This is a genomic window from Burkholderia sp. FL-7-2-10-S1-D7, from assembly GCF_001524185.1.
Taxonomy (GTDB): Bacteria; Pseudomonadota; Gammaproteobacteria; order Burkholderiales; family Burkholderiaceae; genus Burkholderia; species Burkholderia diffusa.
The window spans coordinates 56822-114492 of sequence record NZ_LOWY01000017.1; the positions used below are offsets into that span (position 1 = coordinate 56822).

General features: G+C 67.3%; 49 protein-coding genes and 2 pseudogenes (1 of these 51 cut by a window edge). 33 read left to right on the forward strand and 18 right to left on the reverse strand.

Annotated elements, in window-relative coordinates; translation table 11 throughout:
• Positions 1–31: 31 nt before the first annotated feature.
• Complete coding sequence (locus tag WS75_RS09125) at positions 32–967, forward strand: LysR family transcriptional regulator (protein WP_059680185.1); 936 nt, start codon at positions 32–34, stop codon at positions 965–967.
• A gap of 321 nt (positions 968–1288) precedes the next feature.
• Here WS75_RS09125 and WS75_RS09130 read toward each other — a convergent pair whose 3' ends face one another.
• The 5 genes from WS75_RS09130 to WS75_RS09150 form a co-directional block, all read right to left on the reverse strand.
• Complete coding sequence (locus tag WS75_RS09130) at positions 1289–2140, reverse strand: carbohydrate ABC transporter permease (RefSeq protein WP_059680186.1); 852 nt, start codon at positions 2138–2140, stop codon at positions 1289–1291.
• A 17-nt stretch (positions 2141–2157) separates the two neighbouring features.
• Positions 2158–3117, reverse strand: a complete 960-nt coding sequence (locus WS75_RS09135; protein ID WP_059680187.1) for a carbohydrate ABC transporter permease — start codon at positions 3115–3117, stop codon at positions 2158–2160.
• Between the two features lie 54 nt (positions 3118–3171).
• Positions 3172–4431, reverse strand: coding sequence for an ABC transporter substrate-binding protein (locus WS75_RS09140; protein ID WP_059680188.1), 1260 nt, complete (start codon positions 4429–4431; stop codon positions 3172–3174).
• A gap of 63 nt (positions 4432–4494) precedes the next feature.
• Entirely contained in the window at positions 4495–6486 is a 1992-nt protein-coding gene (locus tag WS75_RS09145) for a beta-galactosidase (RefSeq protein ID WP_059680189.1), read from the reverse strand.
• Positions 6487–6495: 9 nt separating this feature from the next.
• Entirely contained in the window at positions 6496–7644 is a 1149-nt protein-coding gene (locus WS75_RS09150) for an ABC transporter ATP-binding protein (protein WP_059680190.1), read from the reverse strand.
• Positions 7645–7834: 190 nt separating this feature from the next.
• Here WS75_RS09150 and WS75_RS09155 point away from each other — a divergent pair, with 190 nt between their 5' ends.
• Positions 7835–8872 carry a LacI family DNA-binding transcriptional regulator gene (locus tag WS75_RS09155; protein WP_059680191.1) on the forward strand — a complete coding sequence of 346 codons (1038 nt, stop codon included), beginning with the start codon at positions 7835–7837 and terminating at the stop codon, positions 8870–8872.
• A gap of 110 nt (positions 8873–8982) precedes the next feature.
• Here WS75_RS09155 and WS75_RS09160 read toward each other — a convergent pair whose 3' ends face one another.
• Both WS75_RS09160 and WS75_RS09165 read right to left on the reverse strand, forming a co-directional pair.
• Positions 8983–11088 carry a TonB-dependent siderophore receptor gene (locus WS75_RS09160; protein WP_059680192.1) on the reverse strand — a complete coding sequence of 702 codons (2106 nt, stop codon included), beginning with the start codon at positions 11086–11088 and terminating at the stop codon, positions 8983–8985.
• Between the two features lie 437 nt (positions 11089–11525).
• A complete protein-coding gene (locus WS75_RS09165) occupies positions 11526–12167 on the reverse strand; it encodes a GntR family transcriptional regulator (RefSeq protein WP_059680193.1) in 642 nt (213 codons plus the stop codon).
• Positions 12168–12261: 94 nt separating this feature from the next.
• On the opposite strand from WS75_RS09165, the gene WS75_RS09170 reads away from it, so the two are divergent.
• On the forward strand, positions 12262–12738 hold the full coding sequence (locus WS75_RS09170; protein ID WP_059680194.1) for an OsmC family protein: 477 nt from the start codon (positions 12262–12264) through the stop codon (positions 12736–12738).
• 116 nt (positions 12739–12854) lie between these two features.
• Here the strand turns inward: WS75_RS09170 and WS75_RS09175 are convergent, their stop codons facing one another.
• Complete coding sequence (locus WS75_RS09175) at positions 12855–13805, reverse strand: LysR family transcriptional regulator (protein WP_059680195.1); 951 nt, start codon at positions 13803–13805, stop codon at positions 12855–12857.
• A gap of 114 nt (positions 13806–13919) precedes the next feature.
• On the opposite strand from WS75_RS09175, the gene WS75_RS09180 reads away from it, so the two are divergent.
• The 15 genes from WS75_RS09180 to WS75_RS09250 all read left to right on the forward strand — a co-directional run bounded on the left by WS75_RS09180 (position 13920) and on the right by WS75_RS09250 (position 33280).
• The gene (locus WS75_RS09180) at positions 13920–15671 is read left to right on the forward strand and encodes an IlvD/Edd family dehydratase (protein WP_059680196.1); all 1752 of its coding nucleotides are present in this window, start codon (positions 13920–13922) and stop codon (positions 15669–15671) included.
• 184 nt (positions 15672–15855) lie between these two features.
• Positions 15856–17214: an MFS transporter gene (locus WS75_RS09185; protein ID WP_059680197.1), complete on the forward strand. Its 1359-nt coding sequence runs from the start codon at positions 15856–15858 to the stop codon at positions 17212–17214.
• A gap of 50 nt (positions 17215–17264) precedes the next feature.
• On the forward strand, positions 17265–18194 hold the full coding sequence (locus WS75_RS09190; protein ID WP_059680198.1) for a dihydrodipicolinate synthase family protein: 930 nt from the start codon (positions 17265–17267) through the stop codon (positions 18192–18194).
• Positions 18195–18218: 24 nt separating this feature from the next.
• Complete coding sequence (locus WS75_RS09195) at positions 18219–19148, forward strand: Gfo/Idh/MocA family protein (RefSeq protein ID WP_059680199.1); 930 nt, start codon at positions 18219–18221, stop codon at positions 19146–19148.
• Positions 19149–19231: 83 nt separating this feature from the next.
• Positions 19232–20245 carry an arabinose ABC transporter substrate-binding protein gene (locus WS75_RS09200; RefSeq protein WP_059680200.1) on the forward strand — a complete coding sequence of 338 codons (1014 nt, stop codon included), beginning with the start codon at positions 19232–19234 and terminating at the stop codon, positions 20243–20245.
• 20 nt (positions 20246–20265) lie between these two features.
• Positions 20266–21807 carry an L-arabinose ABC transporter ATP-binding protein AraG gene (gene araG, locus WS75_RS09205; protein ID WP_059680405.1) on the forward strand — a complete coding sequence of 514 codons (1542 nt, stop codon included), beginning with the start codon at positions 20266–20268 and terminating at the stop codon, positions 21805–21807.
• 32 nt (positions 21808–21839) lie between these two features.
• Positions 21840–22859: an L-arabinose ABC transporter permease AraH gene (gene araH, locus WS75_RS09210; protein ID WP_059680201.1), complete on the forward strand. Its 1020-nt coding sequence runs from the start codon at positions 21840–21842 to the stop codon at positions 22857–22859.
• 51 nt (positions 22860–22910) lie between these two features.
• Positions 22911–23810 carry an SMP-30/gluconolactonase/LRE family protein gene (locus tag WS75_RS09215; RefSeq protein ID WP_059680202.1) on the forward strand — a complete coding sequence of 300 codons (900 nt, stop codon included), beginning with the start codon at positions 22911–22913 and terminating at the stop codon, positions 23808–23810.
• Between the two features lie 171 nt (positions 23811–23981).
• On the forward strand, positions 23982–24497 hold the full coding sequence (locus WS75_RS09220) for a MarR family winged helix-turn-helix transcriptional regulator (RefSeq protein ID WP_059680203.1): 516 nt from the start codon (positions 23982–23984) through the stop codon (positions 24495–24497).
• 231 nt (positions 24498–24728) lie between these two features.
• Positions 24729–25559: a p-hydroxycinnamoyl CoA hydratase/lyase gene (locus WS75_RS09225; protein WP_059680204.1), complete on the forward strand. Its 831-nt coding sequence runs from the start codon at positions 24729–24731 to the stop codon at positions 25557–25559.
• A 47-nt stretch (positions 25560–25606) separates the two neighbouring features.
• Positions 25607–27055: an aldehyde dehydrogenase gene (locus tag WS75_RS09230; protein WP_059680205.1), complete on the forward strand. Its 1449-nt coding sequence runs from the start codon at positions 25607–25609 to the stop codon at positions 27053–27055.
• Entirely contained in the window at positions 27052–28959 is a 1908-nt protein-coding gene (locus WS75_RS09235) for a feruloyl-CoA synthase (RefSeq protein ID WP_059680206.1), read from the forward strand. The genes WS75_RS09230 and WS75_RS09235 overlap by 4 nt, the downstream gene beginning before the upstream one ends.
• Positions 28960–29101: 142 nt before the next feature.
• The gene (gene mhpT / locus WS75_RS09240; protein WP_059680207.1) at positions 29102–30307 is read left to right on the forward strand and encodes a 3-(3-hydroxy-phenyl)propionate transporter MhpT; all 1206 of its coding nucleotides are present in this window, start codon (positions 29102–29104) and stop codon (positions 30305–30307) included.
• Positions 30308–30373: 66 nt separating this feature from the next.
• The gene (locus WS75_RS09245) at positions 30374–31522 is read left to right on the forward strand and encodes a porin (protein ID WP_059680208.1); all 1149 of its coding nucleotides are present in this window, start codon (positions 30374–30376) and stop codon (positions 31520–31522) included.
• A 33-nt stretch (positions 31523–31555) separates the two neighbouring features.
• Positions 31556–33280, forward strand: coding sequence for a tannase/feruloyl esterase family alpha/beta hydrolase (locus WS75_RS09250; protein ID WP_059680209.1), 1725 nt, complete (start codon positions 31556–31558; stop codon positions 33278–33280).
• Positions 33281–33326: 46 nt separating this feature from the next.
• Here the strand turns inward: WS75_RS09250 and WS75_RS33440 are convergent, their stop codons facing one another.
• Positions 33327–33509 (reverse strand): hypothetical protein, encoded by a 183-nt coding sequence (locus tag WS75_RS33440; protein ID WP_156429740.1) that lies wholly within the window; start codon positions 33507–33509, stop codon positions 33327–33329.
• Between WS75_RS33440 and WS75_RS09255 the strand changes: the two genes are divergently transcribed.
• The gene (locus WS75_RS09255; protein ID WP_059680210.1) at positions 33508–34125 is read left to right on the forward strand and encodes a 3'-5' exonuclease; all 618 of its coding nucleotides are present in this window, start codon (positions 33508–33510) and stop codon (positions 34123–34125) included. The two genes, WS75_RS33440 and WS75_RS09255, sit on opposite strands and share 2 nt — an antisense overlap.
• A 9-nt stretch (positions 34126–34134) precedes the next feature.
• On the opposite strand, the pseudogene WS75_RS33445 reads toward WS75_RS09255, so the two are convergent.
• A pseudogene (locus tag WS75_RS33445) lies at positions 34135–34257 on the reverse strand (AsnC family transcriptional regulator); the annotation flags it as partial.
• A gap of 56 nt (positions 34258–34313) precedes the next feature.
• Here WS75_RS33445 and WS75_RS35070 point away from each other — a divergent pair.
• Positions 34314–34802 carry an amidohydrolase family protein gene (locus tag WS75_RS35070; RefSeq protein WP_373558499.1) on the forward strand — a complete coding sequence of 163 codons (489 nt, stop codon included), beginning with the start codon at positions 34314–34316 and terminating at the stop codon, positions 34800–34802.
• A 57-nt stretch (positions 34803–34859) separates the two neighbouring features.
• On the opposite strand, the gene WS75_RS09270 is transcribed toward WS75_RS35070, so the two are convergent.
• Positions 34860–36218 carry an aspartate aminotransferase family protein gene (locus WS75_RS09270; protein ID WP_059680213.1) on the reverse strand — a complete coding sequence of 453 codons (1359 nt, stop codon included), beginning with the start codon at positions 36216–36218 and terminating at the stop codon, positions 34860–34862.
• Positions 36219–36732: 514 nt separating this feature from the next.
• On the opposite strand from WS75_RS09270, the gene WS75_RS09275 reads away from it, so the two are divergent.
• Both WS75_RS09275 and WS75_RS31750 read left to right on the forward strand, forming a co-directional pair.
• On the forward strand, positions 36733–37311 hold the full coding sequence (locus tag WS75_RS09275) for a CS1 type fimbrial major subunit (RefSeq protein ID WP_059680406.1): 579 nt from the start codon (positions 36733–36735) through the stop codon (positions 37309–37311).
• Positions 37312–37573: 262 nt separating this feature from the next.
• Positions 37574–37996, forward strand: a pseudogene (locus tag WS75_RS31750) (endopolygalacturonase); the annotation flags it as partial.
• Positions 37997–38274: 278 nt separating this feature from the next.
• Here WS75_RS31750 and WS75_RS09285 read toward each other — a convergent pair.
• Positions 38275–38784 carry a GNAT family N-acetyltransferase gene (locus tag WS75_RS09285; RefSeq protein WP_059680215.1) on the reverse strand — a complete coding sequence of 170 codons (510 nt, stop codon included), beginning with the start codon at positions 38782–38784 and terminating at the stop codon, positions 38275–38277.
• Positions 38785–39183: 399 nt separating this feature from the next.
• Positions 39184–39810, reverse strand: a complete 627-nt coding sequence (locus tag WS75_RS09290) for a glycine zipper 2TM domain-containing protein (protein ID WP_059680216.1) — start codon at positions 39808–39810, stop codon at positions 39184–39186.
• 443 nt (positions 39811–40253) lie between these two features.
• Here WS75_RS09290 and WS75_RS09295 point away from each other — a divergent pair, with 443 nt between their 5' ends.
• Together WS75_RS09295 and WS75_RS09300 are read left to right on the forward strand one after the other, a co-directional pair.
• Complete coding sequence (locus WS75_RS09295) at positions 40254–41438, forward strand: amidohydrolase family protein (RefSeq protein ID WP_059680407.1); 1185 nt, start codon at positions 40254–40256, stop codon at positions 41436–41438.
• 67 nt (positions 41439–41505) lie between these two features.
• Positions 41506–41979: a nuclear transport factor 2 family protein gene (locus WS75_RS09300; protein ID WP_059680217.1), complete on the forward strand. Its 474-nt coding sequence runs from the start codon at positions 41506–41508 to the stop codon at positions 41977–41979.
• A 107-nt stretch (positions 41980–42086) separates the two neighbouring features.
• Here the strand turns inward: WS75_RS09300 and WS75_RS09305 are convergent, their stop codons facing one another.
• Complete coding sequence (locus WS75_RS09305) at positions 42087–42950, reverse strand: LysR family transcriptional regulator (protein ID WP_059680218.1); 864 nt, start codon at positions 42948–42950, stop codon at positions 42087–42089.
• 593 nt (positions 42951–43543) lie between these two features.
• On the opposite strand from WS75_RS09305, the gene WS75_RS09310 reads away from it, so the two are divergent.
• Together WS75_RS09310 and WS75_RS09315 are read left to right on the forward strand one after the other, a co-directional pair.
• Positions 43544–44329, forward strand: coding sequence for an ABC transporter substrate-binding protein (locus tag WS75_RS09310; RefSeq protein ID WP_059680219.1), 786 nt, complete (start codon positions 43544–43546; stop codon positions 44327–44329).
• 45 nt (positions 44330–44374) lie between these two features.
• The gene (locus tag WS75_RS09315) at positions 44375–45223 is read left to right on the forward strand and encodes a phytanoyl-CoA dioxygenase family protein (protein ID WP_059680220.1); all 849 of its coding nucleotides are present in this window, start codon (positions 44375–44377) and stop codon (positions 45221–45223) included.
• A 106-nt stretch (positions 45224–45329) separates the two neighbouring features.
• On the opposite strand, the gene hutC is transcribed toward WS75_RS09315, so the two are convergent.
• Together hutC and WS75_RS09325 are read right to left on the reverse strand one after the other, a co-directional pair.
• Complete coding sequence (gene hutC / locus WS75_RS09320) at positions 45330–46067, reverse strand: histidine utilization repressor (RefSeq protein WP_059604799.1); 738 nt, start codon at positions 46065–46067, stop codon at positions 45330–45332.
• A 44-nt stretch (positions 46068–46111) separates the two neighbouring features.
• Positions 46112–46876 carry an SDR family oxidoreductase gene (locus WS75_RS09325; protein WP_059680221.1) on the reverse strand — a complete coding sequence of 255 codons (765 nt, stop codon included), beginning with the start codon at positions 46874–46876 and terminating at the stop codon, positions 46112–46114.
• A gap of 410 nt (positions 46877–47286) precedes the next feature.
• Between WS75_RS09325 and WS75_RS09330 the strand changes: the two genes are divergently transcribed.
• The gene (locus WS75_RS09330) at positions 47287–47997 is read left to right on the forward strand and encodes a YceH family protein (RefSeq protein ID WP_059680222.1); all 711 of its coding nucleotides are present in this window, start codon (positions 47287–47289) and stop codon (positions 47995–47997) included.
• A gap of 85 nt (positions 47998–48082) precedes the next feature.
• Here the strand turns inward: WS75_RS09330 and WS75_RS31760 are convergent, their stop codons facing one another.
• Positions 48083–48433, reverse strand: coding sequence for a hypothetical protein (locus WS75_RS31760; RefSeq protein WP_257129349.1), 351 nt, complete (start codon positions 48431–48433; stop codon positions 48083–48085).
• 168 nt (positions 48434–48601) lie between these two features.
• Here WS75_RS31760 and WS75_RS09335 point away from each other — a divergent pair, with 168 nt between their 5' ends.
• The 3 genes from WS75_RS09335 (at position 48602) to WS75_RS09345 (ending at position 54077) form a co-directional block, all read left to right on the forward strand.
• Positions 48602–49909: a lipase family protein gene (locus tag WS75_RS09335; RefSeq protein ID WP_059680223.1), complete on the forward strand. Its 1308-nt coding sequence runs from the start codon at positions 48602–48604 to the stop codon at positions 49907–49909.
• Between the two features lie 166 nt (positions 49910–50075).
• Positions 50076–51206 carry a 3-deoxy-7-phosphoheptulonate synthase gene (locus WS75_RS09340; RefSeq protein WP_059680224.1) on the forward strand — a complete coding sequence of 377 codons (1131 nt, stop codon included), beginning with the start codon at positions 50076–50078 and terminating at the stop codon, positions 51204–51206.
• A 636-nt stretch (positions 51207–51842) separates the two neighbouring features.
• Positions 51843–54077: an ATP-binding protein gene (locus WS75_RS09345; protein WP_306453400.1), complete on the forward strand. Its 2235-nt coding sequence runs from the start codon at positions 51843–51845 to the stop codon at positions 54075–54077.
• 443 nt (positions 54078–54520) lie between these two features.
• Here the strand turns inward: WS75_RS09345 and WS75_RS34885 are convergent, their stop codons facing one another.
• On the reverse strand, positions 54521–54769 hold the full coding sequence (locus WS75_RS34885) for a hypothetical protein (protein ID WP_059680225.1): 249 nt from the start codon (positions 54767–54769) through the stop codon (positions 54521–54523).
• Positions 54770–55165: 396 nt separating this feature from the next.
• Here WS75_RS34885 and WS75_RS09355 point away from each other — a divergent pair, with 396 nt between their 5' ends.
• From WS75_RS09355 to WS75_RS09365, 3 genes are all read left to right on the forward strand, one after another.
• The gene (locus tag WS75_RS09355) at positions 55166–55843 is read left to right on the forward strand and encodes a response regulator transcription factor (protein WP_306453401.1); all 678 of its coding nucleotides are present in this window, start codon (positions 55166–55168) and stop codon (positions 55841–55843) included.
• A 292-nt stretch (positions 55844–56135) separates the two neighbouring features.
• Positions 56136–56564, forward strand: a complete 429-nt coding sequence (locus WS75_RS09360; protein ID WP_059680227.1) for a PRC-barrel domain-containing protein — start codon at positions 56136–56138, stop codon at positions 56562–56564.
• Positions 56565–56846: 282 nt separating this feature from the next.
• On the forward strand, positions 56847–57671 hold the start of the coding sequence (locus WS75_RS09365; protein ID WP_059528858.1) for a carbon starvation CstA family protein. 1254 nt of this gene lie beyond the right edge of the window; 825 of the gene's 2079 nt are visible here — the first part of the coding sequence; the start codon lies at positions 56847–56849; its stop codon lies beyond the right edge, outside the window.

Below are 57671 nucleotides of genomic sequence, written 5' to 3' on the forward strand. Positions count from 1 at the left end.
TTCGACGATAAATTCAAAGCCAGGGTGCGTAATGGACAAGGTTCACACGATGTCGGTGTTTGCGAAAGTGGTCGAGATGGGCAGTTTCACGGCTGTCGCAAACCACCTCGATACGACAGTCGGCAACATTTCCCGAGCGGTCTCGGTACTCGAGGACAATCTCAACACGCGGTTGCTGCAGCGCTCGACGCGACGGCTCGTGGTCACCGATGCGGGGCGACGTTTTTACGAGCGCAGCGTTGCGATTCTCTCGGACATCGAACGGGCAGAAGCGGAAGCCCGCGATGCGTTGCTGGAGCCGCGCGGCGTATTACGCGTGCACGCGGTGCCGGGATTAGGCCGTCAACTTGTTTCGCAAGCCGTGCTTGCCTATCGAAGCACGTATCCGGAAGTATCGGTCGATCTCATGCTGTCGCAGCGGATGCCGAATCTGCTCGAAGAGCAGCTCGACGTGGCAATCGTGATTGCGCGCACGCTGCCGGACTCGGCGTATGTGAGCCAGAAGATCGGCGCCAGCCATTGCATTCTGGCGGCGTCGCCCGATTACCTGGCACGGCATCCGGCTCCCGAATGTGTGGAAGATCTCGTCGATCACACATGTGTGCTCCTGAGTACGGTCGATTACGCACCGGACGAGTGGCATCTGCAAGGCAGGGCCGGCGACGCGACGTATCGTCCGACGGGATCGCACTTCAGCGTTAACGACATGGATGCGATGTCCACGGTGCTGCAGGAGGGCGCGGGGATCGGGCTGATCGCCGCCTTCTCGGCAATCGACGATTTGCGTAAAGGATCGCTGGTTCGCGTCCTGCCTGAATTCCACACCGCTCAGCGCAACGCATATGCGGTGTATTCGTCGCGTCAGTTCGTCGACGCGAAGATCAAACGGTTCATCGATGTACTGAAGGTGCGGGTAGGTGACCGGTTGGATGCATATGCGGAGGAACTCGCTATCACGGTCGTATGATCCACCTCACGGTCGGCATGGTCGGGTAGATATTCGATTTCCCGAAGCCGACCCGTCGTATTGAGCGTATGCGGTTGTGACAGTGCAAGTACGTCGGATCGATGAATCCGCGGACGTTGCACGCTCGTGCTGAGCTAAATGCTGCGCGACCGGGTCCCGATCCATTGCAGTCGTTCGCCCACATTCAGCCATTGGCGTATTCGGGTCGGCAAGCGACGTCCACGGAAATCCACGAAGAACCATAAAAAAGCCCGCCGAAGCGGGCAATCCTCTCGATGAAGAGGGGGAGATCCGAATCCGCGATCGGCGGTCAGGGCGCGTTCAACCTTTGGTCGCCCCGAACGTCAGCCCCGCGACGAAATGCTTCTGCATCGCGAAGAACATCGCGACCGACGGCAACGCAGCGAGAATCGATCCGGCCGAGACCAGGTTCCACGATGTCGTCCATTGCCCCTTCAGCGCCGCGACCCCCGCCGTTATCGGCGCGGCCTCGTCGCCTTGCGTGAGACACAGCGCCCAGAAGTAATCGTTCCACACGAACGTGAACACGAGAATCGCAAGCGCGGCCAACGCCGGACGGATCAACGGCAACACGATCCGCCAGAACACCGTCCACTCGCCGGCTCCTTCGATCCGTGCCGCCTCGATCAGCTCGAACGGCAACTGCTTGATGAAATTCCGCAGAAACAGCGTGCAGAATCCCGTCTGAAACGCGACGTGAAAGAGAATCAGCGCCTCGACCGTATTGAATACCCCGAGCCTGAGCGACAAATCACGCACGGGAATCATCAACACCTGCACGGGCACGAAATTCCCCGCGACGAACGTCCCGAACAACGCGGTATTCCCGCGAAACCGGTAAGTCGCTAGCGCGAACCCAGCCATCGCGGCAAGCGTGATCGACCCGAGCACCGACGGCACCGTGATCTGCACGCTGTTCCAGAAGTAATGCAGCATCGGCGACGTGGTGAGCGCGTCGCGATAGTTCTCGATCATCGAGAAGTGCCGCGGCCAGCCCCAGTAGTGACCTTCGACCAGTTCCTCGGTCGAGCGCACCGACGTGACGAACACGGCAATCATCGGCAGCAGCCAGATCACCAGCGCAACGGGCAGCGACAACTTGTACAGCCTGCGCGAGACAGGCTTCCATTGAGCAACGGGAGTCGGAAACATGATGGCCACCGGTCAGGTTATTGCTCGTTGCGCAGCATGCGGCGCAACTGGAACACGATGTAGACGAGCATGATCGCGAACAGCACGACCGCAATCGCCGCGGAATAGCCGAGCCGGTAGTACTTGATCGCCTGGTCGTACATGTAATACGCGAGCACGGTCGAGCTCTCGAACGGGCCGCCGCTCGTCATCACCGAGATCAGGTCGAAGCTGCGCAGCGCGCCGATCACGGTGACGACGATCGCCATGAACGTGGTCGGCCGCAACTGCGGCAGCACGACGTGCCACAACAACGCGAAGCCGCGCGCGCCTTCCATTCGCGCGGCTTCGATCTGCTCCGGGTTCACCGACGTGAGGCCGGTGAGGTACAGGATCATGCAGTACGCGGTTTGCGGCCACAGCGCGGCGAACACGATGCCGAACGTCGCATAGCGCGCATCGCCGAGCACCGGGATTCCGTGTCCGGCGATCAGCGCGAGCAGCCCGAAGGTCGGATCGTAGAACCACGAGAAGATCAGGCCGACGACCACGCCGGACAACACGAACGGTGCGAAGAACAGCGATTTCACGAGCCGGATGCCGGCGACCGCTTGGTTCAGGTACAGCGCGAGCGCGAGGCCGAGCGGCGGCGCGAGCATGAACAGCGCGAGCCAGATCACGTTGTTGCGCAGCGCGGTGTAGAACGTCGGCGCGTGCAGCAGCTCGGCGTAGTTCGCGAGACCAACGAACGTGCGTTCGGTCATCCCGTCCCAGTTGCAGAGGCTCAGCCACAGCGTGGACAGGATCGGCCAGACCACATAGACGGCAACCATTGCGCACGCGGGCGCCAGAAAGAGCCACGCGGCGCGCCGTTGCCGCCGCGCGGTTGGCGAGGGCCGGCGCGCGCGCAGTGCGGCGGGCGACCTGCCGGCCGGCGGCGCGGCGGCGGCCGGTGCGGCAGGCGTTTCGACGGGTCTGGACGTGATCGGACTGGACACGGCAAGCCTCCTGGGCGGACGCGGCGGCACAGGGCCGCCGCAGGGGTCACGCGGTTACTTCTTGTAGATCCGCTTGCGGGTCTGCTCGAGCTGCGCGAGCACGGTATCGAGCTGCGCGGGATTGGCCAGGAACTGCTGCATCCCCTTCATCCCTTCGTCGGCCATTTCCTTCGTCATGTCGCGGTCGTAGAACTGCGCGACGCCGCCCCGGGTGTCGGCGAGGATCCGGAAGCCGATCCGCGAGATCGGATCGGCCGGCTCCGGCGACTTGCTGTTGGCCGACAGCGAGCCCAGCCCTTCCGCGAGCTTCGCGCCCATTTCAGGCGTTTCGACGAACGCGAGGAACGTGTGCGCGTCGGCCTTGTTCTTCGCCTTGGTCGGGATGTGCAGCGATTCGACCGGGCCATCTTCGGCGGTCGGCACCTTCGGGTCGATGATCGGGAAGCGGTAATAGCCCATTTCCTGCTTCACGTTCGGCGGAAAGCCCGCTGCGATGAACGTGCCCATCAGCATCATCGCGGCCTTGCCCTGGAACAGGAACGGCTGCGCGCCGTCGAGATCGTAGGACAACGCGTTGTCGATGAAATAGCCCGAATCGATCAGCGATTTCCACGTCGTGTAGACCTTCTTCACGCGCGGGTCGGTGTACGGCACGTCGCCGGCCATCAACTGCTGGTGGAACGCATTGCCGTTCAGGCGCAGGTCGAGATAGTCGAACCAGCCGGCGAGGGTCCATGCGTCGCGGCCGCCGACCGCGATCGGCGTGATGCCGGCCGCCTTCAGCTTCTTGCACGCATCGAGAAACTGGTCCCACGTCTTCGGCTCGTCGGCGATGCCGACCTTGCGGAACAGGTCCTTGCGGTAGAACAGCCCCCACGAGTAATAGACGGTCGGCGCCGCGTACTGCTTGCCGTTGTACGACGATGCGTCGCGCGTCGACGCGTACATTGCGCCCCAGCCGTTCTTCGCCCAGTCGCCGCTCAGGTCCTCGAACAGCCCGCGCTTCGCGTAGTACGCCATCCGCTCGCCCGCGTGCCAGTTCACGACGTCGGGTGCGACGGTCGTGAGCCACGCGGGAAGCTGCACCTTGTACGCTTCCTCGTCGACGAAGGTGGGCTTCACCTCGATGTCGGGATGGGCCTTGTGGAACGCCTCGAGCGTCGACTGCCAGACCGCGCGCTGGCTGGCGCCCTTGAACGCAATGTTGATCGTCAGCGTGCCGGCATCGGCGGGCGCCGTCATGCCGAGCGATGCCAGTGCGACAGCGGCGGCCGTGGCGAGCCGGGTGGCGACGCGAAGGGGGCGATGTGTCATACGTGTCTCCTGTTCTGGGTGTCGTTGTACGTCACCGGTGCATCGTGGCGCCGGTGACGGTGGTTACGAACGGCTTCGATACGCGGCTACGTCTTGCGGCCCGACTTGCGCGGTGCCGAGCACGAACGCGGACGGCGGCACCGCGTCGATCGTGTGCGGCGTGTCGCCATAGTTGAAAACGTAGGTCAGGCCGCCGCGCCGGCTCACGCGCACGCCGTCGCCGAGCGGCGTCGGTGCGAGGCCGGCTTCGGCCGCGACGTCGGCGAACAAGCGTGCGGTGGTCGCATCGTCGAACAGCGCGGCCCAGTAGTGCAGCGTGCCGTGCGACACGCAGGCCGGATGACCGTCGGCGAAGCGCGCACGCACGACGCTGCGTGCGTCGTCGTGAAGCTCGACGAAGTCACGCCAGTGGCGTGCGTCGCCAGCGAGCGGCGAGCCGTCGCGCAGCGTGCCGCCGATCCGCTCGGTCACGTTCGGCCGTAGCGATTCGACGCGCCATACGCGCATCGGCAGGATCGAGGCGAGCGGGCCGGGCGGCAGCGTCGGCGGAATCTGCAGGTCGATGGTCTTCGAACCGGTGCGCGGGCCGAACACCGCATGCGCGCCCGACGCGGCGAGCCGCGCCGCGAAGTCGTCCGGCACGATCGGCAGCGGCGGCACGACGACAAGCCGGTAGCCGTCGAGCGGCGCGTGCGCCGACACGATGTCGACATCGAGGCCGAGCGAGCGCAGCGCCGAGTAATACTCGAACGCGAAACGCGGGTAGTGGAAATCGGCGCCTTGCGGCTGCACGTCGAGCAGCCACTTCGCTTCGTAGTCGAACACGAGCGCGACGGGCGCACGCACGGCGCCGTTCGCATCGGCATCCGCGCCGGCGTCGAGTACCGCGGCGATTTCATGCGCGACCCGTTGCGCCTCGCGGCCGCCTTCGTCGAGCTTGTCGTCGGGCGTGTGCAGGCCCGCATGCATCTGCTCCTGCGCGAACGGCGCCTGCCGCCAGCGGAAGTACGACACGCAGCCGGCGCCGTGCGCGAACGCCTCCCAGCTCCACAGGCGCACCATGCCCGGCAGCGGCGCGGGGTTCCAGTGCGCCCAGTTCACGGGCCCCGGTTGCTGCTCCATCACCCAGAACGGCAGCTTCGACATGCCGCGATAGAGGTCGTGATTGAACGACGCGAAATCCGGGTGGCCGGTGCGCAGCCAGCGCGCCTTCACGTCGGGCGCGAACCATTGCTCCTCGAGCGCGCCGAGCGGGTAGCTGTCCCACGTCGCGACGTCGAGGTCGCGCGCGACTTCGTAGTGGTCGAACTCGGTGAACAACTGCATGAAGTTGTGCGCGACGGCGCGGCCCGGCGAATGCGCGCGGATCACGTCGACCTGCATGCGGTGATAGCGCGCGACTTCGTCCGACGCGAAGCGCCGGTAATCGAGGCGGTGCGACGGATGCGCTTCGGTCACGGTGCCGACCGGCGCGTCGACTTCGTCGAAATGCCGGTATTCCATGCTCCAGAACACGGTACCCCACGCGCGGTTCAGCGCGTCGATCGTCCCGTAGCGCGCCTTCAGCCATTCGCGGAAGCGCAAGAGCGCGGCCGGCGAGTAGCTGACGACCGTCTGGTGGCAGCCGAGCTCGTTGTCGGTCTGCCAGTAGCGCACGGCCGGATGGCGGCCGTAGCGTTCGGCCACCGCGGTGCAGATCCGGCGCGATGCTTCCAGATAGGTCGGCGACGAGAAGTCGTAATGGCGGCGCGAGCCGAACTTGCGCGGCTGGCCGTCCGCGCCGATCGCGAGGATCTCGGGATGACGGTCGACGAGCCACTTCGGCGGCGTCGCGGTGGGCGTGCACATCACGATCTCGAGCCCGGCCGCGCCGAGCACGTCGACCGCGCGATCGAGCCAGCCCCAGTCGTATTCGCCGGGCGACGGCTCGATGCGGCTCCACGCGAATTCGGCGATCCGCACCTGCGCGATGCCGAGCGCCTTCATCCGGCGGGCGTCGTCGGCCCACATCGATTCCGGCCAGTGTTCCGGGTAGTAACAGACTCCGAGGCGCATGCCCGATCCTTATGCGTAGTGGTGGACGGGAAGTTCGGCGCACGCGGGCACCGCGCGGCCGTCTTCGGTGAAGAGATGGCAGGCCGCGGCCGGCGCATGCGCGTGCACGCGCTCGCCGCTGCGCACGGCCGCGTCGCCGGGCACTTTCGCGATGAGCGGCGTGCCGCCGGGCTGATCGAGGTGCACGTAGGTCTGCTCGCCGAGGCGTTCGACGAGCACGACGTCGCGCGCGAGCGTCGTCGCGTCGAGCGCGGCGCCGAGCGTCAGATGTTCGGGGCGGATGCCGAGCGTGACGGCGGCACCGGGCGCGAGCGCGGCGCCGTCGCGCGGCAGCGTGAAGGTTTCGCCGGACGGCACGACGGTGACGGTCGTGCGCTGCGCGTCGCATGCGGCGACGACGGCCGGCAGGAAGTTCATCCGCGGCGAGCCGATGAAGCCGGCGACGAAGCGGCTCACCGGATGGTGATAGAGATCGAGCGGCGCGCCGACCTGGGCGATGCTGCCGTGTTGCGCGGTGTCCGCGCCGGCGTGCAGCAGCACGATCTTGTCGGCGAGCGTCATCGCTTCGGTCTGGTCGTGCGTCACGTACACGACGCTCGCGCGTTCGAACTGTTGATGCAGTTTCGCGATCTCGACGCGGGTCTGACCGCGCAGCGCCGCGTCGAGGTTCGACAGCGGCTCGTCGAACAGGAACACGCCGGGCTCGCGCACGATTGCACGGCCGATCGCGACGCGCTGCCGCTGGCCGCCCGACAGCGCCTTCGGTTTGCGCTCGAGCAGCGTATCGAGCTGCAGGATCCGTGCGGCGTCGCGCACCTTCCGGTCGATCTCGGCCTTCGGCACGCGCGCGAGCTTCAGCCCGAACGCCATGTTCTCGTAGACCGTCATGTGCGGAAACAGCGCGTAGCTCTGGAACACCATCGCGACGCCGCGTTCGGCGGCCGGCACGTCCTCGACGCGGCGGCCGTCGATCGAGAGCTCGCCGTCGCTCAGGTCCTCGAGGCCCGCGATCATCCGCAGCAGGGTCGACTTGCCGCAGCCGGACGGACCGAGGAACACGCAGAACTCGTGCGCGCCGATCTCCAGATCGACGTCGCGAATGACCGGCGCGTGCTCGCCGTAGGCTTTCTGCACGCGCCGCATCGAGATGCTCGCCATTGTCTCCGCTCCATGTTTTAATGCGCTTTCATCGATGCTTAAGCGCTTAATCATCGCGATCAAAAAAAATAGCCGATAGCGATCGCGGCCGAGTCGCGCCCGTCACGGGGCGGCAAGGTGTGCGGCGATAATGCGCCGCTTCGATGTGCGAAGCAAATACTGGATCAACGTCTCATATAGTGAGCAAGGGATGGCGACACTCGATGAAGTGGCCCGCCGCGCCGGCGTAACGGCCGCGACGGTGTCGAACGTGCTGCGCAATCGCGGCCGGGTTGGCGATGCAACCCGCGCGCGGGTGCTCGAGGCGGTGCAGGCGCTCGGCTACCGGCCGCATCTGGCCGCGCGGGCACTGGCGGAAGGGCGCGCGCCGACGGTCGCGCTGATGGTGTCGAGCATCGCGAACCCGTTTTATCCGGAGTTCGCGCTCGCGGTCGAGCGCGCGGTGCGCCGCAACGGGCAGTTCCTGATCGTCTGCAATACGAATGAAGACCCGCTGCAGGGGCGCGCGTATCTCGACCAGATCGCCGGTACGATCTCCGAAGGCATCCTGGTGACGAACGCGAACCTGCACCTGCCGGATCTCGTCGACGTTGCGCGGCGCGGCGTGCCGGTCGTGCTGTGTCTGTGGGAGCGGCCCGATGCGCCGCCGGAAGGGTTGCCGTGCGTCGCTGTGGATTTCCGCGAGGCGGGGCGGATCGCGACGCGGCATCTGGTCGAACTCGGGCATCGCGAGATCGGCGTGATCGTCGGCGGCTCGGCAAACGGCGTGCAGGCCGCGCGCTACGACGGCTTCGTCGATGTGATGCGCGAAGCCGGGCTGGACGCGTCACGCGTCGGCGCCGGGCACGATTCGATCGAAGGCGGCGTGCATGCGGCGGGGCAGCTGCTGGACGCGCATCCCGGGCTGACCGCGCTGGTCGCGACCAACGACCTGCCCGCGATCGGCGCGCTGCACGCAGCGGCCGATCGCGGCAGACGCGTGCCCGACGACCTGTCGATCGTCGGCATCACCGATATTCATCTGGCGAGCGATACGCGGCCTACGTTGACGACGGTCGCGATCCCGACGGGCGAGGCGGCGGGGCTCGCGGTCGAACTGCTCAACGCGTTGCGCGAGGCGGGCGGGCAGATCGACGATGCGTCGCGCGTGCGGACCGCGTCGGCACCGCAGCTGGTGGTTCGGCGGACGACGGGCGCGGTGCCACGGCGGCGGCGCACGGCCGTGTAGCGGTGGCAGACGCGCGCCGCATGTCGCTGTTGCGGGCAAGGGATCGACGTGCGTGCGTGGCTGCCGGCGTCGTTGCTTCCGCGTGCCGCGCTGCGCTGCGGGCAGCCGTTCTAGAACGAGTACGCGAGTGATGCGAACAGGCTGCGCGGCGCGCCCGGCGTCACCCACAGGCTGTTGTACGAGCTGACGTAGTACGTGCGATTGAACAGGTTGTTCAGCACGACCGATGCGCGCAGATGCTTGTTGACCTGCACGTAGCCGTTGAGCTGCACGGTTGCGTAAGCGGGGAGGTCGAAGCCATCCTGCGTGTTCGCGGTATTGCCCGCGCGGCGCCCGACGTAAATGACGCCCGCGCCCGCGCCGGCCTTGTCGACGAGCGGCAGCGCGGTTTCATACATCAGCAGTGCGCTGCCGCTCAAGCGCGGAATGTCAACGAGGCGTGCACCGGGCGTCAGCACGCTGTCCTGCGTGACTTGCGCATCGACGTACGCAAGGTTGACGATGCCGCGCAACCCGTGGCCCAAGTCGCCGTTCCATTCGAACTCGACGCCGCGGCTGCGCACTTCGCCGGCCGCACGCGAGAACCCGGCATTCGCCGGATCGGCGGTCAGCACGTTGCGCTTGTTCACGTAGAACGCGGCGACGGTCGCGAGCCAGCGCGTGCCGGCCCATTTCACGCCGGCTTCGTAGCCGTGCCCCTTCTCCGGATCGAACGCGCGGCCGTTCACGTCGGCGCCGTTGTTCGGCCGGAACGAGTACGCGGTGTTCGCATACAGCGACAACGCGGGGCTGGCCTCGTACACGATGCCGAGCCGTGGGCTCAGCGCCGTTTGCAGCTGGCTCGTCGTCACGCCCTTCAGCCGATTGTCGACCGACTGATGAAAGCGGTCCCAGCGCAGCCCGGCGAGCACTTTCCAGTGCGGCCCGAATGCGAGCGTGTCCTGCGCGTACAGGCCCTGGCCGTCGTCGCGCTCGAGCAGGTTCGTCGCGGTGCGCGGCACGGGCGCCGGCTGGCCGTAGACCGGATCGAAGATGTCGATCGCATACGGCGCGGCGGCCGTCGGCGTCGAGCGCGCGACGAACTGGTCGTAGTTGAAGCGGTACGCGTCGACGCCCATCACGAACGAGTGGCCGATGCCGGCGGTGCGGGCCTTGCCGGCCACTTCGACACGCCCCTGCAGGTCGTTCGAGTGGAACGCGACCTGCCGGTAGCGGCGCCACAGCGTGCGGCCGTCCGGCTGCAGCGAGAACGCTTCGGACGAGCGGCCGGACAGGTCGGTGTCGCGCTGCGCGAAGCCGGCGTTGACGGACCAGTCGGCATTGAAGCGATGTTCGAGCGTGAACTGGTGCCCCGAGTTGCGGACGTCGTAGTCGCCGTCGCGCGGCTCGCCCATGAACCTCGATGCCGGCACCGCGCCGAGCTGCCCGTTGACCGCGACCACGCCGCGATCGAGCGGCGCGCGCTGGCGTGCGGTCTCGAATTCGTAGTGAAGCGTCGTGTCCGCGCCGATATCCCACGTGAACGACGGCGCGAACAGGTAGCGTTTGCTCGATACCGTATCGCGGAAGCTGCCGTTGTCTTCGTTCATCGCGATGAAGCGGTACGCGAGCGACTTCGTGACGGGGCCGGTCGAATCGAGCGTCTCGCGCAGCGCGCCATAGCTGCCGGCCGACACGCCGATCGTGTTCGAGCGCGCGAACTGCGGCTGCTTCGTCGTGTAGCTGATGAGCCCGCCGGGGTCGCCGCGACCGTACAGCGCGGACGCCGGGCCCTTGAGGACTTCCATGCGCTCGAGCGTCGCGGTGTCGCGCGGCACGCTGATGCCGCGATTCCACGAGAAGCCGTTGACGAGGTAGTCGGTGCCGGACGTGTTGCCGTCGCCGGCAAAGCCACGCACCGCGTAGTTGTCCCACAGCCCGCCGAAGTTGTTCTGCCGCGCGACGCCGGCGACCCAGTCGTACAGGTCTTCGCCGCGCGTGGCGGCCACGGTCTGGATCAGTTTCGTATCGACGCTGCTGACGGCGAACGGAATCTCCATCACGTCCGTCTCGGTGCGCGTCGCGCTCGTCGATTCGGGCGCGCGAAACGGTGCCTTCGTGCGCTGTCCGGAGATTTCGATCGCGGGCAGCAGCGGCTCCTGAGCATTGGCGGCGCTCAGCCCGGCCGTGCCGACGACGATGGCCATCGGTGCGGCCGCCCAGTTCTTCCTGCTCATACCCGTCCTTCAGAAATTGGTCCGCGTTCGGGCACCGCGGGCCGTCTTGCGCCGGCGACCGTGTTCCAAACAGTACATTTGCGCGCCGAAATTTAATGCAAATGAGAGTTATTTGCAATCGTAAGTTGACGTTGTTGCGTTGGGGCTAAAGGGCGGGGGAGAGAACGGGCGGCGCGAGCGGATTGGCCGGGTAGCGTCGAGACAGACGTGTTGGGATTCGGGGAAGTTGCCAGCGGCTATTGTTCGCGCCGTGCGAATTCGGGAACGGTGCGCGGAGAACCGAATGACGGCTCACCGACTTGCGCGGTTCACGGTAGTGGTGGATAAGGCGCTGCGCCGTCCATTGGGGCGCAGCACGCCTCGGAAGTGCGAAGAACCGGGCCGCCCGCATCGGTCAGCTGACTGCGCGCGCAACCGTGGCCGGACACGTGCCGACGTCACGCGCCTTCGACGAGCTGCAACACGATGCGTCGGGCCGACTCGAGATGTGCGGCAGTCATCGCGCGGGCGCCGCGTGCATTGCGCTCGCGGCACGCTTGCAGGATCGCCTCGTGCTCCACCTGGAACGACGGTGTGTCCGCGAGCAGCGTGGCTTGCAGGCGCTCATATCGTTCGACCTGGCTGCGCAGCTCCGCGATCGCCTTCAACTGCCGCTCGTTGCCGCAGCACGAATACAGCAGCGCATGGAACTCACGGTTCAGTTCGCCTTGCCGGTGCGGCACATTGGATTCGCCGAGCAACCGATGCACGAGTTCGGCGCGCGCGAGCGTCTCGTCGTCGAGCCGCTTCACGCTGCGATAGATCGCGTCGCCTTCGAGCAGCGCGCGCATGTCGTAGATCTCCTGCACGTCGGATGGGCTCAGCATCCGCACGACCGCGCCGCGATTGCGGAAGATCTCCAGCAGCCCTTCGCGCTCCAGCCGCTGGATCGCTTCGCGCATCGGAATCCGGCTGATTCCGAAGCGCTCGGCGAGGTCGCGCTCGACGAGCCGCTCGCCGGCCTGCAGTTCGCCGTTGACGATCATCTCTCGCAGCGATGCGGCCACCGCGTCCGCAGTCGAATCAAGTCTGGCTTCCATCCCGTTGGGTCCCTCATTTTGGAATAATGGTATACCAAACGGTATTCCGATGCCACAATGGCGGCCTCACGTTCCGATATCGAAGGAGAGCGAGATGGCGCATGGCGAACACAAGTACCGCGTGGCAGTGGAGTGGACCGGCAACCGCGGAACCGGCACGTCGGGATATCGCGAATATGGTCGCGACCATGTGATCCGCGCCGGTTCGAAGCCCGACATTCCGGGCTCGTCGGACGCGGCGTTTCGCGGCGACGCGGCGCGCTGGAATCCGGAGGATCTGCTACTCGCGTCGGCCTCGGCGTGCCACAAGCTGTGGTATCTGCATCTTTGCTCGGAAGCCGGCATCCGCGTGCTCGCGTATGTCGACGACGCCGAAGGGACGATGCTCGATAGCCCCGAGCAGGGGCGCTTTACCGAAATCGTGCTGCGCCCGCACGTGACCATCCAGGCCGGTGACGATCGCGAGCGGGCGGAACACCTGCATCACGATGCGCACGCGAAGTGCTACATCGCGAATTCGGTCAACTTCCCGATCCGTTGCGAACCGGTGATCGAGTTTGCAGCCGCGTGACGCGTTGGCGATGGAAAGCACGATGAAGCTTTTCTACGACTCAACCAATGAACGCTGGCGCAGCGCTTCGTGCTCGAACAAGTCAACGTGGGCGGGCCACACCCCCCGTCGCCGCGTCACAGCGCGACGCCGTAAACCTCCCGCGCAGCCACCCGAATCGCGTCGGCCATCACCTCGACGGCCGGCGAATGCAGCCGGTCGGTGCGCGTGATGATCCCGAAATCGTCCATCCGGCAGTCCATCTCCAGCGGCAGCACCGTGACGATCCCGTGTCGCGCGTAGTACCGCGCGACGTCCTCCGCGAGCACCGCGATCATGTCGCTCTGCTCGATCAACTGCGTGATGAACAGCAGCGCGGCCGTCTCGACGACGTTCGCCGGCGGCGCGAGGCTCGCGCGCTGGAACACGAGCTCGAACCGATGGCGCAGCACGCTGCCGGCCGGCGGCATCACCCACGCGGCGCGCTGCACGTCGGCGAGCGACAGCGGCGCCTGCGCGAGCAGCGGATGGCCGGGCCGCACGACCGCGGCGACCGGCTCGCCGGTCAGCGGCTCGTAGCGCAGGTGCAGCTTGTCGTGTTCGGCGGACAGCCGGCCGAGCACGATGTCGAGCTTGTCCTGCGCGAGGTGTTCGAGCAGCACGTTGCTCGTGTCGATCGCGACGGACACCCGCACGTTCGCATGCGTCCCCTTCACGGCCGCGACGGCCGGCGGCACGAGCCGCAATCCCGGCGACGTGATCGCGCCCACCGCCACGTGCCCGAGATGGCCGGCCTTCAGCGCGGCCAGTTCCTCGCGCGCCTGGTCGAGGCTGCCGAGCGCCGCGCGCGCGTGGCGGATCAGCGCGTCGCCGTACAGCGTCGGCCGCATCCCGCGCGGCAGCCGCTCGAACAGCACGGCGCCGATCGACTCCTCGAGCTCGCGCAGCAGCTTCGACGCCGCCGGCTGCGTCATGTTCAGCGCGGCCGCCGCGCGGTGAATGCTGCCTTCGTCGGCGAGCGCGACGACCAGCAGCAACTGGCGCGTCTTCAGGCGATTGCGGTTTCCCCACGGGCTGGCTTCGGTCATCGTACGGGTTTATATTGATATCGGAATCGATATCGTAATCGCCTAAAACGTCATTAGCGAGTTATCAAAATTCTGCCTAGACTGCGCCGGTATCCCGTCACCACAGGACTGACGATGTCGGCAACAAAACCCAGGCTGCGCTCCACCCAATGGTTCGGCACGAACGACAAGAACGGCTTCATGTACCGGAGCTGGATGAAGAACCAGGGCATTCCCGATCACGAATTCGACGGCCGGCCGATCATCGGCATCTGCAACACGTGGTCCGAACTGACGCCGTGCAACGCACACTTCCGCAAGCTCGCCGAGCACGTGAAGCGCGGGATTTCGGAAGCCGGTGGCTTCCCGGTCGAGTTCCCGGTGTTCTCGAACGGCGAATCGAACCTGCGGCCGTCCGCGATGCTCACGCGCAATCTTGCCTCGATGGACGTCGAGGAAGCGATCCGCGGCAACCCGATCGACGCAGTCGTGCTGCTCGCCGGCTGCGACAAGACGACACCGGCGCTGCTGATGGGCGCGGCGAGCTGCGACGTGCCGGCGATCGTCGTATCGGGCGGCCCGATGCTGAATGGCAAGCTCGAAGGCAAGAACATCGGCTCGGGCACGGCCGTGTGGCAGCTGCATGAAGCGCTGAAGGCCGGCGAGATCGACCTGCACCACTTCCTGTCGGCCGAAGCCGGCATGTCGCGCTCGGCCGGCACCTGCAACACGATGGGCACCGCGTCGACGATGGCCTGCATGGCCGAGGCGCTCGGCGTCGCGCTGCCGCACAACGCGGCGATTCCGGCCGTCGATTCGCGCCGCTACGTGCTCGCGCACATGTCCGGCATTCGCATCGTCGAAATGGCGCTCGAAGGGCTCGTGCTGTCGAAGGTGCTGACGCGCGCCGCGTTCGAGAACGCGATCCGCGCGAACGCGGCGATCGGCGGCTCGACCAACGCGGTGATTCACCTGAAGGCGATCGCGGGCCGCATCGGCGTGCCGCTCGAACTGGAAGACTGGATGCGCATCGGCCGCGGCACGCCGACGATCGTCGACCTGATGCCGTCGGGGCGCTTCCTGATGGAGGAGTTCTATTACGCGGGCGGGCTGCCGGCCGTGCTGCGCCGGCTCGGCGAAGGCGGGCTGCTGCCGCATCCGGACGCGCTGACGGTCAATGGCAAGTCGCTGTGGGACAACGTGCGCGAAGCGCCGAACTACGACGACGAAGTGATCCGCCCGCTCGACCGGCCGCTGATCGCGGACGGCGGAATCTGCATCCTGCGCGGCAATCTCGCGCCGCGCGGTGCGGTGCTGAAGCCGTCGGCGGCGAGCCCCGAGCTGCTGAAGCATCGCGGCCGCGCGGTGGTGTTCGAGAACCTCGAGCACTACAAGGCGACGATCAACGACGAAGCGCTCGACATCGATGCGAGCTCGGTGATGGTGCTGAAGAACTGCGGGCCGCGCGGGTATCCGGGGATGGCCGAGGTCGGCAACATGGGCCTGCCGCCGAAGCTGCTGCGCCAGGGCGTGAAGGACATGGTGCGGATCTCGGATGCGCGGATGAGCGGCACCGCGTACGGCACCGTCGTGCTGCACGTGGCGCCGGAAGCGGCTGCCGGTGGGCCGCTCGCCGCGGTGCGCAACGGCGACTGGATCGAGCTCGACTGCGAGGCCGGCACGCTGCACCTCGATATTACGGATGACGAACTGAAGCGCCGCCTGTCGGATGTCGATCCGGCCGCGGCACCGGGCGTGGCCGGGCAGCTCGGCAAGGGCGGTTACGCACGGCTGTATATCGATCACGTGCTGCAGGCCGACGAGGGGTGCGACCTCGACTTCCTGGTCGGCACGCGCGGCGCGGACGTGCCGAGCCATTCGCATTGAGCGGCGGGCAGGTGCATACCGACACGGACGTCGGCGGGGCCTGAGGGAAACAAGGTGACGCACTGGATGTGGTCGAGCGCGAAGGAAGGCGCTGCGTAAGGGCTAAAGCGCAAACGCAGACAGACCGCGAAGCATGAGACGGACGCAAGCGCCGAAGCGCTAACGCAGACCGACAGGAGACAGGATGACGACGCAGTACACGCCCGCGCACGGCGCGGCGGAACAGTCCGATTCGCAGGCAGCCGTCGATGAACGGCAACTGACCCGCCTGCTCACGCGCAAGCTGGTGCCGTTCCTCGCGCTGATCTACGTGGTCGCCTACGTCGACCGTACCGTCGTCGGCTTCGCGAAGCTGCACATGAACGCGGCGATCGGCCTCGGCGATGCTGCGTACGGACTCGGCGCCGGCCTGTTCTTCATCGGCTACTTCCTGTGCGAGGTGCCGAGCAACCTCGCGCTCGGACGCTTCGGCGCGCGCGTGTGGTTCGCGCGCATCCTCGCGACGTGGGGCGTGATCACGATGGCGATGGCGCTCGTGCAGGGGCCGACCAGCTTCTACGTGCTGCGCTTTCTGCTCGGCGCGGCCGAAGCCGGCCTCTATCCCGGCATCCTGTACTTCCTCACGCAATGGATCCCGATGCGCGACCGTGCCCGCGTGATCGGCCTGCTCGTGCTTGCGCAGCCGCTCGCCGGCATCGTGACGGGCCCGCTCGCCGGCTGGCTGCTGTCCACGCACGGGCTGTTCGGCCTGTCGGACTGGCAGACGCTGTTCGTCGTGAGCGGCCTGCCGGCCGTGCTGCTCGCATGGCCCACGCTGCGGCTGCTTCCGGAGTCGCCCGCGCATGCGCGCTGGCTGAACGACGACGAACGCCGCTGGATCGCACGGCAGCTCGCCGCCGACCGCGACACGTATCGCCCCGATTCGCACGGCAATCCGCTCGCCGCATTGCGCGACCGCCGGGTGCTGTTGCTCGCCGCGCTGTTCCTGCCGTTTCCGCTGTGCATCTACGGGCTGTCGCTGTGGCTGCCTACGATCATCCACGCATTCGGCACTGGCGATGCGGCGACCGGGCTGCTGTCCGCGGTGCCGTACCTGTTCGCGGTGGTCGGCCTGCTCGTCGTGCCGCGCCATTCGGATCGCAAGCGCGAGCGCTACTGGCACATCGTCGTTGTGTCGGCGGCTGCGGCGGTGACGATGGCCGCGAGCGCTTGGGTGCGGCAACCGGCGCTGCAGTTCATGTTCATCTGCCTGACCGCATTCTCGCTCTATTCGATCCAGGCCGTCGTGTGGGCGTTGCCCGGCGAATTCCTGACCGGCACGAGCGCGGCGGTCGGTATCGCGGCGATCAATTCGCTCGCGAATCTCGGCGGCTACTTCGGGCCGTACGGGATCGGGCTGATCAAGGCATCGACCGGCAGTCTCGCGGCCGGCCTGTACTTTCTCGCGGCCACGCTGCTGTTCGCGGTGCTGATGACGTTCGTGGTCCGCGCCGCGCTGCGCACGCCCGAGCCGGCCGCAGGCGCGTTCGCCGGCGAATCCTGAACGCATTGTTTTCCGGCTGAACGCCGCTTCGACTGACGCAGGACCGAACCATGACATCGAGCAGCACACCGCGCTATCGCGGCATCTTCCCCGTCGTCCCGACGACGTTTACCGACACCGGCGAGCTCGACCTCGCGAGCCAGAAGCGCGCGGTCGATTTCATGATCGACGCAGGCTCCGACGGCCTGTGCATCCTCGCGAACTTCTCCGAGCAATTCGCGGTCACCGACGACGAGCGCGACGCGCTCACGCGCACGATCCTCGAGCACGTCGCCGGCCGCGTGCCGGTGATCGTCACGACATCGCATTACAGCACGCAGGTCTGCGCGGCGCGCAGCCTGCGCGCGCAGCAGCTCGGCGCGTCGATGGTGATGGCGATGCCGCCGTATCACGGCGCGACGTTCCGCGTGCCCGAAGCGCAGATCTTCGATTTCTATGCGCGCGTGTCGGATGCGATCGACATCCCGATCATGATCCAGGACGCGCCCGCGAGCAGCACCGCGCTGTCCGCGCCGTTCCTTGCGCGGATGGCACGCGAGATCGAGCAGGTCGCTTACTTCAAGATCGAGACGCCCGGTGCGGCGAACAAGCTGCGCGAGCTGATCCGGCTCGGCGGCGACGCGATCGAAGGGCCGTGGGACGGCGAGGAGGCGATCACGCTGCTCGCCGACCTGCATGCGGGCGCGACCGGCGCGATGACGGGCGGCGGGTTCCCGGACGGCATCCGGCCGATCCTCGAAGCGTTCCGCGAAGGGCGGCACGACGATGCGTTCGCGCGCTATCAGGCGTGGCTGCCGCTGATCAATCACGAGAACCGCCAGTCCGGGATCCTGACCGCGAAGGCGCTGATGCGCGAAGGCGGTGTGATCGCGTGCGAGCGGCCGCGGCATCCGATGCCGGAACTGCACCCGGACACGCGCGCGGAGCTGATCGCGATCGCGCGCCGGCTCGATCCGCTCGTGCTGCGCTGGGCGCGCTGAGCGAATGGCGAAGGAGAAACGCAAATGAGCAAGGTGATTTCGCTGGGCGTGATCGGGATCGGCAAGATCGCGCGCGACCAGCATCTGCCGGCGATCGCCGCCGAGCCGGGCTTCGTGTTGACCGCCTGCGCGAGCCGTCACGCGGAGGTCAACGGGGTACGCAATTATCCGGATCTGACCGCGCTGCTGGCCGCCGAGCGCGACCTCGATGCCGTGTCGCTGTGCGCGCCGCCCCAGGTTCGCTACGCGCAGGCACGCGCCGCGCTCGAAGCCGGCAAGCACGTGATGCTCGAGAAGCCGCCGGGCGCGACGCTCGGCGAAGTGGCCGCGCTCGACGCACTCGCGCGCGAACGCGGCCTCACGCTGTTCGCGACCTGGCACTCGCGCTGCGCGAGCGCGGTCGAGCCGGCGCGGGCATGGCTCGCGACGCGCACGATCCGCGCGGTGCAGGTGCGCTGGAAGGAGGACGTGCGACGCTGGCATCCGGGGCAGCAGTGGATCTGGGAGCCGGGCGGCCTCGGCGTGTTCGATCCAGGCATCAACGCGCTGTCGATCGTCACACGGATCCTGCCGCGCGAACTCGTGCTGCGCGAAGCGACGCTCTATGTGCCGAGCGACGCGCAGATGCCGATCGCGGCCGAACTCGATTGCGCGGACACGGGCGGCGTGCCGGTGCGTGCGGAATTCGACTGGCGCCACGGCCCGGTCGAGCAGTGGGAGATCGCGGTCGACACGTCGGACGGCGTGCTCGCGATCAGCCGCGGCGGCGCGCAGTTGTCGATCGACGGCGCGCCGGTCGAGATCGGGCCGGAGCGCGAGTATCCGGCGCTGTATGCGCATTTCCGCACGCTGATCGCGCGCGGCGAAAGCGATGTCGACGTCCGGCCGTTGCGGCTCGTCGCCGACGCATTCCTGTTCGGGCGGCGCGTCGGGACCGACGCGTTCGGCCGCTGACACCGGGCCGGCGCGCGCCACAGCGAGCGCGACCCGGCGCGACGAGTATCGAAGACCCCAGCCAACAGACAAGGAGACACCGCATGAACCGAACGAACCGAACGCTTCGCCGACACACCCTGCGCGCGTTGCTGGCCGCGCTGTGCATTGCGCCGCTCGGCATGCACGGCGCCGCGCACGCCGACGCGCCGCTGAAGATCGGCTTCCTGGTGAAGATGCCCGAGCAGGCATGGTTCATCAACGAGCAGAACGCGGCGTCCGCGCTGGGCCAGAAGGAAAACTTCTCGGTCGTGAAGATCGGCACGCCGGATGGCGAGAAGGTGCTGGCCGCGATCGACAACCTCAACTCGCAAGGCGCGCAGGGTTTCGTGATCTGCGCACCCGACGTGCGCCTCGGGCCGGCGATCGCCGCGCGCGCGAAGCGCTACAACATGAAGTTCGTGACGGTTGACGACCAGCTCGTCGACTCGACCGGCAAGCCGCTCACAAACGTGCCGCACCTCGGGATGTCGGCGACCAAGATCGGCAACCAGGTCGGCCAGGCGATCGCCGACGAGATGAAGCGACGCGGCTGGAAGCCTGAGGAAGTCGGCGCGTTGCGCATCACCAACTACGAGTTGCCGACGGCGAAGCTGCGCACCGACGGTGCGACGCAGGCGTTGCTCGCGAACGGGTTCCGCAAGGAGAACATCTTCGACGCGCCGCAGAAGACGACCGACGACAGCGGCGGCCTCGAGGCGGCCTTCCCGGTGCTCTCGCGCCATCCGAACGTGAAGAAATGGGTGGTCTTCGCGCTGAACGAGGAAACCGTGCTCGGCGCGGTGCGCGCGACCGAACAGCTGCACATCCCGGCGGCCGACGTGATCGGCGTCGGCATCAACGGCGCGGGCGAGGCGTTCGCCGAATTCCAGAAGAAGGAACCGACCGGCTTCTACGGGACGATCGCGGTCAGCTCGACGAACCACGGCAAGGACAGCACGCAGAACCTCGTCGACTGGATCCGTAACGGCAAGACGCCGCCCGCCGACACGCAGACGAGCGGCAAGCTGATGACGCGCGCGAACTGGCAGGCCGTGCGCGCCGAGCTCGGCATCTGAGCGTGCGGGGCGACGACGCGATGACGATGCAGACGATGACGGCCGTGTCCGGCAACGACGACGCGGCCACTGCCGGCGGCGCGCTGCTCGCGCTCGACGGCATCACGGTGACGTTCCCGGGCGTGCGCGCGCTCGATGGCGTGTCGCTGTCGGTGCGCGCGGGCGAAGTGCACGGGCTGATGGGCGAGAACGGCGCGGGCAAGTCGACGCTGCTGAAGGTGCTGTCCGGCGTGAACCAGCCGCAGGCCGGCACGCTGACGCTGAACGGCACGGTGCAGCGTTTCGCGTCGACGCGCGCGGCGCTCGAGGCCGGCATCGCGATCATCTACCAGGAGCTGCATCTGGTGCCCGAGCTGACGGTCGCGGAGAACCTGATGCTCGGCCAGTTGCCGAGCCGGCTCGGCGTGGTCGACGAACGTGCGCTTGCCGTGCGCGCGCTCGATGCGCTGGAGCGGCTCGGCGAGCACATCGATCCGGGCATTCCGGTGAAATATCTGTCGATCGGCCAGCGCCAGATGATCGAAATCGGCAAGGCGCTGATGCGCGACGCGCGCGTGATCGCGTTCGACGAACCGACCAGCTCGCTGTCCGCGCGCGAGACGACGCAGCTGTTCCGCATCATCCGCGCGTTGCGCGCGGAAGGCCGCGCCATCATCTACGTCACGCACCGGATGGAGGAAGTGTATGAACTGTGCGACCGCGTGACCGTGTTTCGCGACGGCCGCCGCATCGACACGTTCGAATCCGTCGCCGATCTCGATCGCGACCGGCTGATCGGCTGCATGGTCGGCCGCTCGATCGAGGACGTGTACGGCTACCGGCCGCGCACGGCCGGCGACGTGCTGATCGAGGCGAAAGGGCTGGCGGGGCCCGGGTTGTCCGAGCCCGTGTCGTTCACCGCGCGGCGCGGCGAGATCGTCGGCTTCTTCGGGCTCGTCGGCGCGGGCCGTTCGGAGCTGATGAAGCTGCTGTACGGCGCCGCGCGCCCCAGTGCGGGGCACGTCGAGCTGAACGGGCGTCGCGTCGCGTTCGCAAGCCCGCGCGACGCGGTGCGTGCCGGCATCGCGCTGTGCCCGGAAGACCGCAAGCAGGAAGGCATCGTCGCGATCGCGTCGGTGGCCGACAACCTGAACATCAGCGCGCGCCGGCATTTCAGCCCGGCGCGGATGCTGCTCGACGCACGGCGTGAACGCGAGCTCGCGCAACGCTACATCGAGCGGCTGGCGATCAAGACCCGCGACGGCGACACGCCGATCGGCGCGCTGTCGGGCGGCAACCAGCAGAAGGTCGTGCTCGCGCGCTGGCTGGCCGAGCGCATCGACGTGTTCCTGATGGACGAGCCGACACGCGGCATCGATGTCGGCGCGCGCGCGGAAATCTACAACCTGTTCTACGAGCTCGCGGAAGCGGGCCGCACGGTGATCCTCGTGTCGAGCGACCTGGCCGAGGTGATCGGCGTGTCGGACCGGATCATCGTGATGAAGGAAGGACGGATCGCGGGCGAGGTCGCGAAGGCGCAGGCGACGCCCGACGCGCTGATCAAGCTCGCGCTGCCGCGCTAGCGCCCCGCAACGATCAACCGGATGCAAATGAAATGAGCCAGGCAATGCAACCCCAACGCACTTCCCCGTCCCCCGATGCCGCCGCCGTGCCCGCACGCGCGCGCGGCGGCGTGTGGCAGCTGATCAACCGTTCCGGCATCGTGATGGTGTTTCTCGTGCTGTTCGCGGCGCTGTCGCTGACCGTGCCGGACTTCCTCACGCCGCGCAACATCCAGGGCCTGCTGCTGTCGGTCACGCTGATCGGCTCGATCGCGGTGACGATGATGTTCGTGCTCGCGCTCGGCGAAGTCGACCTGTCGGTCGCGTCGATCGTCGCGTTCTCGGGCGTCGTCGCGTCGACGCTGATCACCGCGACGCACAGCGTCGTGCTCGGCATCGCGGCCGGCGTGCTCGCGGGCGGTGCGGTCGGGCTCGTCAACGGCGTGCTGATCGCGCGCTGGCGGATCAATTCCCTGATCGTCACGCTCGCGATGATGGAAGTCGTGCGCGGGCTCGCGTTCATCACGTCGAACGGCGACGCGGTGATGATTTCGGAGGAGCGCTTCTTCGAGCTCGGCGGCGGGTCGTTCCTCGGCATTTCGTATCCGATCTGGAGCAACATCGTCGGCTTCGTCGTGTTCGGCTTCCTGTTGCGCAAGACGGTGTTCGGCAAGAACGTGCTGGCCGTCGGCGGCAACGGCGAGGCCGCGCTGCTCGCGGGGCTGCCGGTGATGCGCATCAAGATCGCGGTGTTCGTGCTGCAGGGGCTCGTGACCGGCTTCGCCGGCGTGATGCTTGCGTCGCGGATGAGCCTCGGCGATCCGAAAACGTCCGTCGGCCTCGAGCTCGGCGTGATCTCCGCGTGCGTGCTCGGCGGCGTGTCGCTGACGGGCGGCGTCGCGACGATTTCCGGCGTGCTGGTCGGCGTGCTGATCATGGGTTCCGTGCAGGACGCGATGAGCCTGCTGAACGTGCCGACCTTTTACCAATATCTGATACGCGGCGGAATTCTGTTGCTCGCGGTGCTGTTCGACCAGTATCGTCGCAACCAGCGGCGCGCGATGAAGATCTGACCCTGACGAACGCGCGGCCGCCCGCGAAGGCGACAGACATCGGGAGACGGCATGCAACAGATTCATCCGGGCGCGGCGGCGCTGCTGGTCGACAGCCGCAATACGCTCGGCGAAGGCGCGACGTGGTGCGACGCGACGCACGCGCTGTACTGGACGGACATCGAAGGCGCGCGGCTGTGGCGCTGCCGCGCGGACGGCGCGGACCTCGCGCAGTGGCCGATGCCTGAACGGCTCGCGTGCTTCGCGCTGACGAACGAGCCGAATGTGCTGCTCGTCGGGCTCGCGACGCATCTCGCGTTCTTCGATCTGCGCAGCGGCGCATTCACGCGGATAGTCGACGTCGAACCCGATCTGCCGACACGCCTGAACGACGGCCGCTGCGATCCGTTCGGCGCGTTCGTGTTCGGGATGAAGGACGAAGGCGGCGACCCGCCGCGCGCAGTCGGCGGCTTCTACCGGCTCAATCCGGACCTCACGCTCGACCGGCTTGCGTTGCCGGCGGCGGCGATCGCGAACAGCATCGCGTTCTCGCCGGACGGCACGAAGATGACCTTCTGCGATTCGATGGTGCGCAAGATTCTCATCTGCGATTACGGCGCGGGCGGCGACGTAGCCAATGTGCGGCCGTTCGCGCGACTGACCGATGCGGACGGCGACCCGGACGGCTCGACGATGGATCGCGACGGCGGCCTGTGGAACGCGCAGTGGGGCGGCCGGCGGGTGGTGCGCTACGGGCCGGACGGCGTCGAGACGGACCGCGTTACCGTGCCGACTGCGCAGCCGAGCTGCGTGACGCTCGATGGCGAAGGCCGGCTTTATGTGACGAGCGCCCGTGTCGGGTTGAGCGACGACGCGCTGGCGAGCGATGCGCATGCCGGCGGCGTATTCGTCGCGCGGACGCGCTACATGGGGCTGCCGACCGCGCGATTCGCGGGGGCGCCGCGCGGCTGACCGCGTATCGGATCCCGTTCATGGGATGCGTCTGACGCGGCGCGCCAGGCGATCAGGCGCGCGGTCTGCCGCGCATGCACGCGCACACGGTGGCAGTCCGGCTGGCTGGAGCACGCCGTTCGCGCCCCGACGTGCTGGTAAGATGGCCCGCAATTCCATCTCGCCCGCACCATGAGTTCCGCACCGACCAAGCCCGCGAACCCGAAAAACGCCGCGAAGAACGCCGCGAAGAATGCCGCCCGTGCGACGGGCGACAAGCCGAAGGCCCGCGTGCCGCAGCGCCTGACCTACGTGGTCGGCAGTCTCGAACGGCTGCTGCGTCGCCACATGACCGACGCGCTCGCGCCGCTCGGCATCACGCTCGCGCAATACACGGCGCTGTCGGTGCTCGAGGCACGCGGCGCGTCGTCGAACGCGCAGCTGGCGGAGCGCTCGTTCATCACGCCGCAATCGGCGAACGAGGTCATGAGCGTGATGGCCGCGCGCGGTTTCGTCACGCGCGAAGCCGACCCGTCGCATGGCCGCATCATCCTGCTGACGCTGACCGACGAAGGCGCGGCGATGCTGCGCGAATGCGAAGCCGTGCTGCGTCCGCTCGAGACGCGGATGCTCGGCGACGTCTCCATCGACGACGCCACGCGCGTGCAGCGCGCGCTCGAGCTGTTCGCACGCAACCTGCGCGGCTGACCTATTTCCCGAACCGCCACGACACGGGCCCGCGCGGCCCGTGTTCGCTTTCCCGCCGGCTCGCCGGTCGCCTGACCGTTCCCCGATTTCATCGTTGCCGCCGCATTCCGCTCCGGGTTTACACCGGCGCTCATGCCGCTTGCAATATCAGGTAGCCTGATATTAAATGAAGCCGTCCGCAGCAGGAATGCTGCGCACCGAATCGCACAGGAACGAACGACAGGAACAGACATGAGCAAGTACGACAACCGCTGGCAGACCGTTGAAGTGAAGGTGGAGGCCGGCATCGCGTGGGTCACGCTGAACCGCCCCGAAAAGCGCAACGCTATGAGCCCGACGCTGAACCGGGAGATGCTGGAAGTCCTCGACGCGGTCGAATTCGACGACGAGGCCAAGGTGCTGGTGCTGACCGGCGCGGGCGCCGCGTGGACGGCCGGCATGGATCTGAAGGAATATTTCCGCGAGATCGACGGCGGCTCCGACGCGCTGCAGGAAAAGGTGCGGCGCGACGCATCGGAGTGGCAGTGGCGCCGCCTGCGGATGTACAACAAGCCGACGATCGCGATGGTGAACGGCTGGTGCTTCGGCGGCGGATTCTCGCCGCTCGTCGCGTGCGACCTCGCGATCGCGGCGGACGAAGCGGTGTTCGGGCTGTCGGAAATCAACTGGGGCATCCCGCCGGGCAACCTCGTCAGCAAGGCGATGGCGGACACGGTCGGGCATCGCCGCGCGCTGCACTACATCATGACCGGCGACACGTTCACCGGCGTGCAGGCCGCTGAAATGGGCCTCGTGAACAGCAGCGTGCCGCTGGCCGGCCTGCGCGACGCGACGATCGCGCTCGCCGCGCGGCTGATGGACAAGAACCCGGTCGTGCTGCGCGCGGCGAAGCACGGCTTCAAGCGTTCGCGCGAACTCACGTGGGAGCAGTGCGAGGATTACCTGTATGCGAAGCTCGACCAGGCGCAGCTGCGCGATCCGGAGCGCGGCCGCGAGCAGGGGCTGAAGCAGTTCCTCGACGACAAGACGATCAAGCCGGGCCTGCAGGCATACAAGCGCTGATACAAGCGCCGACGCAATCGACAGAGACAGGCAAGGCAGGAGACGACATGACCGACAGACGGATGCTGATCGCCGGCGAGTGGTGTACCGCCCGCGACGGCCGAACCTTCGACCGATTCAACCCCGCGACGGGCGCGCTCGCGTCGCGCGCGCCGGCGGCCGGCCTGGCCGACGCCGACGCGGCGATCGATGCCGCGCACCGCGCGTTCCCCGCATGGGCGGCGCTCGCGCCGACCGAACGGCGCCGCCGGCTGCTGAAGGCGGCCGACCTGATGGACGCGCGCATCGACGCGTTCATCGCGACCGGCGTGGCCGAAACCGGCGCGACACCCGGCTGGCTCGGCTTCAACGTGACGCTCGCGGCGAACATGCTGCGCGAGGCCGCGTCGATGACGACGCAGATCGACGGCGACGTGATCCCGTCCGACGTGCCCGGCAATCTCGCGCTCGCGATGCGCGTGCCGTGCGGCGTCGTGCTCGGCATCGCGCCGTGGAACGCGCCCGTGATCCTCGGCACGCGCGCGCTGGCGATGCCGCTCGCGTGCGGTAATACGGTCGTGCTGAAGGCGTCCGAAGCGTGCCCGGGCGTGCACGCGCTGATCGGCGCGGTGCTGGATGAGGCCGGGCTCGGCGCGGGTGTGGTCAACGTGATCACGCACGCGGCGGCCGACGCACCCGAACTCGTCGAGCGGCTGATCGCGCATCCGCACGTGAAGCGGATCAACTTCACCGGGTCCACGCACGTCGGGCGCATCATCGCGCGCCATGCGGCCGCGCATCTGAAACCCGTGCTGCTCGAACTTGGCGGCAAGGCGCCGGTGCTCGTGCTCGACGATGCCGATCTCGATGCGGCCGTCGACGCGATCGCGTTCGGCGCGTTCTTCAACCAGGGGCAGATCTGCATGTCGACCGAGCGCGTGATCGCCGCGCGGCCGGTCGCCGATGCGCTCGTCGAACGGCTGACCGACAAGGCGCGCACGCTGGTCGCCGGCGATCCGCTGGCGGGCCATGCGCTCGGCACGATGGTCGATGCGGCCGCAGCCGCGCGTGCCGCGTCGCTCGTCGAGGATGCGCGTGCGCACGGCGCGCGCCTGCCGCTCGGCTGCCGGATCGAGGGCGCGACGATGCAGCCCGTGATCGTCGACGGCGTCACGCGCGACATGCGGCTTTATCGCGAGGAATCGTTCGCGCCGGTGGTGGCGATCCTGCGCGCGGACAGCGACGACGAAGCGGTCGCGCTCGCGAACGACAGCGAGTTCGGGCTGTCGGCGAGCGTGTTCAGCCGCGATATCGCACGCGCGATGACGGTCGCGCGCCGGATCGAATCGGGGATCTGCCACATCAACGGGCCGACCGTGCACGACGAAGCGCAGATGCCGTTCGGCGGCACGAAGGCGAGCGGTTACGGCCGCTTCGGCAGTCGCGCGTCGATCGCCGAATTCACCGAGCTGCGCTGGATCACCGTGCAGACCACACCGCGTCACTACCCGATATGAGCGAGCCGACGATGAATGTTGCGACGCCCGCGAGCGGGCCGGCGAACGACACGGGCGGCGTGCGCTATCGCGCGGCGGCCGTCGCGGTCGGCTCGGCCGAAATTCGTCGCGCGGAAAACGGCACGTGGTACCTGCGCTCGCGCGAACCGCTCGGCGACTACCCGACGCGCCTGACCGACTGCCTCGTGCGCGGCGCGCACGCGCATCCCGACCGCGTGCTCGCGGCGCGGCGCGGCGCCGACGGCCGCTGGATCGAGATCACTTACGCGCAGATGCTCGAACGCGCCCGCGCGCTCGGCCAGGGCCTCGTCGATCTCGGGCTGTCGGTCGAGCGGCCGCTCGCGGTGCTGTCCGGCAACGATCTCGAGCATCTGCAGCTGATGTTCGCGGCGATGCTGGCCGGCGTGCCCTATGCGCCGATCTCGCCCGCGTATTCGCTGGTGTCGACCGACTACGGCAAGCTGCGTCACACGCTCGGCGTGCTGCGGCCGGGCGCGGTGTTCGTCGCCGAACGCGCGCCGTTTGCGCGTGCGCTCGACGCGACGCTGCCGGCCGATGCGGCGCTGATCGTCGCGAACGATGCGGATGCGGAGCCCGGCGCGGCGGGCAGCGTCGTGCCGCTGTCGCGCCTGCTCGCGACCGTCCCGCGCACGATCGACGCGATCCATGAAGCGATCGGCCCCGATCATCTCGCGAAGATCCTCTTCACGTCGGGTTCGACGAAGCAGCCGAAGGCCGTGCCGACCACGCACCGGATGCTGTGCAGCAACCAGCAGATGCTGCGCCAGACGATGCCCGAGCTGACGCGCGAACCGCCGGTGCTGGTCGACTGGCTGCCGTGGAATCACACGTTCGGCGGCAGTCACAACCTCGGCATCGCGCTGTACAACGGCGGCACGCTGTACATCGACGACGGCCGCCCGATGCCGGGCCGCTTCGACGAAACCGTGCGCAACCTGCGCGAGATCGCGCCGACGATCTACTTCAACGTGCCGAAGGGCTGGGAAGAGCTGACGGCCGCGCTCGAGCGCGATGCCGTGTTGCGCGACACGTTTTTCTCGCGCGTGAAGCTGTATTTCTTCGGCGGCGCGGGGCTGTCGCAGGCCGCGTGGGACCGGCTCGACCGCGTGACCGACGCGCATTGCGGCGAGCGCATCCGGATCATGGCCGGCCTCGGGATGACGGAGGCGTCGCCGTCGTGCCTGTTCACGACCGGGCCGCTGATGCGCGCCGGCTATATCGGGCTGCCCGCGCCCGGCTGCGACGCGAAGCTCGTGCCGTGCGGCGGCAAGCACGAATTGCGCTTCAAGGGGCCGAACGTGATGCGCGGCTACTGGCATGCCGACGTCGATCCGCGCGACGTGTTCGACGAAGAGGGGTATTACCGCAGCGGCGACGCGGGCGTCTTCGCCGATCCGGCGCGGCCGGAACTCGGGCTGCTGTTCGACGGCCGGCTGACCGAGGATTTCAAGCTGAGCAGCGGCACCTTCGTCAGCGTCGGGCCGTTGCGCGCGAACGCGGTGTCGAGCGGCGCACCGTACGTGCAGGACGTGGTCGTCACCGGGATCAATCGCGACGACATCGGGCTGCTGGTGTTTCCGCGCATCGACGCGTGCCGTGCGCTGGCGGGGCTCGCTGCCGATGCACCGGTTTCCGACGTGCTGCGCGCGCCGGCCGTGCGCGCGGCGTTCGCAGCATGGCTCGCCGGGCTGAACCGGCATGCAAGCGGCGGTTCGACGTTCGTCGCGCGCATCCGGCTGATCGACACGCCGCCGTCGCTCGATCTCGGTGAAGTGACCGACAAGGGTTCGCTGAACCAGGCGGCCGTGCAGAAGCATCGCGCGGCGACGATCGACGCGCTGTACGACCCGGCGCGACGCGATCCCGACGTGATTTACGCGTAAGCAGAAGCAAACCGAAGCAAGCAGGAACAACGACCTGCCGGCCACGATACCGGCAGGCATTCTTGCGGCCAGTGAATCAGGCTGCCTGATAAAGTCGGCCGGTGCAGGCCGACCGATTACAAGACATGGGACTGGAGACACGATGAACACTTACGTTGCCGAAAAACCCACGGTCGCGACCACGCTCGCGCTGTGTTTCGCGATCGCACTCCTCGAAGGGCTCGACCTGCAGTCGGTCGGCGTCGCCGCGCCGCGCATGGCGCGCGAATTCGGGCTTTCCGTATCGCAGATGGGCATCGCGTTCAGCGCGGGCACCTTCGGGCTGCTGCCGGGCGCGATGCTCGGCGGGCGGCTCGCCGACCGGATCGGACGCAAGCGCGTGCTGATCGCGTCGGCCGTGCTGTTCGGACTGCTGTCGATCGCCACCGCGCAGGTATCGACCTTCGCGATGCTCGTCGTCGTGCGCGTGCTGACCGGCATCGGCCTTGGCGGCGCGATGCCGAACCTGATCGCGTTGTCGTCCGAAGCGGTCGAGCCGCGCTCGCGCAGCAGCGCGGTGGCGACGATGTACTGCGGCATTCCGTTCGGCGGCGTGATCGCGTCGCTGATCGGCGTGCTGCTTGCCGGCGACACCGAATGGCGGCACATCTTCTACGTCGGCGGCGTGGGGCCGCTGCTGCTCGTGCCGCTGCTGGCGTTGTTCCTGCCGGAATCGCGCGCGTATCTCGACGTCGCCGGCACGCCGGCCGCGCGCACCAGCGTCGCGCGCACGCTGTTCGGCGACGGCCGCACGACGTCGACGGTTGCGCTGTGGGTCAGCTACTTCTGCACGCTGATCGTCCTCTACTTCCTGTTGAACTGGCTGCCGTCGCTGATGGCCTCGCGCGGGCTCGATCGCGCGCACGTCGGCCTCGTGCAGATCGCGTTCAACGTCGGCGCGGGGCTCGGCGCGCTCGGCATCGGCGCGGCGCTCGACCGGATGCGCGCGTCGCGCGTGGTGGGCGGCATGTATGTCGGGATCGTGCTGTCGCTCGCCGCGCTCGCGGCCGCGCCCGGCTTCGCGTCGCTCGCCGCGGCCGCGTTCGCGGCGGGGATGTTCGTGGTCGGCGGGCAGTCGGTGCTGTATGCGCTCGCGGCGATCTATTACCCGACCGCGATGCGCGGCACCGGCGTCGGCGCGGCGGTGGCAGTCGGCCGGCTCGGTTCCGTCGTCGGGCCGCTCGCAGCCGCGACGCTGCTGGCCGCCGGCCGCAGCGCGCCGGTCGTGATCGGTGCGAGCATCCCCGTCACGCTCGTCGCGGCCGTCGCCGCGCTGGTGCTGATTCGCCGCCCGCAAGCGAACGACTGACGTTTCGTTTTTATCCATGCGCGCCGTCAGAGCGCGCAATTCACCAAGGTCTGGAGACGCAACGCAATGAAGACGAAGACAAGGAACGGCCTGCTGGCCGCCGGCGCATGCTGCGCGCTGGCCGCGCCGGTTGCGCACGCGCAGTCGAGCGTGACGCTGTACGGGATCATCGATACGGGCGTCGAGTTCGTGTCGCACGCGAACGCCGCCGGCGACCACGTCGTGCGCATGCCGGGCGTGACGGGCGAACTGCCGTCGCGCTGGGGCCTGCGCGGCACCGAGGATCTCGGCGGCGGCTACCAGGCGGTATTCACGCTCGAAAGCGGTTTCAACGTGCGCGGCGGCGATCTCGGGCAGGGCGGCCGGCTGTTCGGGCGGCAGGCGTTCGTCGGGCTGAAGAGCGGCTTCGGCACGCTCGCGTTCGGCCGCCAGTACACGATGACCTATCTCGCGCTGCAGGGCGCGGACATCATCGGCCCCGACATCTACGGGCTCGGCTCGTTCGACGCATACGTGCCGAACGGCCGCGCCGACAACGCGGTGACCTACCTCGGCACGTATCGCGGCGTGACGCTCGGCGCCGCATATTCGTTCGGCCGCGACGGCGCCGGCACCGGCAACTCGCCGGGGCAGGGCACGTGCGCGGGGCAGGTGCCGGGCGATGCCGTCCAGTGCCGCAACTGGTCGGTGATGCTCAAGTACGACAGCGCGTATTTCGGTGCGGCGGCGTCGTACGAGGAGCAGCGCGGCGGCACCGGCGCGGCCGCGAACTTCTTCGACGGCGTGGCGCCCGTTCCCTTCACGAGCAGCGGCGGCAAGGACGCGCGCACGCACGTGAGCGCGTATGCGCAGGCGGCCGGTGCGAAGATCGGCGCGGGCTGGATCGGCAGGCGCGTGTCGACCGGTTCGCCGGCCGCGCCCGGCGCGCATTCGGACCTGTTCTTCGTCGGTGCGTCGTATGCGATCAAGCCCGACCTCCTCGTCGACGGCGAAGGCTACCGGATCGTCAACAGCGCGCACGACACGCGCGCAACGATGGCCACGCTGCGCGCGACCTATCTGCTGACCAAGCGCACGGCGGTCTACGCGCAATCGTCGTATCTGTGGAACAGCGCGCATGCACGCTACGCGGTCAGCGGCGGCGGGCCCGGCACGACGCCCGGCGCTGGGATGGGGCAGCTCGGCGCGATGGTCGGCGTGCGGCACATGTTCTGAATCACCGGCGTGACGAACCGAACGGGAGTTATCTTGATCAGGAAATCTGCATTCCTCTGTATCGCGCCGCTGTCCGCCGCCGCGATGCTCGCCGGTTGCGGCGGCGACGATTCCGTGAATTCCGCGCCGACGCACCTGAGCGCCGCGACGCCGGCCGCGATGGCGCAGACCTGCGACGCGCTCGCCGCGAAGCTCGCGTATGCGAACACGTCGTTCACGTCGGTGACGACCGCGGCGGCCGGCGCCCTGACGGTGGCCGGCAAACCGATCGCCGAGCACTGCGTGATCGACGGGAAGATGAACGAGCGCGTGAGCGCGGTGGATGGCCAGACCTATGCGATCGGCTTCGAGATGCGTTTGCCGAAAGCGTGGAACGGTCGCTTCTTCTACCAGGCGAATGGCGGGCTCGACGGCAACGTCGTGACCGCGACCGGCGCGATCGGCGGGGGCGGCCCGCTGACCGACGCGCTGAACATGGGCTTCGCGGTGATCAGCTCGGATTCCGGGCACAGCGCCGCGCAGAACCCGCTGTTCGGCCTCGATCCGCGGGCACGGATCGACTACGGCTACGGCGCGGTCGACGCGCTCACGCCGATGGCGAAGCAGGTGATCCGGCTCGCATACGGCAAGGCGCCCGACCGCAGCTATTTCGGCGGCTGCTCGAACGGCGGCCGTCATGCGATGGTCACGGCGGTGCGCAACCCGGCCGACTACGACGGGATCATCGCGGGCGACCCGGGCTTCCATCTGCCGAAGGCGGCGATCGGCGAGATGTATGGCGCGCAGCAGTTCGCGAAGATCGCGTCGGCGACCGGCTCGAACGGGCTGCCGGACATCCGCAGCGGCTTCACCGATGCGGAGCGGCAGTTCGTCGGCGCGAAGATCCTCGAGAAATGCGATGCGCTCGACGGCGCGGTCGACGGGATGGTGCAGGACGTCGCCGCGTGCCAGGCGCATTTCAGCGTCGAGACGGACATCCCGACCTGCGCGAACGGCGCGCGCACGGGCGCGTGCCTGACGACCGCGCAGAAGAGCGCACTGGAAAACGTGTTCACGGGCGCACGCAACAGCGCGGGCACGGCGCTCTACGCGAGCTTTCCGTACGATCCGGGCATCGCCGGCAGCGGCTGGGCCGCGTGGAAGCAGTCGAATTCGATCACGCTCGATCCGGTCTCGATGGCGTTCACGTTCACGTCGCCGCCGAAATCCACGGCGGTGCTCGCGAACGTGTCCGGCTTCGCGCTCGGTTTCGACATGGACAACGACGCGCCGGCAATTTTCGCGACGAGCGGCGTGTACACGCAATCCGCGTGGTCGTTCATGACGCCGCCCGACGAGACGAACCTGTCCGCGTTGAAATCGCGCGGCGCGAAGCTGCTCGTCTATCACGGCACGGGCGACCCGGTGTTCTCGTTCGACGACACGCGCGACTGGTATGCGCGGGTCGCGCAGGTGAACGGCGGCGACGCGTCGGACTTCGCGCGCTTCTATCCTGTGCCTGGCATGAACCACTGCTCGGGCGGGCCGGCAGCCGACCAGTTCGACATGCTGACGCCGCTCGTCGCGTGGGTCGAGCAGGGGCAGGCGCCCAAGGCGATCGTCGCCACGGCGCGCGACACGACGAACGCGGTGCCGAATGCGGACGTGCCGACGTCGTGGGGAGCGGGGCGCACGCGTCCGCTGTGTCCGTATCCGCAGGTCGCGCGCTACAACGGGTCGGGCGACGTGAATTCGGCGGCGAGCTTCAGTTGTCGCTGACGTAGCGGGCGTGTGAATGCACCGATGCGCGGGTGCATCGGTGCATTCACCGTTGTTTTGCAGGGGAAGCGGCGATCGTGCCGGCCTGAACGGAAACGGCGATGCGCCGCGCACGACGATGGCGTTTGCCGCCGGACGCCGCATCCGGGGATACTATGGCGCTTTTCCATCGGCGCGACGCGTCCTGATCGACGTTGCTCGCCAGGCATCCTTCCTCTGATTCGACCATGCAAACCGTTGCGGTACTCGACTTCGAAACAACCGGGCTTTCCCCGAACATGGGAGACAGGGCGACCGAGATCGCCGTGATTCTGCTGCGCGACGGCGAGATCGTCGACCGCTACCAGAGCCTGATGAACGCGGGGCGCCGCATTCCGTCCGACGTCGTCGCGCTCACCGGCATCACGAATGACATGATTGCGTCGGCGCCGCCGGTGTCGAAGGTCATGAAGGAAGCTGCCGCATTCGTCGGAAGCCACCCCGTCGTCGCGCACAACGCCGGCTTCGACAAGCGATTCTGGCAGGCCGAACTCGGCATGCTCGGCATGGCGGCCGAGCATGCGTTCGCGTGCACGATGCTCGTCGCGCGGCGCATCTACCCGCACGCGCAAAGTCACCGGCTGTCGAGCCTCGCCGACATGCTGCGGCTGCCGAAGGCAGGCCGCGCTCACCGTGCGATGGTCGACGCGGAGATCGCGAGCCATCTGTGGTGCCGGATGCAGCGCGACATCGGCGAGACTTACGGGCTGCGACAAGTCGATCACGGGCTCATGTCGCGATTGCAGGCGACGAGCAAGGCCAAGGTCGCGACGTTTTTCGGATCATTGGCCGCCGACCGGCGCTGACGTCGATCGTCACTCGGCGATCTCCACCGGCACCTCGAGCCCGACCTTCACGCGGCTCATGCTCACCAGCGTCTTGAACCGCTTCACGCAGTTGTTCGCGAAGAACCGCTCGCGCGTGAGCGCGTGGTACTGATGGCCGGGCGTGCGAGCGGCGACGCGTCGCCGCTCGCGCGGGATTTCCTCGAGCCGTGCATCGACCACTTCATGCTGATCGACGAGGACGCGGTGCAGGCCGCTGCGCAGGTCGCGCGGCCATGCTCGGCCACGGGCTCCCGCGCGCGCCGCGCGAGCTCGACGCGATCGGGATGCTGGTGATGCCGGGCGGCGTCGATGCGCACTGCCATCTCGACCAGCCGATGCCCGACGGGCTGAAGATGGCCGACGACTCCCTGTCCGGCACGCGCTCCGCGCTGTGCGGCGGCACGACCACCGTGGTGTCGTTCGCCGCGCAGCCGAAGGGGCAGTCGCTGCAGGCGGCCGTCGACGACTATCACCGGCGCGCGGAAGGGCGCGCGCTGATTCCCAGGAGCAAGCATGAGCGTTGCCCACGCAATGCGCGGCATCGCGGCCGCGGCGATCGTCGCCGGGGCGTGCGGCGCTGCGCGACGCGCTTGAAGCGCGCGCGCGCCGCAGGCGTGCCCGACGCGCAGGTCGATCCGACGGATTTGCCGAAGTAGCGCCGGGCGTGCGTTCGGCTTGCCGCTGCGGGCGAGCCGAACGGCCGCCGCATCACGTCACGCCAGTTCGCCCAGGCACGCGTCGAACCGCGCGACGAGCGTATCGACGTCGTCGGTCGTCGTCTGCGGGCACACGAGCATCATGTTGTGGAACGGCGTGATGAGCACGCCGCGGTTCAGCAGGTACAGATGCACGATGTGCTCGAGCTCGCTGTCGAGCTGTTCGCCCGCGATCGTGCCGTTGCGCGGCGGCACGGGTGTGAACTGGAACTCGGTGCGCGCGCCGATGCGCGTCACGCACCATGGCAGCCCGTGTTTCGCGATCGCCCGTTCGAGCCCGGTCGCGAGCCGCGCGGCCAGTTCGAACATGTGCGCATACGCGGCATCGGTCGCGACTTCGGCGAGCGTCGCGCGCATCGCGTGCATGGCCAGCATGTTCGCGGTGAGCGTCGTGCCGATCCCGGAATGGCCGGGCGGCGCGTTCAGCTTTGCCTCTTTCGCGCGCTCCGCGAATTCGGCGCTGAACCCGTAGACCGCGCACGGCACGCCGCCCGCGATCGGCTTGCCGACCACCAGCGCGTCCGGTTCGAGACCGTGCGCGGCCGCGTAGCCGCCGGGGCCGCTGCTGATCGTGTGCGTTTCGTCGATCACGAGCAGCGTGCCGTAGCGGCGCGTCAGTGCGCGTGCGGCGTCCCAGAAGCCCGGATCGGGCAGCACCATCCCGATGTTCGTCATCGCCGGCTCGGCGAGCACGCACGCGACGTCGCCGTCCTTCAGCGCCGCTTCGAGCGCGTCGAGATCGTTGAACTCGACGACGCGCGTGTTCGCGAGCAGATCGTAGGACTGCCCGAGCAGGCTGTCGCGCTGCACCGGGCGGCCGTCCACGAGGTCGACGAACACGTCGTCGACCGTGCCGTGATAGCAGCCGTTGAACACGACGATCGTGTTGCGGCCGGTAGCCGCGCGCGCCCAGCGCAGCACGAAGCGGTTCGCGTCGCTCGCGCTCAACGCGAATTGCCAGACGGGTAGCTTGAAGCGGCGTGCGAGTTCGCGCGCGACCCACGCGGCGTCCTCGCTCGGCAGCATCGTCGTATAGCCGCGCGTCGCCTGTTCGGCAAGTGCGCGCGCGACCGGCTCGGGCGCATGGCCGAACATCGCGCCGGTGTCGCCGAGACAGAAGTCCGCATAGCGATGACCGTCGACGTCGGTGAACGTCGCGCCGCGCGCCTCCTTCACGACCAGCGAGAACGGCGTCGACCAGTCCTGCATCCAGTGCAACGGCACGCCGAACAGCAAATGCTCGGACGCTTCCGCGGACAACGCGCGGGAGATCGGCATGGCTTCGGTGAATGCACGGCGCTCGCGATCGAACAGCGCGCGGGCGCGGATGAGGTCGACTCCGTGGCGGGAAGGCAAGAGGGGCTCCTGGGCTGTGAAGATGGGGTAACGATAGCGCGGGCGGCGGGGGGCTGAACAGGGGCGGAATTACCGAGGCGAATGGCGGCGCACGAATATCCGTTGCGATTGACGATGACGTTGGCGAGAGTGACGGCAGGTGTTTTCCGTGCGTGTTTTATTTGATTTGAAGATGGCACTGGTGAATGGAAATCAAAATAAACCGTGAAGGTTTCCATGTATGTTTATCCGGGTTCTCGTGGCCTATCGTTGATGCACGCCGCGGCGTGAGGTGTTCGTCCGAGTCTGTCGTTGCTGGCTGACGGGGGAATCCGATACGCGGTTACGAATGCATCCGGACGATTCGATCGCGCGTGCATGCGGCCGGACATTTCGAATTCCGCGGGGATTTGCTTGTTAATTTAGAGATAGGCGAATGCCGGATTTTCCAGCAATGGCGGGATCGTGGGCTCGAAGCGGGCCGGCTTTTCGGCGATCGGATTTCAACCATCCATCCAGAATGTGGAGCAACACCATGAAGATCGGAAAACAGCTTGTCGCACTCGCCGTGTGCGGCGCATCGGTCTGTATCGCGCATGCAGGCCCGACGTCGCCGCAAGCGGTCGTCAAGAAGATCACGCTGACGGCGCATATCGGCGACAGCCTGTTCGTGTCGAAGCCGGACAATTCCGCGTGGTACGACGTGGTCGAACTGAATGCGACGGACGATACACGGCAGACGTTCGCTACGACGCTGCCGATCCGCGTGCGCACGACGAACCCCGATATCAACGTCGCGCTGTTGCAGCCGCTGCGGCTGTCGAACGGTCGCGACGACATGGCCAACGCGAAGGTCGTGCTGACGGGCAAGGCGGGCGACGCGGAAATCGCCTCCGGCGCCGCTCGCACGATCACGCTGGTCAAGCCCGGTCACGACGGCTTTGACGGCTACGACGAAACGCGCAACCTGAAAGTCAGCGCTCATGCGCCGACCGTCAGTGGTGCGACCTCGGCCAATGAAAGTTACCACGGCGATCTGGTGCTGATGTTCGAACCGGCTGCTTCGGCGGGACGCGAGCCGGCAACGGGTGCGGTAGCGGCCGCTGGCGAGTAAGTCATTGCCCCGGCGGACGGTGTCGGCCGGGATGTTTAAGGTGAAGTTTGTGCGCATAAATGTACGACAACAGATCTCAAGGATTGCATTCCGCGATGTGAGTGGGCGCATACATTCGACGCATTATCTGGGTTAAAAAAGGATAAACGACAAATACGGCCTCGGCTAAGATCGCAGTTGGACTGCGCTTTGTAGTACGACGACGTACAAATAGAGATTCGCCGGCAGGCGCGTCGATACGCCATACGATGAAGGACGTCCCATGGCAGCAAACAGCCGCCGTTCGTCTTCGCCTGTCCGATCGCCCTGGTTGAAGCGCGTGTCGCGTCGCGTGTTCATCGGCTGGACCGGCGCGCTCGCTGGCGCCGCCGTGCGCGGCGGACCGCTTGCGGCGACCCGGGCCTTTGCGGGAGGCCACATGCCCAATGCGTTGGCGGTCGACCTCGTGTGGGGCGAGCATGGCGCGGCTGCGCGCATCGCCGCGTCGCTCGCGCACGTGTCGCGGCTCGCGCTGCGCGGGCGCGATGTCGACGTGACGCACTACGGCGCGCGCCCGTGCGTGACGGTCGCGCAGACGTCGCCGTACAAGAACGTCGCGAAATCGCCGGTGAGCTCGGGTTCCGAGCTGACGACCGCGCCCGGCGCGTTCGATTCGCGCCCGGCGTTTCTCGCGGCGATCGACGCGCAGGGGCCGGTCGCGTTCGATTACGACAGCACGCCGCCGGTGCTTGCCGTGCAGCCGATTTCCGGCGTGACGATCAGCAACTGCGACTTCGGCACGCCGGTTGCGTCGCCGAGGTCGAGCTATGCGTGCAACGTGAGCGAGATGACGCTGACGAACGTGACGATCGCCGGGCAGGCCGTCAATACGACGATCACCGACAAGCGGCGACGTGAGGTGAAGATGAAGGGCGTTCGCGCGCGGTTGGTCGATGCACGCGAACGCAAACCTGATTGAACGCGTTACGCCAGCGTCTTGACCATGTGATGCTCGTCGTAGAAGCGGCCGCCGACGAACAGCGAACGCGGTTCCGTGCCGAACCGGACGAACCCCTGCGACGCATACAGCCGCTCGGCGGTGCCGTTGACCTCGTTCACGCACAGCATCAGCTGCTTGCACTGCCACGCTTGCGCAGCATGTGCGGTCGCGCTTTCGAGCAGCGCTTGCGCGATGCCGCGCCCGCGATACGCCGGATCGACGAACACGCCCCAGATCGTCGCCTTGTGCGCGACCTTCGCGCGCGCATCGCGGCGCACGCCCGTGATGCCGACGAGCGTGTCGCCGTCGAACGCGCCGAACACGGCCTGCATGTGCGTCGGCGTGATGCGCACTGCGAATTCGTCGACCGGCAATTGCGATTCCTCATCGAGCGTGGGCAGGAAAGACGTGGGCGCGGTGTCGACCGCACGCAGGCGAAGGGTCTGGAAACGGGCGGCATCGGCCGCGTCGAGCAGGCGGATCGTGATCGTCATCGAAGGGATTCCGGCAGAGGGCTGTGCATGTCGGCGCAGGCTGCTGCGGCCGCGGGTTGCATCGTGCCTATGCTAATCGGAATCTGGGTGACGCGTGGCAGCGTTCGGGGCATCCGCGGTCGGCCGCGCGGTCGGCGCGCATCGCGCTCGGTGCGCGTCGCGTGTGACGGCAACGCGGTCGGTCCGTGCAGACGAGCGGCGAAACGGCCGTGCGGCGCGTCGCGCTGGAGGCTGACGCGAAGGTGGAGGAACTGCGGAGGTAGCGGCGGCGCGTCATGCGCGTCGCGCCGGCACGAAGGATGAGGATGACGTGAAGCAGGCGTATCGTCGCGCCGAACCGGCACACGATATCGAACGCGCGACGATGCGCCCGATCAGGTCAGGCGCACCGTATCGGCATCAATACCGCGCCAGCTGGTTGCCGTTGATCTGCACGCGATCACCCGGCCGCAGATTGCCCGGCGACTGCACGTCGAACGAACGCATCGTGCCGTCGCTGACCTGCACGTCGATCCGGTAGCTGCTCGGGCCTTGCGCGGCGCCCATCTGCTGGCCGATCTGGTTGCCTGCCACCGCACCGCCGAGCGCACCGATCACGGTCGCCGCATCGCGGCCGTGGCCGCGGCCGAACTGGTTGCCCACCAGGCCGCCGACCAGCGCACCGACGACGGTGCCGGCCACGCCCGACGGGCCGACCGAGCCATTGACCGGCTGGATGTTCGAGACCGTGCCGTACTGCGTGCCGTAGCCGTTGCCGTATTGGCCATACGGCTGCTGCGACCCGTATTGCTGCGGGTTGCCGTACTGGTCGTACGGCTGCGGCGCCTGATTCGGATAGGGTTGCTGCTGCACGTAGCCCGGTTGCGAATACGCGGGCTGCGCGTAGCCGGGCGTCGCGTATTGCTGCTGCGGATACCCCGGCTGCGCGCCGTAGTAGCCCGGTGCGACGCAGGCGGTCAGCGGAAGCGCCGCGACGGCGACGAGCGAGGCGAACAGAACGGTCTTCGTGGAAGGCATGCGCATCATGGTGTTTCCTGCATCGGCAACGGGTCCGCCGACGAATTCCGGGACGGGTGGCGAACTCGGCGTGAGTATAAGGAATGGGCGGAAGCGCGTCCGGTGCGGCCGGGTAACAACGTGTAAAGTCTGTTGCCGCGTAAATCGCCGTCCGGGCGGGGCGCCGAGGCGACACCCGACAAGGGCGCGACGCGGCTTCCGGACGCCCGCTTTCCGGTGGGGCCGACGCTGCGCGGTCATCGGCTTTCCACCGTCTTCACCGCGATCCCGCCCCCTCGCCAGGCCAGGCCCGGCGGTCTCGCGCGACGCGCATCGCGAAATCGAATGTGTGGCATCGCGACATTTAATTGGCCTCGGGCGGCGGCGTCCGATATCGTGGCCCGATTCCCTGCCAACGGTCGCGCCGTGCCCCCTTCGCACTGACTGCAGTGACCGACCACACCGGAACCGACATGACGAACCTGCTGATCCGCAACGTCCGCCCGAGCGCCGGCGCCGTGCTCGACATCCTGATCGAAGGCGATCGGATCGCGCGCATTGGCCCGTCGCTCGACGCGCCCGCCGGCTGCGCGATCGAGGACGGCGCAGGCGCGATCGCGCTGCCCGGCCTCGTCGAAGGCCACACGCACCTCGACAAGACGCACTGGGGAATGCCGTGGTATCGCAACGCGGTGGGGCCGCGCCTCGTCGACCGCATCGAGAACGAGCGCAACTACCGCGCGACGAGCGGCCACGATGCGGGCGCCGCGTCGCTCGCGCTGTCGCGCGCGTTCCTCGCGGCCGGCACGACGCGCATCCGAACGCACGTGGACGTTGACACCGAGGCCGGGCTGCGGCATCTGCACGGCGTGCTCGCGACGCGCGAGACGCTGCGCGGCCAGGTGGAGATCCAGATCGTCGCGTTTCCGCAGTCGGGCGTGCTGAAGCGGCCCGGCACCGCCGCGCTGCTGTCCGACGCGCTGGGCGCGGGCGCCGACCTGCTCGGCGGGCTCGACCCGTGCGCGATCGAAGGCGATCCGGTCGAGGCGGTGGACGTGCTGTTCGGGATCGCCGAGCGTCACGGCCGCGGGCTCGACCTGCACCTGCACGAACGCGGGTCGATGGGCGCGTACTCGCTCGACCTGATCCTGCAGCGCACTGCCGCGCTCGGCATGCAGGGCAAGGTCACGATCAGTCACGGCTTCTGCCTCGGCGACATCGCCGAGCGCGAGCGCGACGCGCTGCTCGCGCGGATGGCCGAACTCGGCGTCGCGATCGTCACGACCGCGCCGGCCGCGGTGCCGGTGCCGCCGGTCGCCGCGTGCCGTGCGGCCGGTGTGACGGTCATCGGCGGCAACGACGGCGTGCGCGATACGTGGACGCCGTATGGTTCGCCCGACATGCTCGAACGCGCGATGCTGATCGGCATGCGCAACGATTTCCGTCGTGATGATGCGCTGGAAGTCGCGCTCGACTGCGTGACGCACGGCGCGGCGCGCGGTTGCGGCTTCGCCGACTATGGTCTGGAGGCGGGCAAGCGTGCGGACATCGTGCTCGTCGATGCGCTGACGTTCGCCGAGGCCGTCGTCGCGCGGCCGACGCGGCGGCTCGTCGTGTCGTCGGGGAAGATCGTTGCGCGCAACGGCGCGCTGGTCTGAGTGAAGCGTGAGCGTAGCGTCGCCCCGGTATGATCCGGTTTTCAGCCGGATTGCCCGGGAGACGACGATGCGACGCACGACAGCGGCACGGGCCGCACGATGGATGGCGGCGGCCCTGTTCGCCGCGAGCGCCGCGCATGCGGTGGCGGCCGGCCCGACCGACGCGCAGCAGGAAGCCAACCGGCGGACGGTGCTCGCGTTCTACGAGAAAGGCCTGAACGAGAAGGATGCGGATGCCGCGCTCGCGTATGTTGGCGACCGATACGTGCAGCACAACCCGAACGCGGCAGACGGCCGCGAGGGCTTCCGCAAGTTCATCGCGTTCCTGCGTGACAAATATCCGCAGTCGCACAGCGAGATCAAGCGGTCGTTCGTCGACGGCGACTACGTGATCCTGCACGTGCACGCGGTGCGCGAACCCGGCACGCGCGGCAGCGCGATCATGGACATCTTCAAGCTCGAGAACGGCAGGATCGTCGAGCACTGGGACGTGAACCAGCCGGTACCGGAGCATGCCGCGAACGGGAACACGATGTTCTGACGGGTATGGGGTGCGCCGGCGTTTCGATGCGCCCGCGATCTTGCCGCATCGGCCGTGCCGGCGGCGCAGCGGCGTCCTTCACGGTGCCGCCGCATCCGGCCTGCTTGCTACTTCTCCTGCTCCAGCATCGCCGCGAGCGCCTTCGTCAGTTCGCTGACCATCGGATCGGCCGTCGGCCGATGCAGGATCGCGATGTCCATGTTCTCGATCGGCGCGAAGCCGCCGTGTTCCTCGGTCAGCACCACGTGGTCGTCGGTCACCACGCGCGCGGGCAGCACGCTGATGCCGAGCCCGTCCGCGACGGCCGCCTGGATGCCGCTCAGGCTCGACGTCGTGAAGCTGATCCGCCAGCGGCGGCCGCGTTCCTCGATCGCCTTGATCATGTCGTCGCGATAGAGCCCGCGCGGCGGGAACACGACGATCGGCACCGGATCGAGCTCGATCGTCGGATGTTGTGCGCTGTCGATCCAGCGCAGCTTCTCCGGCCAGCGCACCACCGCCTCGCGGCTGTCGCGCCGTTGCTTGATCAGCACCAGATCGAGTTCGCCGCGATCGTAGGCCGCGCAGATGTCGCGGCTCAACCCGCACATCACCTCGAGCTTCACCTGCGGATGATCGCGCTTGAAGGCGGCGAGCGCATGGGTCGTGCGGCCCGCCGCGAAATCGTCGGGCACGCCGAGCCGGATCGTCAGCGCGACGGTCGCGCCCGACAGCGCTTCCAGCATCTCGTCGTTCAGCGCGATCATGCGCCGGGCGTAGCTGAGCACCGTCACGCCGGCGTCGGTCGGCCGCACGTCGCGCGTGCCGCGGTCGAGCAGGCGATGCCCGGCGATCTCCTCCAGGCGCCGCACCTTCTGGCTGACCGTCGACTGCGTTGAATGCAGGCGCGCGGACGCGGTCGTGAAGCTGCCACAGTCTGCGACCATCACGAGCGCGCGCAACAGGTCGAGGTCGAACAAAGGTCTATTCATTTTTGCACTTTTCCGGCGTCGAGCATTTCATTTACAAATACATGCGACGACTTTTAACACGGCCCGAGCCCGTGGGCAATCGCGGTTTGACCGGGCCCGGCGCCGGAGGCGTTGCTGCGCGGCGCGGCTGATCGCGGTGCACGGCAATCATGTGGAGCCGGCACGCGCGGGCATGAACGCCGATCACATGAACCGGTTCGGCCGTCGCATCGACGCGGTATAGGTCGGAATCCGGAGCGGGTAACTCGCGAGGGATGATTTCCTGATCGTCCCGGCTTGTGGATATCCGATCACGTACCCTCTCCGCTGACTGTGCGCATTACCGGGTAAACGCCTGAACGCCCGTAAATTTCGGGTAAATATTTGTATTGAGCGCGCTACATCGCTCTTTCCGCGCGAATTCTCCACGCCATACCCGCCCGTGGGCTCCACGTTCATTCGCTCGGCTTGCGCTCGAATATCGAGCGGTCTAGACTGCATCGCAGTTTCATCGAAGTCCCAGTCTTTCGCGTACCGCGCCGGGCCTGCCGGCACGACGCTCCCCAACGGACGCCCGGCGCTCGCCCGCCGCGTCGAGACCACAAGGACACACCATGAACCGCACTGCAAAGCTCGTCGTTTCCGCGCTGGCGTTCGCGCCGCTCGTCGCGTTCGCGCAGGACACGGCGACGATCCGCTGGGGCATCGATCCCACCTATCCGCCGTTCGAGGCGAAGCAGCCCGACGGCTCGCTCGCCGGCTTCGACATCGACCTGCGCAATGCGATCTGCGAGCAGTTGCGCGCGAAATGCGTGTGGGTCGAGCAGGGCTTCGACGGGATGATTCCGGCGCTGCGCGCGCGCAAGTTCGACGTGATCATGTCCGCGATGACGGCCACCGACGAGCGACTCAAGCAAATCGACTTCTCGAACAAGCTGTACGCGTCGCCGGGTGCGCTCGTCGCGCCGGCCGGTTCGAAGCTGCTGCCGACCGCCGCGTCGCTCGCCGGCAAGCGCATCGGGATCGACCAGGGCACGACGCAGGAGGCGTACGCGAAGGCCGAATGGGCGACCAAGGGCGTGACGATCGTGTCGTACCAGAACCAGGACCAGGTGTATCAGGATCTGGTGAACGGCCGCCTCGACGCGACCTTCCAGGACAAGACGCAGGCCGGCTATTCGTTCCTGAAGACGCCGCGCGGCAAGGGCTATGCGTTCGCGGGCCCCGACGTGACCGACGTGCGCATCACCGGCTACGGCGTCGCGATGGGCGTGCGCAAGGGCGACGCCGACATGAAGAAGCGGCTGAACGACGCGATCGTCGCGATCCGCGCGAACGGCACGTACCAGAAGATCGCCGCGAAATACTTCGACTTCGACATCTACGGCGCGAAGCAGTGAGCGTCGCACCGTGACTCCGTGATTCATTCCATCGACAGGCAAACCATGACGAGTATCCAGGACCGCGTCGCGACAGCCGTGACGCCCGAACTGATCGCCGCCTTCCGTGAAGAAGGCGCGGTCTGCATCAAGGGCATCTTCTCGCCCGACGAAGTGGCCGCGCTGCGCGCCGGCATCGACGCGAACCTCGCGCAGCCCAGCGCGCGCGCGAAGGTCGCGAGCCGGCCCGACGACCCGGGCTGGTTCTTCGAGGACTTCTGCAACTGGCAGCACAACGACGCGTACCGCGACTTCATCGTGCGCTCGCCCGCGCCGTCGGTGGCCGCCGCGCTGATGGGCACGCAGACGGTGCGGTTGCATCACGACCACCTGCTCGTGAAGGAGCCCGGCACGCGGCAGCGCACGCCGTGGCACCAGGACCAGCCGTACTACAACATCGAAGGCGACGACAACGTCAGCATGTGGATTCCGGTCGATCCGGTGCCGCTCGAATCGACGCTGGAATTCGTCGCGGGTTCACACAAGGGGCCGTGGCTGATGCCGCGCACGTTCATGGACAAGGAGGCGAAGTGGTTCCCCGAAGGCAGCCTCGCCGACCTGCCCGACATCGAAGCCGACCGCTCGGCGTTCCCGATCCGCCACTGGGCGCTCGAGCCCGGCGACATGGTGTGCTTCCGGATGCTCACGCTGCACGCGTCGGGCGGCACGCAGAATCGCCGGCGCGCGTTCTCGATCCGCTTCGTCGGCGACGACATCCGTCACGCGCCGCGCCGCTGGAAGACGTCGCCCGATTTCCCGGGGCTCGCGGACGAACTGCCGGACGGCGCGCCGCTCGAGCATGCGCTGTTTCCGGTCGTGTGGTCGCGCGGCGCGGGGCAGGTCGGGGCGATCTGAGCGTAAGCGGCGCAGCGCGACGCCATCAGGTGAGATCGCGCGCGCGGCGTCCGTTTTGCGATGAAGCGGCCGCCGCGCGTGGCCGTTTTCGAGCGTCGGGGAAGGTTCAGGTCTGGTGCCGCCCGGCGCCCGGCTTGAAGCGCGAGCCGAGCCGGTAGCGATTGCCCGGATGCAGGAAGTGCACGAACGTGACTGGCAGTCCGTTCGTCCAGGTGCGGCGCGTGAGCGTGAGGCACGGCTCGTCGGCGCGCATGTCGAGCAGACGCGCCTGTTCGCCCGTCGGCAGCGACGCGTCGACCACGTGCTCGATCTCCAGTTCGTAGTGCGACACGTTGTTGAACAGATATTCGGACGGCGGCTCGGCCTGGAAATCCTGATCGATGAATTCGGGCGCGGCGGCCGGGTTCACGTAGCGATCCTCGAGCTGGATCGGGCGGCCGTTTTCCTCGTGCACGCACACCACGTGAAAGACCGGCGTGTTGACCGCGAGCCCGAACGCGGCCGCGACGTCGAATGACGCCGGCTCGCGCGACTGGCTGAGCACGCGGCAGCGGTACTCGTGGCCGCGCGCGCGGATCTCGTCGCGGATGTGCGCGATCATCAGCAGGTTCGACTGCGGCTTCACCTCGGCGACGAAGGTGCCGACGCCCGCGATGCGTTTCAGCACGCCTTCCTCGGTCAGCTCGCGCAGCGCGCGGTTGACCGTCATGCGCGCGACGCCGAATTGCGCGGCAAGATCGAGTTCGGACGGAATGCGGTCCCCCGGGCGCCAGTCGCCCGCATCGACATGCTGGCGGACGAGCGTCTTGATCTGCTGGAACGGTGCGGTGGTCTTCGTGACCATCGGGGGATCCTCGGGGAAAGGCAACCGCGAAATTCTATCCCGGATCAGGTCGCGGACAGTTCGCGAACGTCGGCCGTCGGCACCGAACCGAACGCGTCGCTCAGTGCATAGCCGATCAATTGCCGCGCGGCCGCTGCGGGCGTCGACAGCGCGCCGCTCGACTTCAACTGGTCGAATTTCTCGCGCATCGGGAAGTTCGCTTCGCTGGTCGAGCGGATCGTCGCCTGCATGCTCGTATCGACGATGCCCGGCGCGACGCTGCAGATCCGCAGCGCGCGGTTCGCGTCGAGCGCGACGGCGCGCGCGTGATGATCGAGCGCCGCCTTGGTCGCGCAGTAGACGCTCCAGCCCGCATACGCGTTGCGCGCGGCGCCGCTCGACACGTGCAGGATCCGGCATTCGGTCGGCGCCGCTGCCGCCTGCACGAGCGCGGCCGACAGCATCAGCGGCGCCGCGACGTTCACGCCGACCGCGCGCGCGACGAGCGCCGGGTCCTGCGCGTCGAGCGGGCCGATCGGATCGACGATGCCCGCGTTGTTGAAGAGCAGCACGATCGACGCGCCGTCGACGAAGCGGCGTAGCGTGTCGCCGGCGAGCCACGTCGCGATGGCCGACGTGTCCGACAGGTCGAGCTCGATTTCGGCGAAACGGCCGCCGGCCTGCGCGGCGAGCGACGGATGACGGCTGCGCGACACACCGAGCACGGCGATGCCTTCCTGCAGCAATTGTTCGGCGAGCGACGCGCCGAGGCCGCGCGTGTGTCCGGTGACGATGGCGCGCACGGGCGGCGCTGAGATGGATGCAGTCATGGCGGTGAACGAGTGAACGGATGAACCGTGTTGACGCGTGGCGCGCATGCGCGGCGGCACGGCGTGCGGGACGGGCGATGCGCGGTGCTGGCGTGGCGCGCGAAATCGGCGGCGTGCGGCACCGCATCCCCAAGTGAACGCGTATCGTACCGCCGGCCCGCGCGACGCGCAAACGCGGGGCGACGCCGCGCGCAGGTGCGGTGCGTGAATTCGCGACGTCGAACGCATGCGCCGTCGCGCACCGCCGCGTGGCCGATACGTTGGACGAAAGCGGGCTGCGGCAAGTCCGCACGCCATGGCGGCGAGTGGCGCCGGGCCCCACGTCGCGAGCTATCATATGGCTCGCCCGTTCGCGACGCCGGACGGGGCGCGACCGTTTCCCTTCACTTGCTGCACGCTGCGACGCATCCATGAACACCACGCCGGACATGCCCACGCCACGCGCCCTGCGCGAACTTACGCCTCTCGAGGCCCGCATTCTCGGGGTGCTCGTCGAGAAGCAGCACACCGTGCCCGACACCTATCCGCTCTCGCTGAATGCGCTGACCTCGGGCTGCAACCAGAAAACCGCGCGCTCGCCGGTGATGAACGTCAGCGAGGACGAAGTCACGACCGCGCTCGACGGGCTCAAGCACCTGAGCCTCGTGATGGAAGGGAGCAGCAGCCGCGTGCCGCGTTTCGAGCACAACATGAACCGTGTGCTCGGGATTCCGAGCCAGGCGATCGCGCTGCTGACGATCCTGCTGCTGCGCGGCCCGCAGACGGCCGCCGAACTGCGCCTGAACAGCGCACGCCTGCACGGCTTCGCGGACATCTCGTCGGTCGAGGCGTTCCTCGACGAACTCGCGGCGCGTGCGCAGCCGCTCGTCATCCGGCTGCCGCGCGCGCCCGGTGCGCGCGAGAATCGCTGGATGCACCTGATGTGCGGCGAGGTGAACCTCGCCGAATTCGCCGGTTCGGATGCGGGCGGCGGCGCGGACTCCGTTCCGCCGTCGGAGTTCGAGGCGCTGAAGGCCGAACAGAAGCGGCTTGCGGATGAGGTGGCGCGGTTGAACGCGCTCGTTCAGCGCATGGCGACCGAACTCGGGATCGACGTCGATACCCCAGGCGAAGCCGGCTGACCGCCGGCCCGAGCCAACTCGACACCGGCGCGGCCGGGGGCGCGCCGGGTGACGAACGCGCCTCCCGGCACCGCTCGCATCCGCGCTACCAGCGGCATCCCGTCTTCCCGGACGCATCGACGTCCTGCGCCCACGCGAAGTCGATCTTCTTGCCGGTGCGCGCATTGGTGTACGTCATCGAATAGACGATCGCACCCTGGCTCATCATTTCGTATTCGCCGTTGATCTTGCCGTCGGCCATTTTCCACCGCGTCGTCGAAATACGTGCGCAACTCGAAGCGCACGGGTTTGTCGCCGGTCGTCCGGAAGCACGGCACCTCGCTTCGGCCGGCACGCCTTCGTCGTGACCGTCGGCTTCGATCGTCGCGATCGGGTTTAGGCGTTTACCTTCAAACAAAGGGAAATCCGCATCGATTCCGTTCTCGCTGTGCTTCAATTCATCCGGTTCGCAGTCCTACTAAATTACATATCGACAACAGAACGGACAATTCACTCAAAGGAGACAACCGATGGCCAGGAACCCGTCTTGACGCCGCAATCCGGACAAGTCGCAACACAGCGAACTTCCTCGATGAAAAGCAGGTTATCCCCAGGGGCAACTCCGATGTCCTCCAAACGTTTGATGACGATCGCGGCCGCCGTGCTGGCCGTCACCACGTCGTCGGTTCACGCCGGCGCAGCCACCGTGACCGACCCGTTCTACACGTATACGGGCGCCACGCCGTTGAAATCGATCCCGCCCGGCACGGTGCTCAACTCGCGCACCGTCACCTATCACGTGGCCGGAATGCCGACGGCGTTGACCGCCCAGCAGTTGCTGTATCGCACCAACGACGCGCAGAACCGGCCGGTCGTCAACGTGACGTCGGTGATCCGGAGCCCGGTCAGCAACGGCCGGGCGATCTCGTACCAGTCGGCCTACGACTCGCTGAATCCTTACGACGAACCGTCGCAGGTGATCGCCGGCGATCGCGACGTCACGAAGATCATCAACGTCGGCACCTTGCTCTACAGCGCGGAATCGATCCCGCTGTCGACGCTGCTGCTGCTCGGCTACAACGTGATCGTGCCCGATACGGAAGGCCAGACGGCGGACTTCGCCGCCGGCCCCGAATACGGAATGACGACGCTCGATTCGATCCGCGCGGCGCTCAACACGCCGTCGACGGGCCTTGCGCCGACCAGCAAGGTCGCGATGATCGGCTATTCCGGCGGTGCGATCGCGACGAACTGGGCCGCGCAACTCGCGCCGAGCTATGCGCCGGACGTCAACAAGCAACTCGTCGGCGCGGCCGAGGGCGGCGTGCTGGTCGATCCCGCGCACAACCTGCGCTACGTCGACGGCAGCATCGTCTGGGGCGGCGTCGCGGCGGCTGCGCTCGCCGGGCTGTCGCGCGGCTTCGGTTTCGATCTGACGCCGTATCTGAGCGACAGCGGCGTCGCCGTGTTCAACGACATCCAGAATCAGTCGCTCGCCTATATCCTGCCGAAGTATACGGGGCTGCATTGGGCGACGCTGTTCAAACCGCGATACGCGAACGACATCAACAGCATTCCGGCGTACGTGACCTACGCGAACAAGGTGAACGCCGGGCTGGCCGCGTCGCCGACGATTCCGATGTATATCGGTCAGGGCACGGCCGGCGTGCTCGACGGCACCTTCGGCAGCCAGGTGGGCGACGGCGTGATGCTCGCGTACGATGTACGCGCGCTGGCGCAGAAATTCTGTGCCAGCGGCGTACCGGTCGTGTACACCGAATATCCGCTCGAACATGCGGGCGCGATCGCGCCTTGGGTGGCGGGAATCCTGCCCTGGCTCTACGACCGCTTCGGCGGCAAGGCAGCACCGAGCAATTGCGCACTGACGGCATTGTTGCCGAGCAATTCGCTCGCGCCCGAGACGCTGCACTAGCCGCCACGCGCATCGACACCAATCGCCGGGCGATCCTTCGCGGATCGCCTTTTTTCATCCGGCGCCTTGACGCCGGTCGCCGTTCCCCCGCCGCGCCTCGTTGCCGCCACGCGCGAGTGCCATAATCGAGCCTGCACATCATTCCAGACCTCCCCGGAGAATCCCCATGCAGAACCTCGACAATCCTTCCCACGATCGCGAGGTAGGCAGCGCCGACGCGACGCAGGACACCACGCGTATCGACGACGTCCGCATCGGCGCCGTGCGCCCGCTGATCTCGCCCGCGCTGCTGCAGGATGAACTGCCTGTGCCGGCCGCCACGCAGACGCTCGTCGAGGACACGCGCCGCGCGATCGGCGACATCCTGCACGGCCGCGACGACCGGCTGCTGCTCGTCGTCGGCCCGTGCTCGATCCACGACCACGACCAGGCGCTCGACTACGCACGTCGCCTGAAGGCCGCCGCCGATGCGCTGAAGGACGACCTGCTGATCACGATGCGCGTGTACTTCGAGAAGCCGCGCACGACCGTCGGCTGGAAGGGCTACATCAACGATCCGCGCCTGGACGGCAGCTTCCGCATCAACGAAGGGCTGCGCGCGGCGCGGCAACTGCTGCTCGACATCAACGCGCTCGGCCTCCCGGCGTCGACCGAATTCCTCGACCTGCTGAGCCCGCAGTACATCGCGGACCTGATCGCGTGGGGCGCGATCGGCGCGCGCACGACCGAGAGCCAGAGTCATCGCCAGCTCGCGTCGGGGCTCAGCTGCCCGATCGGCTTCAAGAACGGCACCGACGGCGGCGTGCAGGTCGCGTCGGACGCGATCGTCGCCGCGCGCGCGAGCCACGCGTTCATGGGGATGACGAAGATGGGCATGGCCGCGATCTTCGAGACGCGCGGCAACGACGACGCGCACGTGATCCTGCGCGGCGGCAAGAACGGGCCGAACTACGACGCGGAGCACGTCGAGGCGAGCTGCGCGGTGCTGCGCAAGAGCGGGTTGCGCGAGCAGGTGATGGTCGATTGCTCGCACGCGAACTCGAACAAGTCGCACGAGCGGCAGATCGAAGTCGCGCAGGATCTTGCGCGGCAACTGGCGCAGGGCGAGCACCGGATCGTCGGCGTGATGGTGGAGAGTCATCTCGAGGCCGGGCGTCAGGATCTGAAGCCCGGCGTGCCGTTGCAGTATGGCGTGTCGATTACGGATGCGTGTTTGAGCTGGACGCAGACGGAGCCGGTGCTGGACGTGCTGGCGGAAGCGGTGCGGCATCGGCGCGTGTATTCGCGCAATGCGTGAGGTCACGGCGGCGGGTTGAGGCCCGCCGCCGTCATCGTTGGCCCATCGACGAGACGGGTGCCGAGCAAGTTGTTTCATGTGTCCCGTATGCCGCGCCACCCGGAGACTTCTCGTGCGCGTGTTCGGCCTGCGTCACGCCGCACATCGGCGGTATCCATCCGAATTACTTGAATCGCGGCGACGCCGGCGAGAAATACGTCCAGTCGTGCCGCGACCGTTGCGCCGACCGCTCACCGGCGCGGCGAAAATTGCCAGGCGCGTGCGCCCGAGCCGCCGCGCCGCGTGCGGCCGCGATGTGGGCGATCCTGCTGATACGAATCCGATTGCCGCCGGCAAAATTTAGGCAAATTCTTAAGGCATCTGTCTGAAATAGGATTGGATCGACGGCTGATTTGCGAATCGTCGGATAGAGTCGACGCATCTGCAAACCTCAACCGACGGCGCATGCCGTGCATGGTCTCCAATGCACCTGCTCCGGCCGCCCCATCGTACATGGAAGGATGTCTTATCGCGTATCGCACCGCACCGCGCCTGCTCTTGCGCGCAATGTTCCTTTTGCTCGTTGCCTCGTCGCTCCCTGCGAACGGCGCGACCGCCTGCTGGAAGCCCACCTTCACTGACGAGGAGCTTCAGTGGATGCGCGCGCACCCGGTTGTCAATATCGCAGTCGAGGCGAACTGGCATCCGATCGAATACATGCGCAACGGCAACCATGCCGGCCTTGTCGCTGGGTATCTGAACGCAATCTCGAAAATGACCGGGCTGACGTTCGAGACAGTGCCGGGCACGGAATGGGGGCACGCGTACGCTGCGCTTGCAACGCACAAGGTCGATCTGCTGCCGGGCGTGTGGCGCGAGCTGGTGCCGGACCGCGTCGGCGCCGGTGCGCTCGTCAGTGCGCCCTACCTGGTCGGGCGGCTGACCGCCGTCACGCGCAACGACTCCGCGATGATCTTCAACCTGAAGCGGCTCGAAGGCCGGCGTGTCGCGATCAAGGGGCGAGGCGCGGTCGAGTATTTCACGCGCAACAGCGGCGTGATACTCGACGTGCTTACGTTCGACACCGAGGAACTCGCGCTCGCCGCGGTTGCCAACGGCGAGGCCGATGCCGCGCTCGGCGTCGACGTCACGATGCTGCCGATCGTGCAGCGGCAGTTTCCCGGGCAGCTTTACATGTCGGGGATGCTTGCAGACCGCCCCGTATCGCTGGCGATGCTCACGCGGGCAGACCTGCCGATCCTCGCATCGATCATCGACAAGTCTCTCGCGGCCATTCCCGTGAGCAAGACGGCGGAACTCACACGCGACTGGGTCGAGATGGCCGATTACGGCAAGCCGACGATCCGTTCGATCCTGCATTACCGGGCGCCCCAGGTGGTCGCGATTGTCGCCGCGCTGCTGGCGTTCGCGATGCTCGCATTCCTGTCGTGGAAGTCGCGGATGGCCGCGATCCGCAGCGAGCGCGACAAGGCGACGTTTCTCGCGTTCGTCAGTCACGAAATCCGCACGCCGATGCACACGATCCTGTCGTCACTGGAGTTGCTTCAGCGCTCGCGGTTGACCGACCAACAGGCGAATCGCGCGGATGCGGCGATTTCGGCATCCGAGACGCTTCTGACGCTGCTCGACGATATCCTCGAATATTCTCGCCTCGAATCGCGCAAGGTCCGGCTTGCCATGCAGGCAGTCGAGCTTGAGTCGTGGGCGCGGCATACGGTCGACATGGTGCGCTGGCGTGCCGACGAGAAGATGGTGGAGCTGATGCTCGACTTTGCTTGTCCGCCGGCGGTGCGTGTTTCAATCGATCCGGTCCGTGTGCGCCAGATCGTGCTGAATCTGCTCGTCAACGCAATCAAGTTCACATCCGCCGGCTCGGTGACGCTGCGCGTCGAGTATGTGTCGAGCCGCCACGGGCAAAATGGCACGCTGACCCTCGAAGTGCGCGATACCGGCATCGGCATTGCGCCCGAGCGGCTCGAACACATCTTCGACGCATACTGGCAGGGGCCTGCCTCGCTTCACCAGGACGTCAACGGCAGCGGGCTTGGCCTCGCGATCTGCCGTGAACTGGTCGCATTGATGCATGGCACGATCACCGTCCAAAGCCTGCCGCACGTCGAAACGACGATGACGGTACGATTGCCCGTCACGGCAGTGGACGAGCCGTTGCCGGTGCGGCCAGCCACAGCGATGCCCGTGCTGGTCGACGCACAGCCCGGGCACGCTCATCCTGACTCGCCGCGCGTCCTGATTGTCGACGATCACGAAACCGTGCAGTTGGCGCTGCAGCAGCAATGCGACGAGCTCGGCTGCGTCGGCATCGTCGCCGGCACCGGCGAGGATGCGCTGCGTCAACTGGCGCACGGCCGTGTCGACCTCGTGCTGCTCGATGGCGATCTGCCGGACTTCGACGGTTACGCGCTCGCGAAGATGATCCGTCAGGATGAGTCGGCACGCGAAGCCAGACATGTTCCGATCATCGCGATTTCGGCGGTGTCGGGCGACGCGCATCGCGAGCGCTGTTTCGACAGCGGCATGAACGGCGTGCTGGGCAAGCCGCTGCGGCTCGAAACGTTGCGGGAGCTGATCGCAATGTGGTGCCCAGCGTATGCCGAGACTGAACCGGCGGCGCCGCATCCCGCCGATCTCAGCGCGGTCTACGACCGCGAAGTGGCGAAGGATCTCGATGCCCTTGTCAACGGATTGCTATCGCGCGATTTCGCCGCAGCCGCACGGGCCGCGCACCGGATTGCGGGGGCGTCGCATCTGACCAAACTGGGCGATATCGCCGATGTCGCGTTGCAAGCCGAAACGCGGCTTCGCGAACTCCACGGCGTTCATCAAGTCGACGCGTTCGCGACAGATCGATAGACCCAGTCCACTGCCGTTCACGCGGCGGCGAGCCGGCCGCCGCGACTTGCCAGCGACGGTAATGGAGGATCGATTGCAAGCCAGGCTTGTCGTAATCGGCCGTTTCGATCCATTGACGCGCAATCTCGTCGGTGTCGCGTGCGCGACTGGCCGCACGCGCGTCGCGTTCATCGTCGCAAGTCAACAGGGTCACGGGCACTCCGGCATGCCGGATCGCATATTCGAGCCCGCCGCCACCCTTGATCGCGATTCGCCTGCCTGCCAGATTCTCAAAATCGACGAACAGATTCAAACGCTCCGGTGCGACAACGACCATCGTGCCGATGAAGTACGGCAGGCTGGCAAATGGTGCCGCTGCGGTATTGCGAGATGTCGGCGCTTCTTGACGCACCCGGCGCCATGTCGATCTCCCCCGACATGGGAGCCTGGTATGAATTGCTCCATCATGCGTCGTCGACATACTCGAAGCGCAGTCCGCTGATTCGCGAAATTGCATCGAGCCATGACGGCAAGACACCAACGACCTTCACGCGTTTGCGAAATTCGAACGGACGCCAACGCGTGTCGACATAGGTGCGCACGGCCAGATGCGCGGCGATCCATGCTTTCTCCTCAGGCGTAAACTTCGCACGTGGGATGATCTGTATCAGGCGCCGCAGTGACGTGAGAAATGCGCAGAGCGAGGTCGTCATCACGGATGGTCTGTTGCGTCAACGCAACGCGGCGCGGACGAGAGCAACGTGTCGACAGTGCCTTTCGACGACGCGAGCGCCAAGGTGTCGGCGATTCGTTGCGGGTCGCGCCAGCACCCGGCGACATACGCCGTTCTGGTGGCGGAGACGGGGCGCGCGGGCCATTCCCCATGCTGTCGCGACCACGATTGCCGAATCAGATTGCATGGTGTCTGCCACGACTGCTCGCGCATAGGCTGTTTAGCCGGCGGGGTTAAAAATTATCCAGAAAGCCGGTAAGCTAATCCGGATAATCCGTTCCGGTTTGCGATGGCAAGAAGGGGCCAACCGTTGATGGCCGTATCGCCAGAAAGAAAAGGGGTAGCAATGAGACCAGAGCTCCAACCGATCCGCGTCGTGATCCTGGACGACCATGCCGTCGTCCAGCACGGGATCGCCAGTTATTTGACGGAGAGAACCGGCATCGAAGTGGCGGCGAGCTTTGCGAGGTCGCGCGACCTGATCAGCTGGCTCGAGTCGAATCACGCGGACGTCGTGCTGCTCGACTACACGCTGGGCCCAGACGAGATCGACGGCCTCAATCTCGTCAAGCTGGTGAGTACGCGCTTTCCGGATTGCAGGATCCTGATGACGTCGAGCAGCGATACGCCCGCAACCGTCAACATGACCATGCGCGCAGGCGCGCTCGGTTTCTTCGGCAAGAGCGAAAATCTTCGCGAACTGGTGCATGCAATCCGTGTGGTCGCAGAGGGACGTTCGTATATCAGTGCCGAATTGGCAGGCAGGGTGATGGCGAGTGCGACGCCTGTCCAGAGTGTGGCGGCAGCGAAACCGGCGGTCAGCGAAGACGCACCGGCGGCCGAATCGGAATCATCCGCCGATCTGCGCCTGAGCCCGCGCGAGCATGAGGTGCTGCGCTGTTATCTGGCGGGCATGTCGGTATCCGATATCGCATTGAAATTTTCCCGCAGCCGCAAGACGATCAGCGCGCAAAAGCAATCGGCGTATCGCAAGCTCGGCATCCGCAGCGATGCCGAATTGTTCGCGTCCCGCAAGCTGCTCGAGAAACAGTGAGCGTCGTCTGATTCCGAATCTCGCCCGGCATTTTCTACGCCGACATTGATCTTCGTTCATTTCCGCACGCCGCTGTGCAATGCAGCCTCATGGCAGCACTTCGCGACTGGCGCTACCATGACCCGTGTTGCGCTACCCAACGCGCCCATCCGGGCCCGTTGCGCGCACACGCAGCGGCGGCGCGGCCGGCCGCTGCTGCATCGACGAAGCGCGGGGTGCTCACCGATTCACCACCGCACCCGCGCCGCTTCGCTCCCGGCACCAACAACAACCTAACCGGAGTGCAATCAGCATGGCTTTCACCAAGACAATCGTCGCAGCCGCCGTTCTCGTATCGAGCATCAACGTTCATGCGCAGATCGCGGGCGCCCAGCCACTCAGCGTCACCGTCGAGCAATCGCAGGCGCTGCTCGAAGGCTGGAGCGTGAAGAAGAGCGTGCTCGGCAAGGCCGTGTACAACGACCAGAACCAGAAAGTCGGCACGGTGCGCGACCTGATCGTCGCGCCTGACGGCTCGGTGTCGGCCGCGATCGTGTCGGCCGGCGGTTTCCTGGGCGTTGCGGCGCATGACGTCGCGGTGCCGATCGCATCGCTCGACGTGCGCAATGGCAACATCTACCTGCCGGGCGCGACGAAGGACGCGCTGAAGGCGACGCCGGCGTTCCAGTACGCGAAGGTGCCGTCGCCGCCGAAGCCGAAGAAGCTCGACGACAAGCACTGATGCATACGGCCCGGCGCGCAATGCGCCGGGCATGGCCAATCGCGGGGCGTGTCCGGCCGCGCGTCGGTCAATCACGGCCGCAACCCGAGTTCTCGTCATGCGGCTACGTAATTCTACGTAGCCGCGCATACGTAGTTATGCGCTTGTAAGCCTCCCCCGTCGCGCGGAATACTACGGCCCACCGCCGTGTCTTCCGCGAGACGCGGCGCGACGCATCGACGTCACGCGGGTCCGGCGCCTCGCCGGATCCACTTAAAAACACATTGGAGACCAGGAGACGCCATGAATCGGGCTTCCAGTACCCTGCTCTGGATTGCGGTCGCGCTGCTCGGCGCGTTCGCGTTCGGCACGATCGCACTTGCACACGGCGAGCGCGTCAGTGCCCTCTGGATCGTGATCGCCGCAGTCTGCGTATATCTGATCGCATATCGCTTCTACAGCCGTTTCATCGCCAGCAAGGTCATGCAGCTCGACGGGCTGCGGATGACGCCGGCCGTCCGGCACAACGACGGCCTAGACTACGTGCCGACCAACAAGTACGTGCTGTTCGGCCATCACTTCGCCGCGATCGCCGGCGCCGGGCCGCTCGTCGGACCGGTGCTCGCCGCGCAGATGGGCTACACGCCCGGCATGCTGTGGATCCTGGCCGGCGTCGTGTTCGCCGGCGCGGTGCAGGACTTCATCGTGCTGTTCATCTCGACGCGCCGCGATGGCCGCTCGCTCGGCGACCTCGTCAAGATGGAGCTCGGCACGGTGCCCGGCGTGATCGCGCTGTTCGGCGCATTCCTGATCATGGTGATCATCCTCGCGGTGCTCGCGCTGATCGTCGTGAAGGCGCTGACGAATTCGCCGTGGGGCACGTTCACCGTCGCCGCGACGATTCCGATCGCGCTGTTCATGGGCGTCTACACGCGCTACATCCGTCCGGGCCGCATCGGTGAAGTGTCGATCATCGGCTTCGTGCTGCTGATGGCGTCGATCGCGTTCGGCCAGACCGTGCACGATTCGCCGGCGCTCGCCGCATGGTTCACGTTCAGCGGCACGCAGCTTACGTGGATCCTGATCGGCTACGGCTTCGTCGCATCGGTGCTGCCGGTATGGCTGCTG

What these genes read in the sequence shown, in the direction of transcription:
- WS75_RS09125 (WP_059680185.1), top strand. Translation starts at nt 32, where the DNA reads ATGGACAAGGTTCACACGATGTCGGTGTTTGCGAAAGTGGTCGAGATG.
- WS75_RS09130 (WP_059680186.1), bottom strand. Translation starts at nt 2,140, where the DNA reads ATGTTTCCGACTCCCGTTGCTCAATGGAAGCCTGTCTCGCGCAGGCTG.
- WS75_RS09140 (WP_059680188.1), bottom strand. Translation starts at nt 4,431, where the DNA reads ATGACACATCGCCCCCTTCGCGTCGCCACCCGGCTCGCCACGGCCGCC.
- WS75_RS09145 (WP_059680189.1), bottom strand. Translation starts at nt 6,486, where the DNA reads ATGCGCCTCGGAGTCTGTTACTACCCGGAACACTGGCCGGAATCGATG.
- WS75_RS09150 (WP_059680190.1), bottom strand. Translation starts at nt 7,644, where the DNA reads ATGGCGAGCATCTCGATGCGGCGCGTGCAGAAAGCCTACGGCGAGCAC.
- WS75_RS09155 (WP_059680191.1), top strand. Translation starts at nt 7,835, where the DNA reads ATGGCGACACTCGATGAAGTGGCCCGCCGCGCCGGCGTAACGGCCGCG.
- WS75_RS09160 (WP_059680192.1), bottom strand. Translation starts at nt 11,088, where the DNA reads ATGAGCAGGAAGAACTGGGCGGCCGCACCGATGGCCATCGTCGTCGGC.
- WS75_RS09165 (WP_059680193.1), bottom strand. Translation starts at nt 12,167, where the DNA reads ATGGAAGCCAGACTTGATTCGACTGCGGACGCGGTGGCCGCATCGCTG.
- WS75_RS09170 (WP_059680194.1), top strand. Translation starts at nt 12,262, where the DNA reads ATGGCGCATGGCGAACACAAGTACCGCGTGGCAGTGGAGTGGACCGGC.
- WS75_RS09175 (WP_059680195.1), bottom strand. Translation starts at nt 13,805, where the DNA reads ATGACCGAAGCCAGCCCGTGGGGAAACCGCAATCGCCTGAAGACGCGC.
- WS75_RS09180 (WP_059680196.1), top strand. Translation starts at nt 13,920, where the DNA reads ATGTCGGCAACAAAACCCAGGCTGCGCTCCACCCAATGGTTCGGCACG.
- WS75_RS09185 (WP_059680197.1), top strand. Translation starts at nt 15,856, where the DNA reads ATGACGACGCAGTACACGCCCGCGCACGGCGCGGCGGAACAGTCCGAT.
- WS75_RS09190 (WP_059680198.1), top strand. Translation starts at nt 17,265, where the DNA reads ATGACATCGAGCAGCACACCGCGCTATCGCGGCATCTTCCCCGTCGTC.
- WS75_RS09195 (WP_059680199.1), top strand. Translation starts at nt 18,219, where the DNA reads ATGAGCAAGGTGATTTCGCTGGGCGTGATCGGGATCGGCAAGATCGCG.
- WS75_RS09200 (WP_059680200.1), top strand. Translation starts at nt 19,232, where the DNA reads ATGAACCGAACGAACCGAACGCTTCGCCGACACACCCTGCGCGCGTTG.
- araG (WP_059680405.1), top strand. Translation starts at nt 20,266, where the DNA reads ATGACGATGCAGACGATGACGGCCGTGTCCGGCAACGACGACGCGGCC.
- araH (WP_059680201.1), top strand. Translation starts at nt 21,840, where the DNA reads ATGAGCCAGGCAATGCAACCCCAACGCACTTCCCCGTCCCCCGATGCC.
- WS75_RS09215 (WP_059680202.1), top strand. Translation starts at nt 22,911, where the DNA reads ATGCAACAGATTCATCCGGGCGCGGCGGCGCTGCTGGTCGACAGCCGC.
- WS75_RS09220 (WP_059680203.1), top strand. Translation starts at nt 23,982, where the DNA reads ATGAGTTCCGCACCGACCAAGCCCGCGAACCCGAAAAACGCCGCGAAG.
- WS75_RS09225 (WP_059680204.1), top strand. Translation starts at nt 24,729, where the DNA reads ATGAGCAAGTACGACAACCGCTGGCAGACCGTTGAAGTGAAGGTGGAG.
- WS75_RS09230 (WP_059680205.1), top strand. Translation starts at nt 25,607, where the DNA reads ATGACCGACAGACGGATGCTGATCGCCGGCGAGTGGTGTACCGCCCGC.
- WS75_RS09235 (WP_059680206.1), top strand. Translation starts at nt 27,052, where the DNA reads ATGAGCGAGCCGACGATGAATGTTGCGACGCCCGCGAGCGGGCCGGCG.
- mhpT (WP_059680207.1), top strand. Translation starts at nt 29,102, where the DNA reads ATGAACACTTACGTTGCCGAAAAACCCACGGTCGCGACCACGCTCGCG.
- WS75_RS09245 (WP_059680208.1), top strand. Translation starts at nt 30,374, where the DNA reads ATGAAGACGAAGACAAGGAACGGCCTGCTGGCCGCCGGCGCATGCTGC.
- WS75_RS09255 (WP_059680210.1), top strand. Translation starts at nt 33,508, where the DNA reads ATGCAAACCGTTGCGGTACTCGACTTCGAAACAACCGGGCTTTCCCCG.
- WS75_RS33440 (WP_156429740.1), bottom strand. Translation starts at nt 33,509, where the DNA reads ATGGTCGAATCAGAGGAAGGATGCCTGGCGAGCAACGTCGATCAGGAC.
- WS75_RS09275 (WP_059680406.1), top strand. Translation starts at nt 36,733, where the DNA reads ATGAAGATCGGAAAACAGCTTGTCGCACTCGCCGTGTGCGGCGCATCG.
- WS75_RS09285 (WP_059680215.1), bottom strand. Translation starts at nt 38,784, where the DNA reads ATGACGATCACGATCCGCCTGCTCGACGCGGCCGATGCCGCCCGTTTC.
- WS75_RS09290 (WP_059680216.1), bottom strand. Translation starts at nt 39,810, where the DNA reads ATGATGCGCATGCCTTCCACGAAGACCGTTCTGTTCGCCTCGCTCGTC.
- WS75_RS09295 (WP_059680407.1), top strand. Translation starts at nt 40,254, where the DNA reads ATGACGAACCTGCTGATCCGCAACGTCCGCCCGAGCGCCGGCGCCGTG.
- WS75_RS09300 (WP_059680217.1), top strand. Translation starts at nt 41,506, where the DNA reads ATGCGACGCACGACAGCGGCACGGGCCGCACGATGGATGGCGGCGGCC.
- WS75_RS09305 (WP_059680218.1), bottom strand. Translation starts at nt 42,950, where the DNA reads ATGAATAGACCTTTGTTCGACCTCGACCTGTTGCGCGCGCTCGTGATG.
- WS75_RS09310 (WP_059680219.1), top strand. Translation starts at nt 43,544, where the DNA reads ATGAACCGCACTGCAAAGCTCGTCGTTTCCGCGCTGGCGTTCGCGCCG.
- WS75_RS09315 (WP_059680220.1), top strand. Translation starts at nt 44,375, where the DNA reads ATGACGAGTATCCAGGACCGCGTCGCGACAGCCGTGACGCCCGAACTG.
- hutC (WP_059604799.1), bottom strand. Translation starts at nt 46,067, where the DNA reads ATGGTCACGAAGACCACCGCACCGTTCCAGCAGATCAAGACGCTCGTC.
- WS75_RS09325 (WP_059680221.1), bottom strand. Translation starts at nt 46,876, where the DNA reads ATGACTGCATCCATCTCAGCGCCGCCCGTGCGCGCCATCGTCACCGGA.
- WS75_RS09330 (WP_059680222.1), top strand. Translation starts at nt 47,287, where the DNA reads ATGAACACCACGCCGGACATGCCCACGCCACGCGCCCTGCGCGAACTT.
- WS75_RS09335 (WP_059680223.1), top strand. Translation starts at nt 48,602, where the DNA reads ATGTCCTCCAAACGTTTGATGACGATCGCGGCCGCCGTGCTGGCCGTC.
- WS75_RS09340 (WP_059680224.1), top strand. Translation starts at nt 50,076, where the DNA reads ATGCAGAACCTCGACAATCCTTCCCACGATCGCGAGGTAGGCAGCGCC.
- WS75_RS09345 (WP_306453400.1), top strand. Translation starts at nt 51,843, where the DNA reads ATGCGCGCGCACCCGGTTGTCAATATCGCAGTCGAGGCGAACTGGCAT.
- WS75_RS34885 (WP_059680225.1), bottom strand. Translation starts at nt 54,769, where the DNA reads ATGACGACCTCGCTCTGCGCATTTCTCACGTCACTGCGGCGCCTGATA.
- WS75_RS09360 (WP_059680227.1), top strand. Translation starts at nt 56,136, where the DNA reads ATGGCTTTCACCAAGACAATCGTCGCAGCCGCCGTTCTCGTATCGAGC.